Raw genomic sequence first — 57,116 nt, 5'->3', positions numbered from 1 at the left:
GGAGTAGTCGAACTCGATGCCCTGGCCGATGCGGTTCGGGCCGGACCCGAGGATGACCACCTTGCGGCGGTCGCTCGCGACCACCTCGGTCTCGGTGTCGTAGCTCGAGTAGTGGTACGGGGTGAGCGCCGGGAACTCGCCGGCGCACGTGTCGACCGTCTTGTAGACCGGGCGGACACCGAGGATGTGCCGGACCTCGCGCACCTCCTGCTCGCCGAACCCGCGCAGCTGACCGATCTGCGCGTCCGAGAAGCCGTGGTTCTTCGCGGTACGGAGCACCTCGGTGTCGAGGCGTTCCGCCGCGGCGATCCAGTCGGCGACGTCGTTGATCAGGACGATCTGGTCGATGAACCACGGGTCGATCTTGGTGGCTTCGAAGACCTGCTCAGCGGTGGCCCCCTTGCGGAGCGCCTGCTGCACGACGACGATGCGGCCGTCGGTCGGGGTCTTCATGACCTCGAGCAGCTCCTCGACACTGCGGGACTCGTCGCCCCAGTGGAAGCTGGAACCGCGCTTCTCGAGCGACCGCAGCGCCTTCTGCAGGGCGGTGGCGTAGTTGCGTCCGATGGCCATCGCCTCACCCACCGACTTCATGGTGGTCGTGAGCCTCGGGTCGGCGGCGGGGAACTTCTCGAACGCGAAGCGCGGGACCTTCACGACGACGTAGTCGAGCGTGGGCTCGAAGCTCGCGGGCGTGACCTTCGTGATGTCGTTCGGGATCTCGTCGAGGCGGTACCCGATGGCCAGCTTCGCCGCGATCTTCGCGATCGGGAAGCCGGTCGCCTTCGAGGCGAGGGCACTCGAGCGGGAGACGCGCGGGTTCATCTCGATGACGATGATGCGGCCGTCGGCCGGGTCGACCGCGAACTGGATGTTGCAGCCGCCGGTGTCGACGCCGACCGCGCGGATGATGTCGATACCGATGTCGCGGAGCTTCTGGTACTCGCGGTCCGTCAGCGTCAGGGCGGGGGCCACCGTGATCGAGTCCCCGGTGTGCACGCCGACCGGGTCGACGTTCTCGATCGAGCAGACGACGACGGTGTTGTCGGCCGTGTCGCGCATGAGCTCGAGCTCGTACTCCTTCCAGCCGAGGATCGACTCCTCGAGGAGCACCTCGGTGGTCGGGCTCTGGTGGAGGCCGTCGCCGACGATTCGGCGGAGCTCCGTCTCGGTGTATGCGAATCCCGAGCCGAGGCCGCCCATGGTGAACGAGGGGCGCACGACCAGCGGGTAGCCGAGGTCCTCGGCGTAGCCGACGGCCTCCTCGACCGTGTGGGCGATGTACGAACGGGCCACGTCCGCGCCCGCGTCGAGCACGAGCTGCTTGAAGATCTGGCGGTCCTCGCCCTTGTTGATCGCCTCGAAGTTCGCGCCGATGAGCTCGACGTCGTACTTCTCGAGGATGCCATGCTCGTGCAGCTGGATCGCGGCGTTCAACGCCGTCTGGCCGCCGAGGGTCGGCAGGATCGCGTCGGGCTTCTCCTTCGCGATGATCGTCTCGATGACCTGCCAGGTGATCGGCTCGACGTAGGTCGCGTCGGCGAAGTCGGGGTCGGTCATGATGGTCGCCGGGTTCGAGTTGACGAGGATGACGCGGACGCCCTCCTCGCGCAGCACGCGGCATGCCTGGGTGCCCGAGTAGTCGAACTCGGCGGCCTGCCCGATGACGATCGGCCCGGAGCCGATGACGAGGACGCTGTTGATGTCGTCGCGCTTGGGCACTAGTTGTTCTCCTTGGTGCTGGAAGTGGTGGCGTGGCCGGTCACGAGGTCGCGGAACCGGTCGAACAGGTAGACCGCGTCGTGCGGACCCGAGGCGGACTCGGGGTGGTACTGGACGGAGAACGCGGGGATGTCGATGCAGTTGATGCCCTCGACGACCTCGTCGTTCAGGCTGTAGTGGCTGACCTCGGCGAGGCCGAACCCGGCGGGCGTCTCGTGTCTGCCCTCGATCGGGAGGTCGACCGCGAAACCGTGGTTCTGCGAGGTGATCTCCACCCGACCGGTCGCCTTGTCGAGCACCGGCTGATTGATCCCGCGGTGACCGAACGGCAGCTTGTAGGTCTCGAAGCCGAGCGCGCGCCCGAGTAGCTGGTTGCCGAAGCAGATGCCGAAGTACGGCACGCCCGCGCGGAGCACGTCCTGCAGGAGGGCGACGTGCGCGTCGCTCGCAGCCGGGTCACCGGGGCCGTTGGAGAAGAACAGTGCGGACGGTTCGAGCGCGAGGACCTCGGCCGAGGTCACCGACTGCGGCAGCACCACGACGTCGAAGCCGCGAGCGGCGAGGTGGTTGAGCGTCGACGTCTTGACGCCGAGGTCGAGGACCGCGACGGAACCAACGCGCTCGCCCACCGCCGGCACGGTGTACTGCTCGGTCGTGGAGACCTCGCTCGACAGGTTCAGACCGGCCATCTGCGCGCCGGCCCGGACGAGACTGAGCTGCTCGGCGCCGGACAACTCGAAGTCCTCGCCGGAGAACACGCCGCCGCGCATGGAACCGGCGGAACGGATGTGCCGGGTCACCGCGCGGGTGTCGATGCCGCTGATGCCCACGACGCCGTCCTGGACGAGTTCGTCGTCGAGCGAGCGGTCCGCTCGGAAGTTCGAGACGACGCGCGACGCGTCACGCACCACGTATCCGGCGACCCAGACGCGGGCGGACTCCATGTCCTCGCGGTTGACGCCGGTGTTGCCGATGTGCGGCGCGGTCATCAGGACGATCTGTCCGGCGTAGGACGGGTCGGTCAGCGTCTCCTGGTAGCCGGTCATGCCGGTGGCGAAGACGACCTCGCCGAGCGTGCGGCCGGTCGCGCCGTAGGCGTGCCCGACGTAACGGTTGCCGTCCTCGAGGACGAGTACCGCTGGACTGGGTGGGGTGAAGGAGGTCATGGTCAAGCCCTCTCGTGAGGCGGTGGGGTGGAGTCGTCGGCCGAGGTGATGTCGGCGACGGTGTCTGGGGTGCCGGTCGGCCGGAGTCCGGCGTCCGCGGCGGGGATGAGGCTCGTGACGGTGTCGATGATGCGGGCGCGGTCCGCCTGCTCGAGGACGCGGAAGGTGCTGTCCGCGATCACCGTCGGGACGGGGCGCCAGCTCAGGCGGATGAGCCCGCCCGGCTCGACGACCCGGTCGATCGTGAGGTTGGTCTGGTCGACGCCGACGATGCTCGTCGCCGGGATGAACGTCGGCCGCTCCCCCGGGACGTCGACGACGACTCCGGCGGCACCGAGTTCGAGCGTGACCCGGGATCGGTAGCGCAGTCCCTGCAACGCCAGCCGTTCGAGCGGCTGGTCGTGCTTCGACGTCGCGACGTAGAGGACCTCGACCGTCAGTGACGGGACCGGCCGCGGGTCGGGGAGCTCCGCGAGGGGACCGACCTGGGCGTCGCGCGCGACGCGGCGTCGCCAGGCGAAGGCCATGAGGGCGAGGATGCCGAGGAGGACGAGGGCGACGAGGACGGCCGCGAGGATCCGCCCGTCCATCAGTGCTCGACCTCCGCGGATCGCGCGGCACGGCGTGCTGCGGCCGCGACCTGCTCCGTCGGGAGCACGGCGCCGTCCAGGACGGTCGCGTAGCCCCGGTGGAAGGTGGCGACGACGCGGCCGGGCAGCTCCAGGCCGAGGTAGGGCGAGTTCACGCCCTTGCCGGCCAGGTCGGCCGTGCCGAACGGACGGGTGGCGGCGGTGTCGTAGAGCACGACCTCCGCCGGAGCACCGGCCTCGATCGAAGCCCCCTGCCCGGTGATCCGTCCGATCCTCGCCGGCGTCGCCGAGAGCACCCGGGCGACGTCGTTCCAGTCCAGGAGCCCGGTCGCGACCATCGACGCGTGCACGACGGAGAGGGCGGACTCGAGGCCCACCATGCCGTTCGCGGCGGCGTCCCACTCGCAGTCCTTGGCCTCGACCGGGTGCGGTGCGTGGTCCGTCGCGACGATGTCGATCGTGCCGTCCGCGAGGGCCTCGCGCAGCACCTGGACGTCCTCCGCCCGTCGCAGGGGCGGGTTCACCTTGTACCGGGCGTCGTAGCTCGCCACCAGCTCCTCCGTGAGCAGCAGGTGGTGCGGCGTGACCTCGGCCGTGACGGGGATGCCCCGGGCCTTCGCCCAGCGGATGACGTCGACGGAACCGGCCGTCGAGACGTGGCAGATGTGGAGGCGGGAACCCACGTGCTCGGCGAGGAGCACGTCGCGGGCGATGATCGACTCCTCAGCGACAGCCGGCCATCCGGTGAGACCGAGCTCGCCGGAGAGTGCGCCCTCGTTCATTTGCGCACCGACAGTGAGTCGGGGCTCCTGCGCGTGCTGGGCGATCACGCCGTCGAAGGCCTTCACGTACTCCAGCGCGCGACGCATGAGCAGCGGGTCGGACACGCAGAGGCCGTCGTCCGAGAAGACCCGGACCTTGGCGCGTGAGGAGGCCATGGCGCCGAGTTCGGCGAGTCGTTCTCCGGCGAGTCCGACCGTCACGGCACCGATCGGCTGCACCGTGGCGTAGCCGGCGCGCTCACCGAGCGACTGCTCCTGCTCGACGACCCCGGCCGTGTCGGCCACCGGCGAGGTGTTGGCCATCGCGAACACCGCGGTGAAGCCGCCGGCGGCTGCGGCACGCGTGCCGGTGAGCACCGTCTCGCTCTGCTCGAACCCGGGTTCCCGGAGATGCGTGTGGAGGTCGACGAGCCCGGGCAGCGCGAGGAGGCCGTCCGCGTCGACGACGGTCGCGCCGACGGCGCTCAGCCCGGAGCCGCGTTCCGCGATCCGTCCGTCGCGCAGGAGGATGTCGGTGCGTGTCCCGTCGGCGAGCGTCGCTCCGGTGATCAGGGTGACGTCGTGGTTCGAAGTGGGCTCAGACACGGGTGGATTCCTCTCGATCGCCGGACAGCAGCAGGTACAACGCGGCCATCCGGACCGACACCCCGTTGGCGACCTGTTCGAGGACGGTCGACCGGGGTGAGTCGGCTGCCCCGGACGAGATCTCCAGACCGCGGTTCATCGGCCCGGGGTGCATGACAATGCTAGCCGGATCGAGGCGGGCGAGCCGCTCGTCGTCGAGCCCCCAGCGCCTGGAATACTCCCGGCTGTTCGGGAAAAAGGCGGCGTGCATGCGTTCGGACTGGATCCGGAGCATCATCAGCACGTCGGGACGCTGGGCGATCGCGTCGTCCAGGTCGTAGCGGACCGTTGCCGGCCAGGGGCCGAGGTCCACCGGAAGCAGTGTCGGCGGGGCGACGAGGGTGACCTCGGCGCCGAGCGTGTCGAGCAGCCAGACGTTCGATCGGGCGACCCGGGAATGCAGGATGTCGCCGACGATCGTCACCGCCACCCCGTCGAGCGCGCGACCGCGGGAACGCTCGCCGTGGAGGCGCTTGCGCATCGTGAACGCGTCCAGGAGGGCCTGCGTCGGGTGCTCGTGCGTCCCGTCCCCCGCGTTCAGGATGCCGGCGTCGATCCAGCCGCTGTCGGCGAGGGTCTGCGGCGCACCGGAGGCGGAGTGTCGGATCACGACGGCGTCGGCGTGCATCGCGGCGAGGGTCTGTGCGGTGTCCTTCAGGCTCTCGCCCTTCGAGACGCTCGACCCCTTCGCGCTGAAGGTGATGACGTCTGCGGACAGCCGTTTGGCGGCAGCCTCGAACGAGATGCGCGTGCGGGTCGAGTCCTCGAAGAAGAGGTTGACGACCGTCTTCCCACGGAGGGTCGGGAGCTTGCGGACCTCACGGAACTGCGTCTCGGCCATGTCCTCCGCGACGTCGAGGATCTCGATCGCCTCGTCGCGGGTGAGGGTCTTCGTCGACAGCAGGTGCCTCATTCGCCGCTCCCCTCGATCGTCACCGAGTCGTCGCCGTCGAACTCCGTGAGCCGGACGAAGATGCGCTCCGCCTGCGAGGAGGGCAGGTTCTTCCCCACGAAGTCGGGGCGGATCGGGAGCTCGCGGTGGCCGCGGTCGACGAGCGCGGCGAGCCGCACGACGCGCGGGCGGCCCAGGTCGGTCAGTGCGTCGAGGGCGGCGCGGATCGTGCGTCCCGAGTACAGGACGTCGTCGACGAGGACGACCGTGCGCCCGTCGATCCCCTGTGGCGGGAGCGTCGTGGGCTGCGGTGCACGGGTCGGGTGCTTCGCCAGGTCGTCGCGGTACATCGTGACGTCGAGTGCACCCGAGACGATGGTCGCGCCCGAGATCGAGGAGATCGTGGCGGCGATCCGCTTGGCGAGGATGACCCCGCGCGTCGGGATGCCCAGGATCACGAGGTCGTCTGCTCCGCGGTTGGACTCGAGGATCTCGTGGGAGATCCGAGTCAACGCCCGCGCGATGTCAGCTTCGTGCAGCACGGTACGTGCGCTCATCGCCGACTCCCTTCTCCGCCTCTCTGGACGGTCTTAAAGGTTGTCTTGGTCAACACCCGAGCCTAGCAGTCGGATCAGGCCTCGTAGAGCTCCAACGGGAGGCCGTCGGGATCGAAGAAGAACAGCATCTTGCGCGAGGTGTGCGGGTCGATCCGGACGTCTTCGACGCGGACACCCAGCTCCACCAGACGGGCGTGGCCGGCGTCGACGTCGTCGACGGCGAAGGCGAGGTGCCGCAGTCCGAGCGCTTCGGGCCCGGATGCGCGCGCCGGCGGGTCCGGGAAGGAGAACAGCTCGATGAGGTACTCACCGTTCAGGGCGAGGTCGCCCATCCAGGAGTCACGCTCGGCCCGGTACACCTCGGTGAGCAGCTCGCAGCCGAGCACCGAGGTGTAGAAGCGCTTGGAGGCCTCGTAGTCGCTGGCGATGATCGCGATGTGGTGCACGCGCTTCAGCGGCAGGGCCGCGCCGGTCTCGTCGCTCATCGTCACCGCGGGTTGATCTGCGAGATCTTACCGAGCAGGCCGTTGATGAAGCCGGCCGAGTCGTCGGTCGACAGCGTCTTGGCCGCCTCGACCGCTTCGTCGATGGCGACGCCGTGCGGCACCTCGTCGTTGAACAGGATCTCCCAGATCGCGATCCGGAGGATGGCCCGGTCGACCGTGGGCATCCGCGCGAGCGTCCAGCCCTGCGCGTACGTCTCGATCTGTTCGTCGATCTCCTCGGCGTGGTCACCGACACCGTCGACGATCTCTCTCGCGTACAACCAGGAGGCCTGGCGGTCGGGCTCGCTGACGGCGCGAGAGGCTTCCGCGGACAGGACTTCAGCGAGGGTCTGCTGACGGACGTCGGCCTGGTAGAGCAGATCGAGGGCGCGCTTGCGCGCCTTGGTACGAGCGCTCACTCGTTGACGCGACCGAGGTAGTCACCCGTGCGGGTGTCGACCTTGACCTTGGTGCCGGTCTCGAGGAAGAGCGGGACCTGGATCTCGTAGCCGGTCTCGACGGTCGCCGGCTTCGTGCCACCGGTCGAGCGGTCGCCCTGGAGCCCGGGTTCCGTGTAGGTGACCTCGAGGATGACCGACGCGGGGAGCTCGACGTACAGGGGGTTGCCGTTGTTGAGGGCGACCGTGACGTCCTGGTTCTCGAGGAGGAAGTTCTTGGTGTCGCCGACGACGACGGCGGGGATGGTGATCTGGTCGTAGTCGCTCTTGTCCATGAAGACGAAGGAGTCGCCGTCCGCGTACAGGTAGGTGAAGTCGCGGCGGTCGACGTTCTCGACGTCGATCTTCGTGCCGGCGTTGTACGTCTTGTCGACGACCTTGCCGGTCATGATGTTCTTCATCTTGGTGCGGACGAACGCGCCACCCTTGCCCGGCTTGACGTGCTGGAACTCGATCACCGTCCAGAGCTGCCCGTCGATGTTCAGGACGATGCCGTTCTTGATGTCAGCGGTAGAAGCCATGCGCGAGAATGTCCGTTCGTGGAAAGTGTGCGGCCGGATACGACCCAACGAACGAGTGTAACCGCTGCGAGGACCCGTGACCAACGCGCCCGTGGTGGACCAGGGCGCCTCGCACGTCACTCGGTGCTGCGGCGGACCACGAGGTCGAGGGCGAGGCGGTACGAGTCGAAGCCGAAACCGGCGATCACGCCGGTCGCGACACCGGAGATCACGCTCGTGTGACGGAACGCCTCGCGGGCATGCGGATTCGAGAGGTGCACCTCGACGAGCAGGAGGCCCGCCTTCGTGACCATGGCCGCCGCGTCGCGGAGCCCGTAGCTGTAGTGGGTGAACGCCGCGGGGTTCAGGATCACGGACGTCCCGGAGTCGACGGCCTCGTGGAGCCAGCCGATCAGCTCGCCTTCGTCGTCCGTCTGACGCAGGTCGATCCGCGTCCCGTCGCCAGCGTCGGTCTCGAGCACGGTGCGCAGCGCATCGAGGTCGGCCGAGCCGTAGACGTCGGGTTCACGGCTGCCGAGGCGTCCGAGGTTCGGTCCGTTGAGGACGAGCACGGTGGTCATGAGTCGAGGGTATCCGTTCGGGACGAGCGCTCGCGGAGCGCGCCGGCGTCGGTCAGGAGCCGATCTCCTGGTAGGCGGCGAAGAGCAGCGAGGCCTCGGGCCCCTGGAGGACGGTCGGCTTGGCGAGGTCGTCGAGCACGATGAACCGCAACATCGAACCACGCGTCTTCTTGTCGCGCTGCATCGTCGCGAGCAGGGTGTTCCAGCGACCCACCGGATAGGCGATCGGCAGGCTGAGGAGCTCCAGGACGCGACGGTGGCGGTCGACGGCCTCGTCCGACAGTCGGCCGGCGAGGCGGGACAGCTCGGCGACGTACATCATGCCGATCGCCACCGCGGCACCGTGTCGCCACTGGTACCGCTCGGCGTGCTCGATGGCGTGCCCCAGCGTGTGCCCGTAGTTGAGGATCTCGCGGAGGCCCTGCTCGGTGAAGTCCTCGCTGACGACGTCGGCCTTCATCCGGATCGCGAGCTCGATGCAGCGGCGGAAGGCGGGCGTGTCGGGGTCGGTCGCGGCGTCGACGTCGGCCTCGATGAGGTCGAGGATCTCCGGGTAGCGGATGAACCCGGCCTTGGCCACCTCGGCGAACCCGGCGAGGATCTCGTTCTTCGGGAGGGTGTCGAGCGTGTCGAGATCGCAGACGACGGCGGCCGGGGCGTAGAAGGCGCCGACGAGGTTCTTGCCTTCCGCGGTGTTGATGCCCGTCTTACCGCCCACGGCCGCGTCGACCATGCCGAGGACCGTCGTGGGGACCTGCACGAGTCGGACGCCGCGCAGCCAGGTGGCGGCGACGAAGCCCGCGAGGTCGGTGACCGCGCCACCGCCGAAGCCGATGACCGCGTCGGACCGCGTGAAGTCGGCCTGCCCGAGGACTCCCCAGCAGAACGCGGCGACCTCGACCCGTTTCCCGGCCTCGGCGTCCGGCACCTCGGCGAGCAGCACCTGGTACCGGTCGCTCAGGGTCTCGCGCAGCTTGGCCGCCTTCTCGCCCAGCGTCGCCGGGTGGACGATGAGGACCCGCTGCACGCCGGTCCCGAGGGCGTCGACGAGCACGTCCTCCAGCCCTCTCCCGATCGTGATGGGGTACGGGGAGGATCCCGTCACCTCGATGACGGTCCGCTCGGTCGGGGTGGTCGGTTCGGTGCTCATGCAGGCTCCTTCACCCAGGCGACGAGCTCGTCGACGATGCCTGAGATGGGTCGGTGCGAGGTGTCGAAGGTGACATCCGCGAGTCGTTCGTACACGGGACGCCGGGCGGTGGCGATGCGCGACCACGCGCCGGGGTCGTCGCGGAGCAGTGGACGCTTGTCGAGGTTGGCCCGTGCCAGCACGGCCTCCTCGGTGACCGTCAGCAGCACGACGCGTGCGTCGGCGAGATCACGCTGCGTGTCCTCGTCGAGGACCGCTCCCCCGCCGAGCGACACGATCGCCGGCTGCTCGAGCGCGGCGGCGACCGCCGCCCGCTCCAGGGCGCGGAAGTGCGCCTCGCCGTGTTGCTCGAAGATGCGCGCGATCGCGCCGTGCTCGCCGGACACGACGCTGTCGGTGTCGACGAACGGCAGGCCCAGCCGCTTCGCCAACTGCTTGCCGACCCGGCTCTTCCCCGACCCCATCGGTCCGATGAGGACGACGGGGAGTCGGAGATCGGCGGCCTGCTCAGGCATCGGCGCTGGAGGCGTGGTCGCCTCGCGTGCGCAGGTTGGACGGGATCGCTGCCAGGTACCCGTCGAGGTTGCGCTTCGTCTCGGGGACGGAGTCGCCACCGAACTTCTCGAGGACCGCTTCGGCGAGGACCAGGGCCACCATCGCCTCGGCCACGACACCGGAGGCCGGGACCGCGCAGACGTCCGAGCGCTGGTGGTGTGCGGTGGCGGCCTCGCTCGTCGCGACGTCGACGGTGCGGAGCGAGTGCGGGACGGTCGCGATCGGCTTCATGCCGGCGCGGACACGGAGGACGGTGCCGGTGGTCATGCCGCCCTCGGTGCCGCCGGCGCGGTCGCTCTGTCGTGCGATGCCGTCGCTCTCCTGGACGAGCTCGTCGTGGGCCGCGGAACCGCGACGCGTCGTCGTGAGGAAGCCGTCGCCGACCTCCACACCCTTGATGGCCTGGATGCCCATGAGCGCTGCTGCGAGCCGTGCGTCGAGTCGGCGGTCCCAGTGGACGTAGGAGCCGAGTCCCGGTGGGAGTCCGTAGGCCAGGACCTCGACGATGCCGCCGAGGGTGTCGCCGTCCTTCTTGGCCGCATCGACCTCGGCGACCATGCGCTCCGAGGTCCCCTTGTCGAAGCAGCGCAGCGGATCGGCGTCGAGCGCGTCGACGTCGGCCGGGACCGGCAGCGGGCTGTCTTCGGGAACGCGCACGGGCCCGATCGACAGCGTGTGGCTGACCAGGGTGATGCCCAGCTCGCCGAGGAAGGAGCGCGCGACGGCACCCAGGGCCACTCGCGCAGCGGTCTCGCGTGCGCTGGCGCGTTCGAGCACGGGACGCGCCTCGTCGAAACCGTACTTCTGCATGCCCGTCAGGTCGGCGTGCCCGGGACGCGGGCGGGTGAGCGCGGCGCTGCGGCCACGCGACTTGTCGGAGATCTCGGTCGGCTCGGGGCTCATGACCTCGGCCCACTTCGGCCATTCGGTGTTGCCGATGCGGATCGCGATCGGGCTGCCCATGGAGAAGCCGTGGCGGACGCCGCCGGACAGGTTGAGCTCGTCCTCCTCGAACTTCATGCGGGATCCTCGGCCGTAGCCGAGCTTCCGTCGGGCGAGGTCGGCGCGGACGCCGTCCATGGAGATGGGGACGCCGGACGGGAGTCCCTCGAGGACGGCGATGAGTTCCGGGCCGTGAGACTCTCCGGCAGTGAGCCAACGAAGCATGGTCCTATCCTTCCATAGAGCCGGGACGCGACCGTGCGCCTTCGGTCGACGGCCCGGCGGGTGTGCAAGTGGGCGACGGATGCGTCCGGCGCGGTCAGTGCGAGGCGACCGGCGCCCCGGTGTGATCGAGGTGGACCGTGTCGAGCATCGCCCGGAGCACCGTCGTCTCGTCCTCGAGCGGCAGGAGCGGATCGCCGAGGACGAAGATCCGGACCTGGAGCAACGCCTGGTGCACGAGCATGGACAGTCCGCTGAGGACCGACCCGCCGGCCTGCGACCACGCCTCCGCGAGCACACTCGGCCACGGGTCGTACGCGACGTCGAGGAGGAGCGCGCCTGGAGCATGGGACAGGACCGGACCCGGTTCGGTGAGGGCGCCGCCGGGAAGGGTGCTGATCACGAGTGGTGCGTCAGGCGTCTCACCGTCGAGCGGCCCTGAGGCGAACCGCAGCCCCAGCCGGCCGGCGAGGTCCTCGAGTGGTCGCGCCTGGGCCGGTCGTCGGAGCGCCACGTGGACGTGCTCGGCACCGAGGTCCGCCGCGGCCATGATCGCCGAGGACGCCGTCGCTCCCCCGCCCAGGACGACAGCGGAGGCGATCGCGTCGACGCCGGCCGCCCCGATCGCGCGGACGATGCCGCCGACGTCGGTGTTGAACCCCTCGATCCGACGGGATCCATCCTCGGCTCGGCGGAGACGCAGCGTGTTGACCGCCCCGGTCTCGGTTGCAGCGCGGTCGGCCACGTCGGCCAGCTCGAGCGCGCGATGCTTCAGGGGCATGGTCAGTGAGAGCCCCCGCCAGTCCGAGCCGAGGTCGTCGAGGAAGGCCGAGAGGTCGGCCGCCTCGAGTTCGTGGCGACCGTAGTCCCAGTCGAGCCCGAGCACCCGGTAGGCGGCCTCGTGCAGTGCCGGGGACTTGGAGTGGGTGATGGGCGCGCCGAGCACGGCGAGCCGCGGCTGTCCGTCCTCGCCGTGACCCGCCCCTGTTCCACTCATGTGCGCCACGCTCCCGCTACTGGTACTCGGGGTGCTCGTCCATCCAGGACAGCCACTTGTCGACCGCGGCCTCGTGCTCCTCCTGGGTGGTGGAGAAGATCGTCTCGCCGGAGTCGAGGTTCCAGGTGACGAAGTAGAGCCATGGTCCGTCGGCCGGGTGCAGCGCGGCGTCGATCGCGAGGTCGCCCGGGTTCGAGATCGGTCGCACGACCATGCCCGGGTGGACGTAGGTGTTGTACGGGTTCGAGGCGTCGGCGCGCTCGGCGTCCGTGGTCGACACCCGGTGGGTGTTGCCCGTCCCGTACGCGACCGTGGCGTCGGACTGCAGCAGACCGCTCTCCCACTGGGCCGGGTCCAGCCGGTTGAGGAAGACCCGCGACACCTTGTAGTAGTCGTCGCGGAGGCCGGCCTCCTTCTGGATGAGCGAGGCCAGGACGATGGTCTTCCAACGGTCCTCGGGCTTCACCCCGGCGTCGTCGAGCGCCTGGAACGACCGGTTCACGAGGGTCTGGAGGACCGCGTGCGCATCGCCGCCGTCGGGGAGGCTGTAGGTCGCCGGGAAGAGGAACCCCTCGAGCGAGGTCGCCTCGGCGGGGAGGCCGAAGGACGCGACGTCGGCGGCCGCCGCCTGGAGTTCCTCCAGCGGGATGCCGGTGCCTTCCGCGATCGACGGCAGGGCGTCCTGCTCAGCGGTGCCCTCGGGGATGACGAAGGTGTCCTCCATGCGGTTCGCCTCATCGGTCAGGGCGGCAAGGGCGGATTCGGCGCTCATCTTGAGCTTCAGCTTGTAGGCGCCCGGGAAGAACTCCGGCTGGGTGGGCTGTGCGAGGAGGAGGTCGTAGAAGGCGTCGAACGACTTCGTGACCCCCGCGTCGTGCAGGCTCGTCGCGATGTCCTCGCCGATGTCGCCCTCGTTGACCATGACGACGGCCTCGCCGCTGCCGGCACCCTCGTAGTCGTTCGGTTCCTCCCAGCCGAGGACCTTGCGGATCTGCGGCTCGTAACTCGTCCACACGACCGCGGCGCACGCGACGAGACCCCCGACGACGACGATCGACACGATGAGTGCGATGAGTCCGCGTCGACCACGTCGGCGCTTCGGCGGTTCCCCGCCGGCCAGCGCACGACGGCGCCCCCGATGGATCGGCTGCGGCCCACTGTCGTTCGCCGTGTCGTCCTCGGCGAGCAGGTCCTCGAACGCGGGGATGGTCGTGGTCCTGGCCCGGGACGCTGAGGAATCGGTGTCGTCCGACTCGGGCGCACGTGAGGTCGGCCCGCTCAGGGGTGTGTCGCTCGCGGCAGGCTCGCTGACACTGGAGTCACCCGACGACGCCGTCGTGGGGTCGGCCGACGACGCAGCGGTCGGGGCCGGTTCGGCCGGGTCGCTCGCGGCGTCTTCCGCGACGGGCTCGGACGGCGTCGAGGCCGCTTCCGCGGCCTCACGCTGCTGACGTGCCTCGCGTCGGGACAGTGGCACCGGCTGCTCCCCCGCGGCGTTCCGTTCGGACGTGAAGAGGTCGGCGAGCGGATCGTCTGCTGGGTTGTTCTGAGGTGTCAGATTCGACACAGGCACGTCCTGTTCACGGGTCGACGGGGCTTCCGGGGGGTCGCCCCGAACCGCGTTCGGCGTCGAGGGCGTACTGCAAGAGTATGACGGCCGCCACCTGATCGACAATCGAGCGGGTCTGCTTCTGTCGTTTCCCAGCGGAGCGCAAGGCGCTGTGGGCGGTCACCGTCGTCAGGCGCTCGTCGACGAGACGGGCCGGGACACCGGTGATCGATCTGAGCCGGGCCGCGAACTCCCGGGCGTCCTGCGTGGACGCCGTGTCCTTCCCCGACAGGGCGATCGGGAGACCGACGACGAGCTCCACCGCGCCGAGTTCTTCGGCGATGACCGCGATCGCCCGGATGTCGGCATCGCCCCCGAGGTCCCTTGGGACCGTCTCCACCGGCGTGGCCAACAGGCCGTCGGGATCGCTTCTCGCGACCCCGACCCTGGCCTTCCCGACATCGATCCCGAGTCGGACTCCGCGGCGGAACTCGTCCGTCACGTCAGGCGATCTCGCGTGCGATCGCCGAGAGGGCGTCGCCGAGCGCGGTGGCGTCGACGCCGCCACCCTGTGCGAGATCGTCCTTCCCGCCACCGTTGCCGCCGAGGACACCGGCAGCGACCCGGACGAGGACGCCTGCCTTGAGTCCGGCGTCGCGGGCACCCTGGTTCGTCGCGACGACGATCGCGGGCTTCCCGCCGACGACCGCGCCCAGGGCGACGACCGCCGGGCTCGCGCCGAGCTGCTCGCGGAGCTGCGTGACGAGCGTCCTGACGTCGTTCGGTGACCCGAGCTCGCCCAGGTGCTCGGCGACGAGCGACACCGGGCCGACGCGGTGAGCGGTCTGCGCCAGTGCCGGGAGGCGTTCGCTCAGCCCACGGGCTTCGAACGCGGCGATCTTCTTCTCAGCGGCCTTGAGGTTCGCGACGAGTTCGGCGATGCGGTCGGGCAGCTGCTCCTTCGGCGTCTTGAGGCTGCCGGAGAGCTGTGACACGAGCGCCCGCTCGGCGGCGAGGTCGCGGAAGGCCTCGAGTCCGACGAGCGACTCCACCCGACGGTTCGTCGAGCCGACTGACGACTCGCTGACGAGGTTGATCAACCCGATCTCGGCGCTGGAGCTGACGTGGGTGCCCGCACACAGCTCACGCGACCACGGTCCGCCGATGTCGACGACGCGGACGGTCTCGCCGTACTTCTCGCCGAACAGTGCCATGGCGCCGAGCGCCTTCGCGTCGTCGAGCGCCATCTCGCGGGTGCTCACCTGCAGGTTGTCGCGGATGGCGTTGTTGGAGATCTCTTCGATCTCCGACTTCGTCGCCGGCGACAGCGGCTGGTTCCAAGTGAAGTCGAGCCGCAGATACCCGGCCTTGTTCGACGAACCGGACTGGTGGGCGCTGTCGCCCAACACCTGTCGCAGGGCGGCGTGGATGATGTGCGTGCCGGAGTGCGCCTGCTGCGCGCCGCGGCGGTAGCTCGCGTCGACGATGGTCGTCGCTGGTGCGTCCACGCCGACCTCGCCCTGGCTCACCTGCACCTTGTGGGCGATGAGACCCTTGACCGGCTTCTGCACGTCGAGCACCTCGAGCTCGTATCCGGGACCGACGATGACGCCCTGGTCTGCCTCCTGCCCGCCGGACTCGGCGTACAGCGAGGTCTCCGCCAGGATCACCTCGGCGATGTCACCGGCGACCGCGCGCTGCACCGGGTGTCCGCCCACGATGATGCCGAGGATGCGGCTCTCGGTCTCGAGCTCGGTGTAGCCGGTGAACACGGTCTCGCCCTTGGCGCGGATGTCGCTGTAGACCGAGAGGTCGGCGAGGACGCTCTTCTTCGCCTTCGCGTCGGCCTTCGCCCGCTGGCGCTGCGCGGTCATGAGCGAATCGAACGCGTCGCGGTCGACGGAGAGGCCGGCTTCCTCCGCGATCTCGAGGGTCAGGTCGATCGGGAACCCGTAGGTGTCGTGCAGGAGGAACGCGGAGTCGCCGGCGAGGGCCGTCCGGCCCGTGCCCTTCGTTTGCTCGAGCGCGAGGTCGAGGATGGTCGTCCCGCTGGCCAATGTCCGGAGGAAGGTCTCCTCCTCGGCGTAGGCGCTCTGCGAGATCCTGCCGAAGTCGGTCTCGACCTCGGGGTAGGCGGCCTTCATGGCGTCGCGCGACGCGGAGAACAGCTCGGGGAACGTCGCGGTGTCGACACCGAGGAGGCGCATCGCACGGACGGTGCGTCGCATGAGGCGGCGGAGGATGTACCCGCGTCCCTCGTTCGACGGGGTGATGCCGTCGCTCATGAGCATGAGCGAGGAACGCACGTGGTCGGCGATGACGCGCATCCGCACGTCGTCGTCGTGGTCGGCACCGTAGCGACGGCCGCTCAACTCGGCGGCGCGATCGAGGACCGGGCGCACCTGGTCGATCTCGTACATGTTCTCGACGCCCTGCTTGAGGAACGCGACCCGCTCGAGCCCCATGCCGGTGTCGATGTTCTTCTTCGGGAGTTCGCCGACGATGTCGAAGTCGACCTTGCCGCGGACGTTCTCGATCAGGTACTGCATGAAGACGAGGTTCCAGATCTCGACGTACCGGTCGTCGTCGGTCGCCGGGCCGCCGTCGGCTCCGTACGCGGGACCGCGGTCGAAGAAGATCTCCGAGCACGGGCCGGCCGGGCCGGGCTGACCCGTCGACCAGTAGTTCGTGTCCTTGTCGAGCCGCTGGATGCGGTGCTCGGGGAGCCCAGCGACGCGCTTCCAGAGGTCGATCGCCTCGTCGTCGTCCTTGTACACGGTGACCCAGAGGTCCTTCTCGTCGAAGGCGAGGCCGCCGCTCGACTCACTGCCGGTCAGGAGCTCCCACGCGTAGGTGATCGCCCCCTCCTTGAAGTAGTCGCCGAAGGAGAAGTTGCCGTTCATCTGGAAGAAGGTGCCGTGCCGGGGCGTCTTGCCCACCTCTTCGATGTCGTTGGTGCGGATGCACTTCTGGACGCTCGTGGCGCGGTCGAACGGCGCGGGGACGACGCCCGTGAGGTACGGCACGAACGGCACCATGCCGGCGACCGTGAAGAGGAGCGAGGGGTCGTCGCTGACGAGGGAGGCGGAGGGGACGACGGTGTGCCCCCGATCGCCGAAGAAGGTGAGCCAGCGGGAGCGGATGTCAGCGGTGTCCATGGTGTCCGTACGTCAGGGGTGTGCGTGTCGATGTTCGTGCGCTGCGGCGATGCCCGTCCGGGCGTGCCGCTACGGCTTGGTGAGGTCTTCTGCGGCGTCCTCGACGCGCGCGACGACGGTCTCCGCCGTGTCGCGCAGCTGCGCCTCGCGCTCCTTGTAGGCGTCGCCGACGGTGTCGGTGAACTCCCTGACGCGTGAGTCCAGCTCGGAGAAGAACCGCTTGCCGGACTGTGTCTTGTTGATCTCGTGGGCGACGACGAAGCCGGCGCCGATGCCGACGATCAGCCAGAACACGTTCTTCATGGGGAACTCCTCATCTGCGGTGCGACCACCCGGGCGTCGCCGGGCGTACCAAGCATCCATCGTAGTCGAGCGCGGTGGACCGATGGCGTCCTGCAACGATGAAGAGGCACCGGCCGGAGCCGATGCCTCTTCGTGTGGTGCCCTGAGCCGGGCCGCAGTCCTAGCGGGCTGCGTAGTACTCGACGACGAGCTGCACTTCACAGGTCACGGGGACCTCGGCGCGCTTCGGACGACGCTCGAGACGTGCCTGGAGCTTGTCGAGCTCGACCGAGAGGTACGCGGGCACCTTCGGCAGGACGTCGACGTGACCGCCGGCAGCGGCGACCTGGAAGGGCTCGGTGCCCTCGGAGCGCGGCTTGACGTGGATGAGCTGACCCGGCTTCACGCGGAAGGACGGGCGGTCGACGAGCTGGCCGTCGACCATGATGTGGCGGTGCACGACCATCTGGCGAGCCTGAGCCGTGGTGCGGGCGAAGCCGGCACGGAGGACGAGCGCGTCGAGACGGGTCTCGAGGATCTCGACGAGGTTCTCACCCGTCAGGCCCTGGGTGCGACGTGCCTCCTGGAAGGCGATCTTGAGCTGAGCCTCGCGGATGCCGTACTGGGCGCGCAGACGCTGCTTCTCGCGCAGACGGACGGCGTAGTCGCTGTCGGCCTTGCGCTTGGTGCGGCCGTGCTCACCGGGAGCGTAGGGACGCTTCTCGAGGTACTTGGCGGCCTTCGGGGTGAGGGCGATGCCGAGTGCCCGCGAGAGGCGGGTCTTGCTGCGGGTACGTGACTTGGTAGACACGGTTTCCTTTCGATGAAGTCTCAAACGATGAATGACCGGCGCGAAGACGCGTCGGTGATCCGGAATCACACCGGACAAAGTCAGAGGGGTCCGCCGGGGCTGTTCGGCTACAGAACACGCCCGTCGAACACGGTGATCGAGCAGCCGCGCAGTCACACCGGTTCTAGGCGGATCAATACTAGCACGACGTGCCCCGGTCGCCGGGCCGCCGCGACCCGAGGATCACTCGCCCCGGACGATCTTCCGGAGTTTGTCCAACCGCGCCGAGATGTCGCGTTCGTGGCCGTGGTCGGTGGGCTGGTAGTACCGGACGTCGCGGAGCTCGTCGGGCAGGTACTGCTGGGCGACGACACCGATCGGGTGGTCGTGCGGGTAGCGGTAGCCCTTGCCGTGTCCGAGACGCTTGGCGCCCGCGTAGTGGGCGTCGCGCATCGGCTTCGGCACGCGTCCGAAGGCTCCGGCCCTGACGTCGGCGATGGCCTGGTCGATGGCGACGTAGGCCGCGTTCGACTTGGCGGCCGTGGCCAGGTACACCACGGCCTCGGCCAGCGGGATGCGACCCTCGGGCATGCCGATGAACTGGACGGCGTCGGCGGCCGCCACGGCGATGGGCAGCGCCTGCGGGTCGGCGATGCCGATGTCCTCGGCCGCGGAGATGATGATGCGGCGGGCGATGAAGCGCGGGTCCTCCCCCGCCTCGATCATCCGAGCGAGGTAGTGCAGCGCGGCGTCGACGTCGGATCCGCGGATGCTCTTGATGAACGCGCTGATGACGTCGTAGTGCTCGTCGCCGTTGCGGTCGTATCGGAGCAGGGCGCGGTCGACCGCCTGCGAGACGAGCTCATCGGTGATCACGGGACCGCGGGGCGCCCGCGTCGCGGTGTCGGAGTCCACCCCGCCTTCGTCGTCTTCATCATCCTCATCGCCGACGTCAAGGAGGCCCGCGTCGTCGAGATCGAGCTCGTCGGGGTCGACCGGAGCGCCGAGATCGGAGTCGGCGGCGATCGCGGCCGCCTCCAGTGCAGTCAGGGCTCGTCGGGCATCGCCGGATGACAACTGGATGATCGCGGCGCGGGCCTCCGGCGTCACGGTGAAGCGACCGGCCAGGCCTCGCGGGTCGGTCACGGCGCGGTCGATGAGGATGCCGAGGTCGTCGTCGCTCAGCTGTTCGAGCGTGAGGAGCAGCGAACGCGACAGCAGCGGGGAGATGACCGAGAACGACGGGTTCTCGGTCGTCGCGGCGACCAGGATGACCCAGCCGTTCTCCACGCCGGGGAGCAGGGCGTCCTGCTGGGCCTTCGTGAACCGGTGGATCTCGTCGAGGAAGAGGACGGTCGAGCTGCCGTAGAGGTCGCGGCTCGACATCGCCTCCTCCATGACCTGCCGGACGTCCTTGACGCCCGCCGTCACGGCCGAGAGCTCCACGAACCGGCGGCCGGAGCTGTGCGCGATGGCCTGCGCCAGGGTCGTCTTCCCGGTGCCCGGTGGGCCCCAGAGGATGACGGACACGGCCGCCTGCGTCCCCTCGTTGTCGCTCGCCAGGCGGACGAGCGGCGAGCCGGGACGGAGCAGGTGCTTCTGGCCGGCGACCTCCTCGAGGCTGCGGGGCCGCATGCGCACGGCGAGCGGAACCGGTGCGCCGGCGATGCCGGGTCCTCGACTGAACATTCCACCAGGCTAGCCGCAGCCTGCGACACGCGGACCCGCTGCAGAACGGGGTCGCCGCCGTCGTGCGTCGTTTGGTCCGCGCGGAGCGCTCCCCGTAAGGTTCTCCTGGGCAGTCCGCCGCGGGCGTGGTGCCAGATGACAGCGCGATGCCGCCGCTCGGCCGACGGCACCTGGAGGGAACGACGTGGCAACGAGCAAGGGTCCGGACAAAGAGGCACGCGCAGCACGCGCACGACTGCGCGCCTACAACGCCCGGCGCACCGTGCACGAGCACCGCTCGAAGCGCCGCGTCCGCGACAACGTGATCGCCGCGGCGGCGCTCGTCGTCATCCTGGCCGGTGCCACGGCTGCGCAGGTGTTCTTCTTCGCCGGCGGTCCGGGCACCCCGGTCGCGACGCCCACGGCTTCCGCCGAGGCAGGGGCCTGCGGTGTCACCGGGGCCACGGACGGCGCGAACACCGGCGAGGTCCCCGCGAGCACCATCGCCGAGGACCGCGATTGGAGTGGTGAGATGACGATCAACGACGTCGTCATGAACCTCACCCTCGACGGCGCCTGCGCGCCGCAGGGCGTCTCCTCCTTCATCTCCCTCGCCCAATCCGGCTTCTACGACGGCGTCACCTGCCACCGTCTCACGACGAGCGGCATCTACGTCCTGCAGTGCGGCGACCCCGACGGCACCGGCACCGGTGGCCCCGGCTACAGCTACGGCCCGGTCGAGAACGCACCGACCGACGACGTCTACCCGGCCGGCACCATCGCCATGGCACGCCAGGGAGGGAACGGCTACAGCAACGGTTCGCAGTTCTTCCTCGTGTACCAGGACTCGACCATCCCGTCCGACGCCGCCGGCGGCTACACCGTGCTCGGTCAGATCACGAGCGGTCTCGACCAGCTCGTCTCGGGTGTCGTGTCCGGCGGTGTCGCAGACGGCAGCGGTGACGGTGCTCCAGCGGTCCCCGCCACCATCACCTCGGTGACGGTCCAGTAGCGCGTGCAGTAACCTGCACCAGACGGAACCGACCGGCGCAAGCGGTCGCCCCGAGCAGGACTCGGGGTAATAGGCTTGTGGATCGATCACGATCGCCACGAACGGCGGTCAACACACAGCAAGGGTGATGCGCGTGACCAGTCCAGAGATCGAACCGTGGGGTCGTGTCGACGACGACGGCACCGTCTACGTCCGTGAGGCCGACGGTGAACGAGCGGTCGGACAGTACCCCGACGGTTCCAAGGAGGAGGCGCTCGCGTACTTCGAGCGCAAGTTCACGGACCTCGCCGGACAGGTGACGCTCCTCGAGCAGCGCGCGAAGCGTGGTGCACCGGCGACGGACGTCGCGAAGGCCGTGAAGTCGATCACCAAGCAGGTCGAGTCCGCCAACGCGGTCGGCAACCTCCAGGCGCTCCTGACCCGCCTCGCGGCGCTCGACGGCACCGTGAGCGAGCTGACCGAGGCGCAGAGCCAGGAGACCAAGGCAGCCCTCGAGGAGGCGGCACGTGCGCGTCTCGCGATCGTCGAGGAAGCCGAGCAGCTCGCGCAGCAGGATCCGGCACGGGTGCAGTGGAAGCAGACCTCGGCGCGACTCGACGAACTCTTCGCCGAGTGGCAGCGTCAGCAGCACGACGGTCCGCGTCTCGCGAAGAACGACGCCAACGACCTCTGGAAGCGGTTCCGGACGGCGCGCGCGACGATCGAGCAGCACCGTCGTGCGTTCTACACGGAGCTGGACTCGGTCCACAAGGAAGCACGCGCGATCAAGCAGAAGCTCGTCGAGCGCGCCGAGGCCCTCATCGCCAAGGGCGCCGAGGGCATCCCCGCCTACCGCAGCCTGCTCGACGAGTGGAAGGCCTCCCCGCGTGCCGGGAAGCGCCAGGATGACGCGCTCTGGGCGAAGTTCAAGGCCGCGGGCGACGCGATCTACGGCGCGAAGGCCGAGATCGACGCGCGCGACAACGAGGAGTTCCAGGGCAACCTGGATTTGAAGCTCGCGGTGTTGGCGGATGCCGAGCCGATCCTCGCCGACACGAACCGGGACTCGGCGCGCAAGGCGCTCACCGACATCCAGCGTCGGTGGGACGAGATCGGCAAGGTCCCGCGCGAGCAGGTCCGCGTCGTCGAAGACCGTCTCCGCAAGATCGAGACCCACGTCAAGCAGCTCGAGGACGAGCACTGGAAGCGCAACAACCCCGAGACGAAGGCGCGTACCGAGGGGCTCGCGAGCCAGCTCGCCGACGCCATCGCCAAGCTCGAGGACGAGGTCGAGGCTGCACGAGCCTCGGGTGACGCCGACCGGCTCACCGCGGCCATCGAGGCGCTGGATGCACGCAAGGCGTGGCTCGGGGCGATCCGCTAGGCGGATCCGCTCCACCAACCGCGTGACGGTCGCGGTTCTCCACAGATCCGTCGACGATCCTCCTGCTGCCGGACGGCTACAGGAGGATCGTCGTATGTCCACGGCACTCCAGACGTCCTCCCCCATCGAGCCAGACTGCGCGACGGATCCCTCGGCCTCCACGAGCCGCCTCCCCGCCTACCTCCAGCCACCTGAGCTCTCCGTCGCCGAGCTCGCCGCCGCGCGGCTCGACGGCGAGCTCTTCGCCTTCGAAGACGGCTACTGCAGTGTCGACGAACCCGACACCGTCAGGCTGCGCGCGGCGGTCCTCGAACAGCTGCCCGGGCTGGCCGGCGCGGTCATCGCTGAGACGAGTGCCGCCTGGCTGCACGGCGCGGCGCTCATCGCACCGAGGGTCCACACGGGCTTCGTGTCGATGGAACGGCGAAGCGCGCGTTCGCCCCGGTTGCGTCTGCGTCAGGTGTCACTCCGCCCCGACGACAGCGAGCGGTGCGGCGCACTGCGGGTCACGACCCCCACGCGCACGGTCGCGGATCTGGCACGGCGCACCGGGGCCGAAGCTGAGGAGGCCATGACGACGATCCGCAACTACTTCCTGCTCGGGCTCACCAGCCCTGAGGAGGTCGTCGCCTGGGTCCGCTCCGTCCCGCGGGTCCTCGGCGGCACACGGATCGTCCGTGTCGTGTCGAGTGCCACCGAGGTGATGCTCCCCGGCCTCGAGCCGACTCGGAGCGAACTGGCGTCCTGGTCGCTCCCGCTCAGCCGCCGTTGACCCGGTAGACGTCGTACACGGTGTCGATCCGCCGGACCGCGTTCAGCACCCGGTCGAGGTGGGTGGTGTCGCCCATCTCGAACACGAAGCGGCTGATGGCCAGGCGGTCGCTCGAGGTGTTCACCGTCGCCGACAGGATGTTGACGTGGTACTCGGACAGCACCCGCGTCACATCCGACAACAGTCCAGCTCGATCGAGTGCCTCGACCTGGATCTGGACGAGGAACACGCTCTTCGACGACGGCGCCCACTCCACATCGATCATGCGCTCGGGTTCCTGCAGGAGTCCCTGGACGTTGTGGCAGTCCGAACGGTGGACGGAGACGCCGGAGCCCCGCGTGACGAACCCGACGATCTCATCACCCGGCACCGGGGTGCAGCACTTCGCGAGCTTGACCAGGATGTCGGGAGCACCGAGCACGAGGACCCCGGAGTCGCTGTTCTGCAGCCGCTCACGGCGGCTCCCGCGCACCGGGACGGTGTACTCGGCGTGCTCGCTGTCGGCGTCCTTCTGCAGGAGCGCGACCACCTTCTCGAGCACGGACTGCGTCGAGACGTGGCCCTCGCCGACGGCCGCGTAGAGCGCCGTGACGTCCTCGTAGCGCAGCTGCGCCGCGACCTCGGCGAACGAGTCCTGGTTCATGAGCTTCTGGAGCGGCAGGTTCTGCTTGCGCATCGCCCGCGCGATCGCGTCACGGCCCTGCTCGATGGCCTCGTCGCGTCGCTCCTTCGTGAACCACTGGCGGATCTTGTTCCGCGCCCGAGGGCTCTTGACGAAGTTCAACCAGTCCTGGCTCGGACCGGAATCGGGGTTCTTGGAGGTGAAGACCTCCACCACGTCGCCGGTGTTGAGCGAGCTCTCCAGCGGCACGAGCCGCCCGTTGACCCGGGCGCCCATCGTCCGGTGGCCGACCTCCGTGTGGACGGCGTAGGCGAAGTCCACCGGCGTCGCGCCGGCGGGCAGGCCGACGACACGCCCCTTCGGGGTGAAGACGTAGACCTCCTTCGCACCGATCTCGAACCGCAACGAGTCGAGGAACTCCCCCGGGTCCGCCGTCTCCGCCTGCCAGTCGGAGATGTGGGCGAGCCAGGCCATCGAGCTGTCGGGCTCGGCGGAGGACGCGGTCTTCCCGCTGTTCATCCGCTCCTTGTACTTCCAGTGCGCGGCGACACCGAACTCGGCCCGCTGGTGCATCTCGTTCGTACGGATCTGGATCTCGACGGGCTTCCCGCCCGGTCCGACGACGGTGGTGTGCAGCGACTGGTACAGGTTGAACTTCGGCGTGGCGATGTAGTCCTTGAAACGCCCCGGGACGGGGGTCCACCGCGCGTGGATCGACCCGAGGACCGCGTAGCAGTCGCGGAGCGAGTTGACGAGGACACGGATGCCGACAAGGTCGTAGATGTCGTCGAACTCGCGGCCGCGGACGACCATCTTCTGGTAGATCGAGTAATACTGCTTCGGACGACCGGCGACCTTGCCACGGATCTTCTGCGCCTTGAGATCCTCGTTCACCGCGTCGATGACGTGCTGCACGTACTCCTCGCGCTGCGGCGTCCGCTGCTTGACGAGCGATTCGATCTCGGCGTAGAGCTTCGGGTACAACACGGCGAAGGACAGATCTTCGAGCTCCCACTTGATCGCCTGGATCCCGAGGCGGTGCGCGAGCGGTGCGTAGATCTCGAGGGTCTCCGTGGCCTTCTTCGCCGCCTTCTCGGCCGGGACGAATCCCCAGGTCCGGGCGTTGTGCAGCCGGTCGGCGAGTTTGATGATGAGGACGCGGATGTCCTTCGACATCGCGACGATCATCTTCCGGACCGTCTCGGCCTGTGCGCTGTCGCCGTACTTGACCTTGTCGAGCTTCGTGACGCCGTCGACGAGCATGGCGACCTCGTCGCCGAAGTCCGCGTGGAGTTGGTCGAGCGAGTAGTCGGTGTCCTCGACGGTGTCGTGGAGGAGGGCGGCGACGATCGTCTTCGGTCCGATGCCGAGGTCGGCCAGGATCTGGGAGACGGCGACCGGGTGCGTGATGTACGGCTCGCCGCTCTGGCGCTTCTGCCCGGAGTGGGCCCGCTCGGCGACCGTGTACGCACGTTCGATGAGCGCCAGGTCGGCCTTGGGATGGTGCTGCCGCACCGTCCGCATCAGGGTGTCGACGGCGCCGGCCGGCTGTGCCTTCGAGAAGATCCGTGGGACGAGACGGCGCAGGGAGGCCGTCGAGGATGTCGTGGTGTCCGCCATCTCAGGCCTCCCTGCGCTCGTGCACGCGGTTGTCGGTCGCTGTCAGGGTCAACGCGCCAGCGGCGCGTCTGCTTCCGTGCGTTCGCCCTCGGCGTCATCCGAGGTCTGAGCGCGCTCGCGCGCCTGCAGCACGCGCTTGTCGTGCTTGGCGATGCGGGGCTCGTTGTGCCGGAAGTTCGCGTAGAGCGGTGCGGCGACGAAGATCGTCGAGTACGTGCCGACGAGGATACCGACGAGCAGAGCGAGCGAGATGTCGCGCAGCGTGTCGGCACCGAGGACGAAGGCACCGAAGAACAGGATCGCCGCGACCGGGAGCGCCGCCACCACGCCGGTGTTGATCGAGCGCACCAGGGTCTGGTTGACCGCGAGGTTGACCGACTCCCCGAACGTCCGGGCCGCGCCGTCGGCGTCGAGCGTCGTGTTCTCACGGATCTTGTCGAACACCACGACGGTGTCGTACAGCGAGAACCCGAGGATGGTGAGGAAACCGATCATGGCGGCCGGCGTGATCTCCCAGCCCGTCGCGGCGTAGACACCGGCCGTGATGATGAGGTCGTGCATGAGGGAGAGCAGCGCGGCCGCGGACATCTTCCAGGTGCGGAAGTACAGGGCCATGAGGATCGCCGCGAGCACGAGGAACACGATGAGGCCGACGATCGCCTGCTTGGAGACGTCCTGACCCCATGACGGGCCGATGAACGAACTCGTGATGTCGGACTGTTCGACGCCGTAGGCCTCGGCCAAGGCTGCCGACACCTGCTGGGTGACCTTGTCGTTCTTCAGCTGGTCGGTCTGCACGCGGACCGAGTTGCCGCCCACGACGGTCACGTGGGTGGTCGCGCCGCTGACGACGGACGCGACCGCGTCTTCGGCCAGCGTCTGATCGGTGCTCTTGACGTCGGCGATCTGGAACTGCGAACCACCGCGGAACTCGATGCCGAAGTTGAATCCGCCCTTGACGACCGGGATCAACACCGAGAGGACGACCGCGACGATGGCGATCGTGTACCAGATCTTGCGCTTGCCGACGAAGTCGTAGGAGCGCTTCCCGGTGTAGAGCTCGTTTCCGAACCGTGCGAACGCACCCATCAGGAGTCCTTCCCATCGGTCGGCAGATCGTCTGCTCTGGTGTCGGAGCCGCCTCCGACGAGGGCGGCCTGCTTGCGCTCGGCGATCGTCTGGCGCTTGGCCGCCTCACGGCTGCTGGACGCGGCCTTGGCGCCGGGCACCGAGACGGGCTTCCGGAACTCTGCACGACCGCGGTAGATGGCGCCGAGCGCCGACGGGTCGAGACCGGTGAACGGCTTGCCGCTGTTGAAGAGCTTCGTCTGGCCGAGGAGCTGCATCATCGGGTGGGTGAACAGCAGGACGACGATGACGTCGATGATCGTGGTCACGCCGAGGGTGAGGGCGAAGCCGCGGACGTTGCCGATCGCGAGGACGTACAGCACAACGGCGGACAGGAGGTTGACACCCTTCGCCGCGTAGATGGTGCGCTTCGCGCGCTTCCAGCCGGCTTCGACGGCGGACTCCAGACCGCGGCCGTCGCGGAGTTCGTCCTTGATGCGTTCGAAGTACACGATGAACGAGTCCGCGGTGAAACCGATCGCGACGATGAGACCTGCTATCCCGGCGAGGGAGAGCCGGAAGCCCTGACGCCAGGACATCAGCAGGATCACCACATACGTGAGCACCGCTGCCGCGACGAGCGAGGCGATGGTCACGGTGCCGAGGAGCCGGTACTGGAACAGCGTGTAGATGACGACCAGGATGAGCCCGATCAGACCGGCGATGAGGCCGCTCTCCAGCTGCGTCGAACCGAGGGTCGCCGAGATGGTGTCCTGGCTCTGCACGACGAAGCTGATCGGCAGGGCGCCGAACTTGAGCTGGTCGGCGAGGGTCTTGGCGGATTCCTCCGTGAAGGAGCCGCTGATCTCGGGCTTGCCGTCCGAGATGACGGCGAGCGACTGCGGAGCGGAGATGACGTTGCCGTCGAGCACGATCGCGAACTGGTTCTGCGGGCTCTGCAGCGAGGTCAGGCGGCCGGTGACGTCGGCGAAGAGCGCGGTGCCCTTCTCGTTGAAGACCGGGTACACCGCCCACTCGCCCGTGCTGGCACCCGACGACGTCGTCTTGATGCCGGCGCTCGCGTCGGACAGGTCTTCTCCGGACACCTCGACCGGGCCGAGGACGTACTTGAAGGTGCCGTCGACGTCGCACGTGATGAGCGGCTCGGCAGCGGGCGCCGCGGTGGCGTCGAGCGAGTCCGCGTTCGCGGCGCAGTCGTAGGCCTGGAAGGCGGCGTACAGCGCGGGCGTCACCTGCGACAGGTCGCTCGCGTTCGTCGGCGACGCGGTCGGCGTGCTCTCGAGGCCCGGATCCGGCGTCGGATACGGGGTCGAGGCGCCGTCCTCACCGATGAAGGTGTTGGACGGCTGGCCGGGAGTCAGCTGCTGCGAGGTGAGGACCGGTCGGAACTCGAGCTTCGCGGAGCTCTCAATGCGGTTCAGCGTCGCTTCGTCGGGGGTTCCCGGGATCGAGACGACGACGTTCTGACCCTGCGTCGTGATCTCCGCCTCCGACACACCGGACGCGTCGACGCGCTGGCGGATGATCGCCACAGCCTGGTTCAGCTGCTCGTTGGAGACCGTCTGGCCGGACTCCAGCTTCGGCGCGAGGATGATCTGGGTGCCGCCCTCGAGGTCGAGGGCCAGCTTGGGCGCCCATGAGCTGTTCCCCCAGAGGACCCCGGCCGCGTTGATCGCGAACAAACCGATGAGGATTACGCCAAGCCAGGTGAGCGAACGCCACGCTTTCTTGACCGGAGTCGACTTTGCCAAACTCGGAACTCAGCTTTCTCTGCCGGCGGTGGCACGAAGGCCACCACCCGGGAAGGGGTTGGGACTAGTCGTCGCTCTTCTGCGGCTTCGAGGTGTCCTCGACGCGCTGGCCGAATTCGGGCTTGGAGAGGTCGAGTGAGGAGGCGTCGTCGGGGATCGACTCGACGACGGGGGCCTCCTCGGCGGTCTCGGCGACCATCGGTGCGACGACCGCACCCGCGTAGCGGGGGTCGATGGTGACGATGACGCCGGGGGCGATCTCGACATCGGCCTTGCGGGAGTCGCGGTCCATCGAGATGAGGGTGCCGTAGACACCGAAGCCGGTGAGTACCTCGGCGCCGGGGACGAGCTTCTGCTCGGTCTCCGCGGCTTGCTTCTTCCGCTTGTTGTTGCTCACCATCATGAACACGATCATGACGCCGGCGAGGCCGAACAGGACGAGGGTCATTGCATCCACGATGGGAACCTTCCAGAGGAGATTGAGGGCGGGAGACGTTGGGAACGCACCGCCAAAGGGAAATTATAGGCCATCGAGGGTCGAGCCATGCTGAGAAGGTGTTCTGCCGAAGTGCCGCCAGGCGGCCGGGGTCGCCACGCGGCCCCGTGGCGTGCGCGTGATGAGGCCGATCCGGACGAGGAACGGCTCGACGACGGACTCGATCGTCTCCGCTTCCTCGCCGACCGAGACCGCGAGCGTGCTGAGCCCGACCGGGCCTCCGGCGAAGCGGTCGAGCATGCCCTCCATGACCGACCGGTCGAGTCGGTCGAGACCGAGGGCGTCGACGTCGTAGAGCTCAAGCGCGGCCTGGACGGTCTCGAGGTCCGCGCGGCCACCGTGCACGAGTGCATAGTCCCTGACCCGGCGGAGGAGTCGGTTGGCGATGCGCGGCGTACCCCGACAGCGTCCGGCGATCTCGGCGACGGCCCGACCGTCGATGTCGAGCCCGAGCATGTCGGCGGTGCGGTGCAGCACCTGCTGCAGTTCCGGCTCGTCGTAGAACTCGAGGTGGGCGGTGAACCCGAAGCGGTCGCGGAGCGGGTTCGGCAGCAGACCGGACCGGGTGGTCGCCCCGACCAGGGTGAACGGCGCCAGCTCGAGGGGGATGCTCGTCGCGCCGGCACCCTTGCCCACCATGATGTCGATGCGGAAGTCCTCCATGGCGAGGTACAACATCTCCTCCGCAGGGCGGGCCATGCGGTGGATCTCGTCGATGAAGAGGACCTCGCCCGGGGTCAGCGACGACAGGACGGCGGCGAGGTCGCCGGCGTGCTGGATGGCCGGACCGCTCGTGAGCCGGAGCGGTTTCCCCGTCTCGTGCGCGACGATCATCGCGAGGGTCGTCTTGCCGAGCCCAGGTGGGCCGGCCAGCAGGATGTGGTCGGGGGTGCGGTTCTGCATCCCGGCGGCCGTGATCAGGAGTTGCAACTGACCGCGCGCCTTTGACTGTCCGACGAACTCGGAGAGCGACCGCGGACGGAGCGCCCCTTCGAACGCCAGTTCCGCATCGGACTCGGCGGCTGGATTGGTGAGGTCTTCTGGAGCGTCCGTCACGAGGTACGGCCTCCGGCGTGCGCCGGGCCGAGTCTGCCGAGGGCCAGGCGGATGAGCGACGGCACGGTCGAGAGGTCGTCCGCACTCGCGGAGGCGGAGGCCTCGACGACCGCCTGCGTCGCCGTCTTCTCCGGCCAACCGAGCCCGATGAGCGCCGTCACGACCTGATCGGCGATCGCTGCCGCGTTCACGGTGGTCGCCGGAGCTTCAGGCGTCGTCCTGGTGACGCGGAGCTTTCCGGCGAGCGAAACGGTGATGAGCTTCGCCGTCTTCGGCCCGATCCCGGAGACCTTCCGGAACGGGGCGTCGTCGTCCGCGGAGATGGCGGCGGCGATCTGCTCCGGCGTCAGCGCCTCCAGGACGCCGAGTGCCGACTTCGGGCCGACCCCGGTGACGCTCACCAGGAGCTCGAACACGGACAGCTCCTCGGCGGATCGGAACCCGAACAGGGAGAGCGAGTCCTCCCGCACGATCAGTGTCGTCGAGAGGAGTGCTTCGGTGCCGACCCGGAGTGAGAGGGCATGGGCCGGCGTGACCTGGACGGCGAATCCGACGCCGCCCACCTCGATCACGACGAGGTTGCCGACCGCGCTCAGGACGGTGCCGCGGAGGGAGGAGATCATGCTTCCAGCCTAGGGCTCCGCGCTGCCCGGGCCCGGACGGCCGCCTCGCGCGGAGCGCCGCCGCGTTCCGCCGCCGCCCACGCACGCTGGGCCGGGGTGAGTGCTCCACTCCCCTGCGGAGGTGCGCCGACGGGTATCGCCGCAGTCGACACGACTGGTCGCCAGGCGTGGCAGATCGCGAGCGCGAGCGCATCTGCGGCGTCAGCGGGCTTCGGGAGTTCGTCGAGACCGAGGATCCGCGCGACCATGGTCTGCACCTGGAGCTTGTCTGCTCGTCCGTAGCCGGTCACCGCGGCCTTGACCTCGCTCGGGGTGTGCAGGCCGACGGGGATCCCGTTCGCGGCCGCAGCGTGCAGGGCGAGCCCACTCGCCTGAGCGGTGCCCATGACCGTCCGGACGTTGTGTTGCGCGAACACCCGCTCGACGGCCATCGCGGTCGGCGAGGTGCGCTCGATCGCCTCGGCGATGCCCTGCGCGATCATGAGGAGTCGCTGCTCGAGTGGGACGTGCGCATCCGTCCGGATGACGCCGTACTCGACCATCGTGGCCTGCCGACCCGGCAGGACGTCGACGACCCCCACCCCGCATCGGGTCAGGCCGGGATCGATGCCGAGGACGCGCAGAGTCATGCTCCGACCCTAAGCGCGGGCGATGCGCCCAGCACTCCGCGAGGACGGAGTGTCGTACATCCGTTCGAACGAGCTCCGCTCGGCACGGACGCCGGACTACTCGTCGTCGGCCTCCAACTCGGCCTGCACCTCGGGGGTGAGGTCGAAGTTGCTGTAGATGTTCTGGACGTCGTCGTTGTCCTCGAGGGCGTCGATGAGCTTGAAGACCTTGCGCGCCGTGTCGGCGTCGATCTCGACCTTGAGGTTCGGGACGAAGGCGACGTCGGCGGAGTCGTAGTCGATACCGGCCTCTTGCAGGGCGGTCCGGGTCGCGACCATGTCGCTCGGCTCGGTGACGACCTCGAAGGTCTCACCCTCGGTGTTCACCTCTTCTGCGCCGGCGTCGAGGACGGCGCCGAGGACGTCGTCCTCGGTGGTGCCCTCGGCCTGGACGACGATGAGGCCCTTGCGCTGGAAGTTGTAAGCGACGGAGCCAGGGTCGGCCATGGTGCCGCCGTTGCGGGACATCAGCGTCCGGACATCGGCTGCTGCACGGTTCTTGTTGTCGGTGAGGCACTCGACGAGCAGGGCGACGCCGTTCGGCCCGTAGCCCTCGTACATGATCGTGGTGTAGTCGACGACCTCACCGGTGAGGCCGGCACCGCGCTTGACGGCGCGGTCGATGTTGTCGTTCGGGACCGAGGTCTTCTTCGCCTTCTGGATGGCGTCCTGCAGCGTCGGGTTGCCCGCGAGGTCTGCGCCGCCCATCTTGGCCGCGACCTCGATGTTCTTGATGAGCTTGGCGAACGACTTCGCGCGACGGCCGTCGATGACCGCCTTCTTGTGCTTGGTCGTCGCCCACTTGGAGTGTCCGGACATGTGCTCCCTAACTGCGTGAAAAGAACCTGACCAGTCTAGGCCAGCGGCCCGGAACTCGCGATCACGCCGGGACGGGCCGCGGGATCGGGCGCCAGCGCTTCAGCGGGATCGCTCGACCTTGTCGAGGAAGTAGGCGTGGAAACGGGTGTCGCCGGTGACCTCGGGGTGGAAGGACGTGCCGAGCAGGTTCCCCTGCTCGACGGCGACCATCCGACCGTCGGGCAGCGAGGCGAGGGGTGTCACCGCCGGACCGGCGGCTTCGACCACCGGTGCGCGGATGAACACGGCGTGCACGGGCGGGTCGCCGAGGACGGGGATCGACAGGTCCGTCTCGAAGGAGTCGAGCTGCGACCCGAAGGCGTTGCGCCGGACCGAGACGTCGAGTCCGCCGAGACCCTGCTGGCCGGCGATCCCGTCGAGGATCCGGTCCGCCAGGAGGATGAGCCCGGCGCAGGTGCCGTACACGGGCAACCCGGCGGTGATCGCTTCGCGCAACGGTCCGGCGAGGTCGAAGGAGCGAGCGAGCTTGTCCATCACGCTCGACTCCCCGCCGGGCAGGACGAGTCCGTCGATGCCGGTCAGTTCCGAGGGGCGCCTGATGAGACTGACGTCCGCCCCGAGGCCGGTGAGGACGGCCGCGTGCTCTCGGAAGTCCCCTTGCAGGGCGAGGACGCCGACGCGTGCCGCCCCGGTCACGACGTCACCTGGTTCAGGCCGGACGCGGGGCTACCAGCCACGCTCGGCGAGGCGGTGCGGTGCCGCGAGGTCGGCGACGTTGATGCCGACCATCGCCTCACCGAGACCGCGGGAGACCTCGGCGATGACCTGAGGGTCGTCGAAGAAGGTCGTCGCCTTGACGACGGCCGCCGCCCGCTGAGCCGGGTTGCCGGACTTGAAGATGCCGGATCCGACGAACACACCGTCGGCACCCAGCTGCATCATCATCGCGGCGTCCGCCGGCGTCGCCACACCCCCGGCGGTGAACAACACGACCGGGAGCTTGCCGGTCTCGGCGATCTCCACGACGAGGTCGTACGGGGCCTGGAGCTCCTTCGCCGCGACGTACAACTCGTCCTTCGACATCGACGACAGGTGCGCGATCTCGGAGCGGATCTTGCGGATGTGCTTCGTCGCCTCGGACACGTCGCCGGTGCCGGCCTCACCCTTCGAGCGGATCATCGCGGCACCCTCGTTGATACGCCGCAGCGCCTCTCCCAGGTTGGTGGCGCCGCACACGAACGGCACGTCGAAGCCCCACTTGTCGATGTGGTTCACGTAGTCGGCCGGGCTCAGGACCTCGGACTCGTCGATGTAGTCGACGTCGAGTGCCTGGAGGACCTGGGCTTCGACGAAGTGTCCGATGCGAGCCTTCGCCATGACGGGGATGGACACCTCGGCGATGATCGATTCGATGAGGTCCGGATCGCTCATGCGAGCCACGCCGCCCTGGGACCGGATGTCCGCCGGGACGCGCTCGAGGGCCATCACGGCGACGGCCCCGGCGTCCTCCGCGATACGGGCCTGCTCGGCGGTGACGACGTCCATGATGACGCCGCCCTTGAGCATCTCCGCGAGTCCGCGCTTCACGCGGTTCGAGCCGTGCTGTCCAGTGGTCGTGCTGCTCTCGGTCATGATGGCGAGCGTACCGCCGGGTGGCCTGACGGTGCTCCGTCCACAGGCCGGAAATTGGACTTGGGTGGACCGGTCCAGATGGACCGGCCGACGACGGATCAGGCCGAGGTCGGCCAGGCGTCCGCGATCGCCTGTCGGACATCGCCGAGCAGCTGCGGGAGCGCCTTGGTCTGGGCGATGATCGGGAAGAAGTTGGCGTCCGTCGCCCAGCGCGGCACGATGTGCTGGTGCAGGTGCGCCGCGATCCCGGCGCCGGCCACGGCACCCTGGTTCATGCCGAGGTTGAAGCCGTCGTTCCTCGAGACGGACCGGACGACCCGCATCGCCGTCTGCGTCAGGGCACCGATCTCGGCGACCTCCTCCGTCGTCGCGTCGTCGTACATCGCGACGTGGCGGTACGGGCAGACGAGCAGATGCCCGGAGTTGTACGGGAAGAGGTTCAGCAGCACGAAGGCGTGCTCGCCCCGATGCACGATGAGCGCTGACTCGTCGTCGAGCGTCGGCGCGATACAGAACGGACAACCGTCGTCGGACGGCTGGCCCTGCTTGATGTAGACCATCCGGTGGGGCGTCCAGAGACGCTGGAACGCGTCCGGGACGCCCACCAGGTGGGAGGTGTCGATCGACTCGAACGACTCCGGTTCGGTGCCCGGGGTCATGCCGGCAGATCCGCTGCGGTGTTCACCTGCAGTTTCGCGGCGATGGCGGCGCGGATTCGGCGCACAGCGTCGGCGACGGGGACACCGTTCTCCTGAGAGCCGTCGCGGAATCGGAAGCTCACCGCGCCGTTGGCCTGGTCCTCCTCGCCGACGATCAGCTGCAGCGGCGTCTTCGCCTTGGTGTGGTTGCGGATCTTCTTCTGCATCCGATCGTCGGAGGCGTCGAGTTCTGCACGGACCCCGGACGAGCGCAGCTCAGCGACGACTCCGCCGAGGAACTCCTCGTACTGCTCGGAGACGGGGATGCCGACGACCTGCACAGGGGCGAGCCACACCGGGAAGGCACCCGCGTAGTGCTCGAGCAGGATCGCGAAGAAGCGCTCGATCGAGCCGAGGAGTGCGCGGTGGATCATCGCCGGACGCTTGCGCGTGCCGTCCGCGGCCGTGTACTCCAGCTCGAACAACTCGGGCAGGTTGAAGTCGAGCTGCACGGTGGACAGCTGCCACGTCCGACCGATCGCGTCGCGCGCCTGCACCGAGATCTTCGGACCGTAGAAGGCTGCGCCAGCGGGGTCGAGGACGAGCTCGAGACCGGACTCGACCGCCACCTGCCGGAGGGTCTCGGTCGCTTCGTCCCAGACCTCGTCGGTGCCGACGTACTTGTCGGGGTCCTTCGTCGAGAGCTCCAGGTAGAAGTCGTCGAGACCGTAGCCGCGGAGGGTCTCCAGGACGAACTGCAGTTGGCGGCCGACCTCGTCCTTGACCTGGTCGTCGGTCACGTAGATGTGGGCGTCGTCCTGCGTGAGGCCACGGACGCGCGTGAGCCCGGAGAGGGTGCCGCTCTTCTCATACCGGTAGACCGTGCCGAACTCGGCGAGTCGCAGCGGCAGTTCGCGGTAGCTGCGCCCTCGAGCCCGGTAGATCAGGTTGTGCATCGGGCAGTTCATGGGCTTCAGGTAGTAGTCCTGCCCCTGGCGGGTGACGTGACCGTCGGCGTCGACCTCCTGATCGAGGTGCATCGCCGGGAACATTCCGTCCTTGTACCAGGCCAGGTGCTGGCTGACCTCGAACAGGTGCCCCTTCGTGATGTGCGGGGTGTTCACCAGCTCGTAGCCGGAAGCGAGCAGGCGCTCGCGCATGTAGTTCTCGATCTCGTTGCGGATGATGCCGCCCTTGGGGTGGAACACCGCGAGACCCGAGCCGATCTCCTCGGGGAAACTGAAGAGGTCGAGCTCGGCACCGAGCTTGCGGTGGTCGCGCTTGGCCGCCTCCTCGATCCGCGTCTGGTAGGCGCGCAGCTCATCCTTGGTCGCCCAAGCGGTGCCGTAGATCCGCTGCAGCTGCGGGTTCTTCTCGCTCCCCCGCCAGTACGCCGCGGCGAGACGCGTCAGGGCCCAGCCGTTGCCGATCATGCGCGTGTTCGGCAGGTGTGGACCGCGGCAGAGGTCCTTCCAGACCGTCTCCCCCGTCTTCGGGTCGACGTTGTCGTAGATGGTCAGCTCCGCGCCGCCCACCTCGACGTTCTCGTCGTCGGCTGCCGATCCGCCCTTGAGGCCGATCAGCTCGAGCTTGTAGGGCTCCCCCGCGAGCTCCTCGCGAGCCTCGTCTTCGGTGACGACGCGTCGCACGAAGCGCTGGCCCTGGCGGATGATGCGGTCCATCGTCTTCTGCAGCACCTTGAGCGCCTCAGGCGTGAACGGTGCGGCGACGTCGAAGTCGTAGTAGAAGCCGTCGGTGACCGGCGGGCCGATGCCGAGGGTCGCGTGCGGGTCGACCTGCTGCACGGCCTGCGCGAGCACGTGGGCTGCGGAGTGGCGGAGGATGTTGAGACCGTCGGGCGAGTCGAGGTGCACCGGCTCGACGGTGTCCGTCTCCGTCACCGTGGCGGCGAGGTCCTTCAGTTCGCCGTTGACGCGCATGGCGACCACGGATCGGTCGGTGAACAGTGCGAACCCGTCACTCACGGATGATCTCTCTTTCTCAGGTGAAACCTTGGCCGTGCAAGCCTATCGTCGTCCACGACGAGGAGACGCTGCCGTCGGTCGGCGGCCGTGGTTCGTGCTCGGCCGCATCGCTAGAGTGAAGGCCTACGACGTGACGGGGGTGGCGCTGATGACGGCTGTGCAGAGGAGCGGGGCTGCGACGGCGCTGTTCGCCGCGCTGCCCGTGGTCGCGCTCGTGCACATCATCGCCCTCGCCTCCGGTCAGGAGTGGCTGTCGCTCCTCACCAAGCCGTTCATCATGCTGGTCCTCGCGCTGGCGCTCGTGTGGTCGGTTCGACGACTGTCGGCCGCTGCGGTCACGGCGCTCGTCGCGATCCTCTGCAGCTGGCTGGGCGACGTCGCCCTCATGGTTCCGGGTGAACTCGCGTTCGGCGTGGGGATCCTGTTCTTCATGCTCGCTCAGGCCGGCTATGTCGTGCTCTTCGTGCGGCATCTGCGCATCAGGAACCGTCCGCCGGTCTGGGCGCTCGTGTACCTGGTGTGGCTCGTCGCCGGCATCGCGCTCCTCAGTCAGCAGGACATGGGGGCGCTGTATCCGGCGGTCGTCGTCTATGCCGTCGTGATCGGGGCCATGGCGGCGTCTTCCACGATGACGACGCCGACGATCGCCGTGGGCGGTGCGCTGTTCCTCGTCTCCGACTCATTGATCGGGCTCGACCGCTTCGTGCCTGCAGTGACGATCTGGGCGGCAGACGAGATCATCATGGCGACGTACGCCGCGGGCCAAGGCCTCATCGTGTGGGGCGTCGCGGAGGTCCTGCGTCGCCGGGAGCGGGCGGTCCTCGCCGTTTGAACGGACGTCCGGGCGTGCGACGGGTGGTCTGCGCAAGAGGTGGTCTGTGCAACGACGAAGGGCCCGAGCTGTTCGCTCGGGCCCTTCGTGTTCCTGTGGGCGATACTGGGATCGAACCAGTGACCTCTTCCGTGTCAGGGAAGCGCGCTACCGCTGCGCCAATCGCCCAGGTGAGTGGTGTTGCCAGCGAGGTGGCGACGGGATTCGAACCCGTGTGGACGGCTTTGCAGGCCGCTGCCTAGCCTCTCGGCCACGCCACCACGTGTGATGAAACACACTGTCGAGCGGAACGCTTGCACGTTCTCACTGACACTCGAGCGGATGACGAGATTCGAACTCGCGACCCTCACCTTGGCAAGGTGATGCGCTACCACTGCGCCACATCCGCATTGCATCCCGTTTCCGGGTGCTTGGAAACTCTAGCCGATGTTGAGGGCGCTCGTTGACACCTCGGCGCGGGCGAGTCGGCCCAACCCTTGATGTTCCGCGGAAAATCGGGCCGAAATTCCGTCTTCCTCGGCGCGTCGGCCAGGCGGGGGACGGTACGTGGCTGGGCAGTGGGTGGAGCCACTCACCGGCGCGCCTGCTGGCTCCAGTCGTCGTTCGCATCGGCGAGGTGCGGGTAGATCTGGAGCATCCGAATCGGCTCCACCTCCCAGACATCGTCGTCCCAGGTGCGCCGGCCGTCGCCGTCAGGGTGGTACTCCGGGTGATCGCGGAGCCGTTCCTCGGCGTTCGATGCCGCGATGGCCCGCCGCGTGTGTTCCGAGAGTGGGAGGATCGCCCCGGCGTCCGCGAGCCACTGGACAACGGAGTCCATCACCGCCGGCATCGCCCCCATGCCCCTCGAGTCGTCCATCAGGGAGGAGTGCGTCCGACCGGGCATGATGAGCCAACCGTTGGTGTCGGGCGTGTCACCGCGGCTGGCGACCTGTCGTCCCCACGCTCTGGCCTCGACGATCTCACGGAGGAGGTACTGCTCGCACTGGGCGAACGCCACCCGGCCCGACCGGCTGAGCGCCGGGTACGGGACGGCGGCGTGGCCCGGGTCCGTGGGATGCCGTCGCGGTTTCGCGTTGCTTGACCGCCACCAATCGCCGATGCGGCTCATGCCACACGTCCGTCGCGCCATGGCGACGAGCGCCGCTGCGGCCCGGTGGTCTCCGCCATGACTCGCTGAAGCATGGTCCCCTTGCGTTGCCTGCACGTGCTCGAACGACGAAAGCCCCCGGGGGTCCGGGGGCTTTCTGTGGTGGGCGATACTGGGATCGAACCAGTGACCTCTTCCGTGTCAGGGAAGCGCGCTACCGCTGCGCCAATCGCCCGGGTGGCGTGTGTGAACACGACGCCGGGATGTTGCTGGTGGAACTGTGTTGCTGAGGTGAGGTGGCGACGGGATTCGAACCCGTGTGGACGGCTTTGCAGGCCGCTGCCTAGCCTCTCGGCCACGCCACCATGTGTGACCGAACACACTGCCGAGTAGGATTCCTGCCGGAACAACACCACTGACACTCGAGCGGATGACGAGATTCGAACTCGCGACCCTCACCTTGGCAAGGTGATGCGCTACCACTGCGCCACATCCGCATTGCCCGCATCGCTGCGTGCTCGAACGACTCTAGCCGAAACCGGGACCGATGTTCAAACCGGCGCGCATACTGGGTCGACAGCGGTGCGGATGTGCGTTCGTCCCCCGGCATCGGCTAGTATCGTGACTCGCGGCTGTTCTGCACCTCTCCGGTGCGGACGACCTGCGGGCGATTGGCGCAGTTGGTAGCGCGCTTCCTTCACACGGAAGAGGTCATCGGTTCGAGTCCGGTATCGCCCACATCATTCACCATCGCCCGGGTTGTTCCACCTCCACGGCTGCGACTCACTCCGCGAGATCAGGACGTTCCGCCCTGGCAGAACCGGTCCGGCGGGCATCACTCGGGAAGAAGTGTCGTTCGACGGGTGCACCGTCGGCGTGGGCCAGCGCTGCAGCGCGGATGTCGCGGTCGCGGCCGGTCAGACGCTGCGTCTCCTGTCGTCGGAACTCGCCCCACGACGGCACCATGAAGGTCTCCAACTGCACGTCGGACTCCTCGCCGCTCCGGTACAGGGCCCATCTCGAGGCACCGGTCCGGCGACGAGAGGACTCGACATGGCCCATGGCCTTCTGGAACGCCGCGAGCGAGTCGGGATGGACCGCGTAGGAGATCTGCACGAGGACCGGCCCGTCGGTCGGCTGTGGCTCGAACACGAGCGTGGGTGTGGGCCAGGACATCGAGATGTTGCGGTCGACGGTCCCTGTTCCGGGGAGCAGGGGCAGCACCCGCACACTGGCCGCCACCAGCAGGAGCAGGACGGCCGAAGCGCTGTAGGCGAGCGACGTCCCGAGCCACTGCGCCACGATGCCCCAGCCGGTCGAGCCGATGGCCATCGCCCCCATGAAGACGAGGATGTAGATCGACGCGCCACGCGATCGCACCCACTGCGGCAGGGTGAGCTGCAGGGCGGCGTTCAGCACGGTCAGCGTGCCGATCCAGGCCAGCCCCGCGAGGACCAGGAGCACCAGCGTCGGGACGACGGGCAGGACAGCCGCTGCGAGCGACCCCGTCGCGAAGAGGACCGCGCTCACCGCGATGACGAGGTTGTCTGAGAACCGACGGCGAGCGAGCGGCAGGGCGAAGATGCCCAGCACCGCGCCGACGCCGAGCGCGCCGAGCAGGACGCCGTAGCCGCTCGAGTCGAGTTGGAGTCGCTTCGCGGTGAGGGGCAGCAGCGCCCAGAGCGCGCTGGCCGGCAGGGCGAAGAGCGCGGAACGCAGCAGGATCCGGCGGACGAGGTGCGCGGACACGACGTACCGGACCCCCGCTCGCAACGCCGCCCCGAACGGCTCGCGGTCGTCGAGACCGGTCTGCGCCGGCCGCTTCCACCAGATGAGGGCGATCACGGCCCCGACGAAGCTCAGCGCGTTGACACCGAACACGACGGGGGCTCCGAAGGTCGACAGGACGACGCCGGCCAGGGCGGGACCGACCGCGCGGGCTCCGTTCACGGTGACACCACCGAGCGCCGACGAAGCCGCGATCAGGTTGCGCGGCACGAGCTCCGGCTGGATCGCCTGCCATGCGGGTGAGGTCAGGGTGGAGGTGATGCCGAGCAGGAAGGTGAAGGCCAGGATCGTCCACGGCGACAGCGCGCCGATCCACGCCACGACGGTGAGTCCGGCCGCGAGGACCGCACTCGCCGCCGATCCCCAGATGAGCAGCCGTCGCCGGTCGAGCGAGTCGGCGAGGACACCTGCCGGGAGGGCGACCAGGATGGCGGGCGCGAGGCTCGCGGTCTGCACGAGCGCGATGACCGCTGCGCCGGCTGCGGCCTCGACCAGGACCCACTGGGCCCCCACGGTCTGCATCCAGGTGCCGATGTTGCTCCCGAGCTGGGCGAACCACAGCACCCTGAAGGCGGTGATCGCCATGGGAGCCCATGCTGACGGTTGCGACGATGGAACTGCGGAGGGTGACGACATGGTCGAACGATAGGACGCCGTCGCGACCGGGGCATCGTCGGTTTGTCGCAATCATCGAACTGTGCATCACCGTCGCGTGGACGGCCGCCGGCGTCGCTCCATGGAGGATCATCGTCGAATCGTCAAGGTCTGCGGCCGCCGAATCGTGCTGGCTACCGTGGATCCATGGCCATCACGGAACTGATCCTCGTCCGCCACGGTGAGAGCGCCGGGAACGTCGCCGCACTCGAAGCCGATCGCTCGGAATCCCACCGCATCGCCGTTCCGAGCCGTGACGCCGACGTCCCGCTCTCAGCACTCGGGCTCGAGCAGGCGGCTGCGGTGGGGAGACGTCTCGCGGCCCTCACACCCGCCGACCGGCCGGACATCGTGTTCAGTTCGCCCTATCGGCGAGCGCACGAGACGGCCGTGGTCGCCCTTCGGGCCGCAGCGCTCGACGCCGATGAGCTTCGTCCTGTCGTCGACGAGCGGCTGCGTGATCGCGAACTCGGTATCCTCGACACCTTCACCTCGATCGGCGTCGACGCCGAGTTCCCGGAAGAGGCCGCTCGACGACGGTTCCTCGGCAAGTTCTACTATCGACCGCCAGGAGGTGAGGCCTGGACGGACGTGGCCCTCCGCCTCCGCTCGTTCATCGGCGACCTGGACCGGCACACCGACCGCACGCGGGCCCTGGTGGTCTGTCACGACGCCGTCATCTCGCTCTTCCGCTACATCTGCGAGGGGTGGGACGAGCGTCGCGTCCTGGAGGAGGCCGCTCTCCGTCCGACGCCGAACGCGTCCTTCACCCACCTCGTCCACGACGGACGGGCGTGGAAGGCGCGGGCGGCGAATGCGACTGCGCACCTGCAGCAGGCGCAGGTTCCGGTCACCGAGCACTCGGGGGCGAACGATGTCCGAAGCTGACCCCACCACGCTCACGCCCGAGGTCCTCGCCGACTGGCCACTCCCCGATCCCGGATCGTCGAAGGACGATCGTGGGTCGGTGCTCGTCGTCGGCGGCGCGCGGATGACGCCCGGGGCGGTCGCCTTGGCGGGCCTCGCCGTTCTCAGGGTCGGCGCGGGTCGGATCACGCTCGCGGTCGGTGCGTCGGCAGCGTCCCCACTCGCGATCGCCTTCCCGGAGGCAGGCGTGATCGGGTTGGCGGAGACCAGCGGCGGAGCCGTCCGGGGTGACGGGGCCGGCCCCCTCGAGGACGTCCTGGACGTCGACTGTCTGCTGCTCGGTCCTGGCCTCGACGACGCGGACGAAGCCGTGGCACTCCTCGACGGTGTGCGCCCGCTCTTTGGCGCCGACACCGTGGTGGTCCTCGACGCCTTCGCGCTCGGTGCCCTGTCACACGCTCCCGACTTCTCGAAGGGGCTGGAGGGCCGCCTTGTATTCACTCCGAACGTGGCCGAGGCCGCGATCCTCCTCGACGTGGACGAGGCCGACCCGGACACGGCGGCGCTCGAGCTGGCGCGACGGTTCGGAGCCGTCGTCACCTGTCAGGGCAGGGTCTCCGACGGTGAGCGGGACTTCATCGCGCCCGGCGGGAGTCCGGCCCTCGGGACGGCGGGGAGCGGTGACGTCCTGGCCGGTGCGATCGCCGGGCTCGCGGCACGCGGACTCTCCGCGCTCGCGGCGAGCTGCTGGGGTACCGTGCTGCACGCCGCCTCCGGCGATCGGCTCGCCGACCGGATCGGCCCCCTCGGAGCCCTCGCCCGCGAGTTCGCGGACGAGTTCCCGACGCTCCTCCGAGAGCTCGGGCGACCCGTCACGGGGCGGTCCTAACCGACAGCGGGCCAGCGCCAGCCGGTGATCTCGGGTGCGTCCTCGCCGAACTCCCTGGTGTGCGCTCGGGCTCGGACCCGGGCGTCCTGCATCTCCTGACGGAGACCCGCGAACCGCTCGCCGAGCCCCGGCGTCCGGTCGATCGCGTCGCACACGAGCGAGAACCGGTCGATCTCGTTGAGCATCACCATGTCGAACGGTGTCGTGGTGGTCCCGTTCTCGAGGTACCCGCGGACGTGCAGCTGATCGTGCCCGTGGCGCTTGTACGTCAGCCGATGGATGAGCCACGGGTACCCGTGGTAGGCGAAGACGACTGGACGGTCCGTCGTGAACACGCTGTCGTACTCGGCGTCGGAGAGGCCGTGCGGATGCTGATCCTCGCTCATGAGTCGCATGAGGTCGACCACGTTCACGACCCGGACGGACAGCTCCGGGATACGTTCGCGCAGGATACTCACGGCGGCCAGCGTCTCGAGCGTGGGGACATCCCCGGCACAGGCCATGACGAGGTCCGGGCGCTCCCCCGCACGCTCTGAACCGGCGAAGGGCAGGATGCCGAGCCCGCGGGCGCAGTGCGCGCGAGCGTCGTCGATGCCGAGCCACACGGGTTCCTGGTCCTTGCCCGCGACGATGACGTTGATCTCGTCCGTGCTCTGCAAACAGTGCTCCGAGACGGCCAGGAGGGTGTTCGCATCGAACGGCAGATACACCCGGATGACATCGGGCTTCTTGTTGACGACGTGGTCGATGAACCCGGGGTCCTGGTGGCTGAAGCCGTTGTGGTCCTGACGCCAGACGTGGCTCGTGAGGAGGTAGTTGAGGCTCGCCACCGGGCGCCGCCACGGCAACTCACGTGAACCGTTCAGCCACTTCGCGTGCTGGTTGAACATGGAGTCGACGATGTGGATGAAGGCCTCGTAGCAGGTGAACAGGCCGTGCCGACCGGTGAGCAGGTAGCCCTCCAACCAGCCCTGGCACTGGTGCTCGCTGAGCATCTCCATGACCCTGCCGGCGCGGGCGAGATGCTCGTCGCCCGGGACGGTCTCGGCGTTCCACTGCCGTTCGGTCACTTCGAAGACCGCCTGGAGTCGGTTACTGGCGAGTTCGTCGGGAGCGAAGATCCGGAAGGTGGTCGGGTTACGCCGGATCACCTCCATGAGCCACGACCCCAGGACACCCGTCGCCCCGGCGTCGCGACCACCCGGGGCGTCCACCACGACGGCGGCGTCGTCGATCGCGGGGAGGTCGAGTTCCGTGCGCAGCAGACCTCCGTTGGCGTGCGGTGTCGCGCTCATCCGGGCCTCCCCGAGCGGAGCGAGTTCCCGCACGAGCGGAACCACCGCACCATGTTCGTCGAAGAGCTCCTCAGGCCGGTAGCTCCGCATCCAGGACTCCAGGATCCGCGTGTGCTCCTCGGTGTCCCGAGCGTCGGCGAGCGGGACCTGATGCGCGTGGAACGTCCCCTCGACCCGGACGCCGTCGATCACCTCCGGGCAGGTCCAGCCCTTCGGTGTGCGCAGCACGATCATGGGCCACACCGGCCGTCCGGTGTCTCCGGCGGCGGCCCGGGACTTGATGGCCGCGATGCGGTCGAGCACGACGTCGAGGACCTCGGCGAACCTGCGGTGGACCTCCATCGGATCCTCGCCGTCGAACCCGCCCTCGACGAAGAACGGTTCGTGTCCGTATCCGCGCAGGAGACTCTCGAGTTCGGAGCGTGGGATGCGCGCCAGGACCGTCGGGTTCGCGATCTTGTAGCCGTTCAGGTGCAGGATGGGCAGGACGACGCCATCCTGGACCGGGTCGATGAACTTGTTGGAGTGCCAGCTGGTCGCGAGCGGTCCGGTCTCCGCTTCACCGTCGCCGACGACCGCCGCGACGAGGAGATCTGGGTTGTCGAAGGCCGCGCCGTACGCGTGGCTCAGGACGTACCCCAGTTCGCCACCCTCATGGATGCTGCCGGGTGTCTCGGGCGCCGCATGACTCGGTACCCCGCCGGGGAAGCTGAACTGACGGAAGAACCGGGTCAACCCGGCCTCGGTCTCGGCGACGTCCGGGTAGATCTCGCTGTAGGTGCCGTCCAGGTAGGCGCTCGCCAGGATCGCCGGCCCGCCGTGCCCGGGCCCGGCGATGAACATCGCCGACTGGTGGCGCTCCGCGATCACGCGGTTGAGATGCGCGTACGTCAGATTCAATCCCGGAGCGGTCCCCCAGTGGCCGAGGAGCCGGCGCTTCACATGAACGGCTTCGAGCGGGCGGCGGAGGAGCGGGTTGTCGAGCAGGTAGATCTGCCCGACGGACAGGTAGTTCGCGGCGCGCCACCAGGCGTCGACCTGTTCGATGCTCCGCTCGGACACCGGCTCGCTCGTGCCGCGAGACCGCCAGCTGTCCGTCGTCGACCCGTCCCGTGCGTTGTGCGTCATCGTTCCACGATCCCAGGTCGAGCGACCGGAGGCCAGGGTGGTGCGTCGCTCCTGCGAGCGTGCTAAAGGGTCGGCGGGCGGTGCCGACCGGTACCGGCCGTCGCGCCCCACCAGTCGAGGTACGCGCCCGCGGTGTCCGGCAGCGCCGGGCGGAGGCTACGACCGGCGGGCAGGCGCGTCCGGGAGGGATCCAGCCAGGCCGCGGCCAACTCGGCGTGAAGCGTCGACGGGTCGTAGCGGACCATCGTCTCCGGGCGCAGTTGGTCCATCTCCGCTGCATAGCGCGAGTCGACGACGAGCGGTCGGCGGCCTGCCTCGACCCAGTCGAGCATCGAGCGTGACGCGGAGACATGGCCGTGCGCGGCCAGGGGGATGCCGGGGCGCGAGATCTGCGCGGTGAACGCCGCATCGTCGAGATATCCGGTCACCTCGAACCAGACTTCGGCGGCGCGTGCTTCCGCCTCGAGGTCGAGCACGTCGTCCTCGTGCCCGGCCGAGGGGGCGCCGATGGCACGGACGACGACGTCGGCGACCTGGTGACCGGTGGCACGGAGCACCTCCGCCGCACGCGAAGCCGCCTGGATCGCCGACGAATGCCCCTTGCCCGGGTAGATGAACCCGGCGATGAGGACGGTGAGTGGGCGCGGTCCCGGCAGCGATGCATCGTCGGCCGAGACCGCCGCCGTACCGATCCGGGAGCCGAGCGGGATGGCGTGCGGAACGGTCGCGGCACTGACACCGAGGAACTCTTCAGCCAGCGCCTGTTCGTGCCGGCTGTTGACGGCTGTCGCATGGGCGGCGGCGATGAACCGGGCGTACGCGGCGATGCGGCGGTCCAGCATCCTGCCGTCGGAGGTCTGCGGGACGTCGTGGAGGGTGACCGTCAACTCGGTGGCGTCCGCGAGACGCTCGACGGCGTCCGCCGCCTCTTCGGGTGCCCGGCCGAAGAGACGGTCGGTGACGTGGACGTGGGCACGGTCCACGCCGTCGAGCAGAAGCACGGCGTCGGCCGGGGTCGAAGCGTACATCCGTTCCGCGCGAGGGTCTGCGTGGACGACAGCGTCGGCGACGTCGATCGCGTACTGGACGACTCCGTGGTGCTGTGGGCCGACCATGAGGAGACGGGGTGGGGCTGCGATCACCTGCGTCATCGTGGTGCAGTGGGGGGCCCGCGTCAAGGGTCGCGGGCACTCTCGTCATCGGACCTATGTTCGGAGGACGGCGCCCGTATCGTGCCGACCCGTCCGCGCGTCTCGCGCCCGCATCCGTACAGGGGATCCCGCCATGCAGTCGACCGTGATGTCGCACGCCACCGATCGAGCTGCCGACCCGGCATCTCGTCCGATCCGCGTCGTCTCGATCCCGGCCGCGCACCCCTACGTCGGCCGCATCACCGCCTCGCCCGACATCGACGTGCTGAGCGATCCACCGGTCGACGGAGCGCCATCGGGCGTCTGGTGGCCGCCCGCCGCCCTCGATCCGGGCTGGATCCACGACCACGCCGTCGATGCCGACGTGCTGCACGTCCACTTCGGGACGGAGTCGTTCCCACCCGGACACGTGACCGCGTGCATCGAGGCAGCGCACCAGGTCGGCTGGTCGGTCGTGTACACGGTGCACGATCTTGAACACCCGCAGCTCGACAACCAGGCCGCTTATGACCGGCAGCTCGACGAGCTCGTCCGTGGAGCAGACGCCCTGATCACCCTGACCCCTGGCGCCGCCGCCGGCATCCGGGAACGTTGGGGCCGCGACGCCGTCGTCATCCCGCACCCGTCGCTCCTGTCGGATGACGTCACGGTTCCGCTCGTATCGCCGTCGGCGGAGACGCGGGTCGGCGTCCACCTGAAGGACCTGCGCCCCAATGTCGACGCGGTCGGTGCCGTCACCACCCTCATCGACGCGGTCGAACGCCTCCGCCGCCGTGGAGCGGACGTCGTCGCAGAGGTCCGGATGCACCATGCGGTCCGCGATCCGGAGGCACGCGAGGCCGTCCGACGGCTTGTCAGCAGCTCGGAAGCCGCGCTGCTCATCGAGCACGAGCGTCTCGACGACCTCGGACTCGCCATCGCACTCAGCCGCCTGGACGTCTGTCTCCTCCCCTACCGGCACGGCACGCACTCGGGTTGGCTCGAACTCTGCTGGGATCTCGGCGTGTCCGTCGCCGTCCCGTCCGGAGTCGGGGCGTACCTCGATCAGCATCCCGACGACACCGTCTCCGCTTACGACCTCGGGGACGGAGCATCACTCGAGCATCTCATCGGCGCGCTGCTCGATGCGGACGGCACGACCCGTGCCGGCTCCTCCGACCGGATCGCGGCCGTCGCCGCGCGCCGCTCCCGGCGCGACGTCGACGACGCCGTCAGCGCAGCAGCACACGCCGAGCTGTACCGCCGCGTCGTCGCCGAGCGCGCCTCGTGACGGCCGGTCCACGACTGCGCGTCGTCGTCATCGCCCCGCTGCGCTTCCCCATCCGTCGCCCGCACGCCGGCGGGCTCGAATCCGCCGTGTGGTCGGAGGTCAACGCACTGCGCGCACGAGGTCACGAGGTGACGTTCATCGGCGTCCGGGGGTCTGACTTCGTCGAGCGCGGCAGCGTCTTCGAACTGCCGGAGTTGCGGTGGCCGCGCTGGTCCTCCCCCGACGACGAGCGGTATCCCCCCGGTCACCTGACCCGATCCGTCCCGGCATTGCGCCGCGCGCTCGAGGCGATCGCCGCTCGGCCAGGGCGGTACGACGTCGTGTCCAACCACTGCCTGGACGCGCTCCCGGTGGAACTGGCACCTGAGCTGGGCGTCCCCATGATCACCACCCTGCACACGCCGGTCGACGAGGCCGTCGCCGCTGCCGCGAACCGGGCCGGTTCCGACGGCAGCCGGTTCCTGGCGGTGAGCGAGTTCACGAAGCGCACCTGGGCGACGGCCGGTGTCGAGTCCGAGGTGCTCCTGAACGGCATCGATCCGGATGCCTGGCGGGCAGGCCGAGGCGGTGACGACCTCGTGTGGTTCGGACGGGTCGTCGCGGAGAAGGCTCCGCACCTCGCGGTCGACGTCGCCCGTCGACTGGGGCGACGGCTCGTCATCGCCGGTCGCGTGGGCGATCCGGTGTACGCCGAGCGCGTGCTGTCGCCGCTGCTGGGACGTGACGTCCGACATGTCGGGCCGCTCGACCCGACGCGACTCGCCACGCTCGTGGGGCGGAGCGCGGCAGCGGTCTCGACGCCGGCATGGGCCGAGCCGTTCGGTCTCGTCGCACCGGAGGCGCTGATGACCGGGACCCCGGTGGTCAGCTTCGCCGTCGGCGGCGTGCCCGAGATCGCCCAGGCGAGCGTCGGTATGCAGGTCGTCGCACCAGGAGACCTGGCGGCCATGGCGGACCGAGTGGACGGGTTGATCCGGCAGTCGGAGCTCGACCGGGGGTTCCGCGCCTCGATCCGGGCATCCGCCCTCGCGCGGTTCTCGCTCGACGCCAGGGTGGGCCGGCTCGAGGAGCACTTCGCCGCGCTCCTCGGCGACTCGCCCGTGCTCGGTTCCGGTCGCGTCGACGAGTTCAGCTCGTGAGGCCCCGCATCGGTTGGTACGTGCATCACCACGGACGGGGGCACGTGACGCGTCTGCTCGCCGTCGCACCCCACCTCGACGCCGACATCGTCTGCTTCAGCTCGTTCCCGGCGCCGATGGGACTCCCCTCGAACTGTTCCTGGGTGGTGCTCGACCGGGATGACGACGTGCCGGAAGGTGCGTCTCCCCCGGACGACTGCGATCCGACCGCGGAGGGGCTGCTGCACTGGGCGCCGCTCGGTCACGCCGGTCACCGTGCTCGTCTTGCGACCATCGCCGCCGCCCTCGCGCAGCAGCAGATGGACGCGATGGTGGTGGACGTCTCCGTCGAGGTGGTGCTCCTCGCACGCCTGCTCGGCGTCCCCACCGTCGTCATGGCACAGCCGGGCCACCGCGACGACGAACCGCACGCGCTCGCCTTCCGCGCGGCGTCGACGATCATCGCCCCATGGCCTCACGGTGTGCTGCAGCTGGAGCACCTCCATCCCGTACGGGACAAGGTGGTGTACACCGGCGGTATCAGTCGCTTCGAGGGTCGCGAGCGGACTGCCGTCGAAGCCGGGCGCAGCGGGGTGCTCCTCCTCGCCGGGGCCGGCGGCTCCTCGGTGTCGCAGGAAGCCGTGGAGGAGGCCGCCCACGCCAGCGGTCGCGACTGGACCTCGCTCGGCGCCGGTGCCGGGTCCGTCTGGACCGACGACCCGTGGGACGCGCTCTGCCGGGCGGAGGTGGTGGTGTCATGGGCCGGTCAGAACGCGATCGCCGATCTCGCTGCGGCTGGCGTCACGGCGGTCGTGGTCCCGCAGGAACGCCCCTTCGACGAGCAGGTGTCCACCGCACGTGCACTCGAGGCGAACGAGCTGGCGGTCGTGCGGTCGTCCTGGCCAGACGCCACAGACTGGAAGGGCATCCTCGACCGGGCCTCGGAGCTCCGGCCCGACTGGTCTCGTTGGCAGGTTGCGGGTGCCGCCCGACGAGCAGCGGAGGCTATCGAAGCGGTCGCGGCCGGCGATCCTGCAGGGGGTGGGCGATGAGGACGTCTGTCGTGACCCTGTGCTCTCGCCCCCGACTCGGACACCTCGAACGGCAGCTCGAGGCCGTCGGGGCGTCCATACCGACCTCGGGCGACGCGGTGGAGCGACTCGTCGTGTGGATCGGCGACGACGCACCCCCGACCCTCGACGCGGAGCTGACGGTCCACCTTCCACCGGGGTCCGACGGACTCCGTCTCGCGGCAGGCCGGAACGCCGGTGCAGCGCTCGCCATCGACCGTGGTGCAGACCTCATCGTGTTCCTCGACGCGGACTGCGTCCCCGGGCCGGCCCTGCTCGACCGATACCGTGAGGCGTCCGATCGCCACCCGGGCGCCGTCCTCTGCGGCCCGGTGACCTACCTGCAGCCAGGCGTGGACGTCACCGACCGCCGCGCATTGGCGGCGGCGACGGCACCGCATGCGGCGAGACCGAACCCGGACGACGGCGCGGAGCGCGTCGCCTCCGAGGACGAGTACCCGCTGTTCTGGTCGTTGTCCTTCGCGACGAGTGCGTCGACCTGGTCCCGGAGCGGAGGCTTCGACGAGGGGTACGAAGGGTACGGCGGAGAGGACACCGACTTCGCGTTCACCCTGAGCGCGTCGCGGACACCCCTCGTGTGGGTCGGAGGCGCGCACGCCTACCACCAGCACCACGAGACGCAGCGCCCGCCCTGGCAGCACTTCGACGACATCCTCCGGAACGGCGCGCGGTTCGCCGACCGGTGGGGAACCTGGCCGATGACCGGTTGGCTGGAGGCGTTCGCTCAGGCTGGTGCAGTCCGACGGATCGGCGACGACTGGGTCCGGGTTCAGCCGACCGGCCCGAGCAGTCCGTCGACTGCGGCCACCAGCGCCGCGGCGACAGGCTCCGGCGCGTAACGATCGACGGACGCACGTGCGGTCGCGGCCCGCGTCAGGGCGTCCGACGGGGCGTCCAGCACCTCTCGTAGTGCTCCCGTGAGGGCTCCGTGGTCTCCCGGCGGCACCATGAGACAGTCGACGCCGTCCGTGCAGAAGTCGTCGTACCCGCTCTCGGTGGTGACGACCAGCGGGGTCCCGATCGTCTTCACCTCGAGCGCGACGTTGCCGAACCCCTCCCAGCGCGAGGGGCACATGACCACCGTCGCAGCTCCGACGGCCCGATAGAGCTCCGCTCCCGCCACATGCCCGAGCCACACGACCCGGTCCCGTACCGACTCGGGCAGGATGGACAGCAGCGCCGTCAGGTCCGGTTCGAACCGCCGGTCACCGCTGGAACCGGCGAGGACGAGTCGGGCATCGGGCTTCTGCCGGACGAGCAACGCGAAGGCCTGAAACGCCTCCACGACACCCTTCCGCCGCTCGAGCCGGCCGAGGAAGAGCACGACCGGTTCCGCCCCGGTCGGCCACTGAGCCGGCAGCCCGGCGGTCGACGCGGCAACGCGGACGGCGTCGACGTCGATGCAGTTGCGCACGACGGCGGCCGGCGGCAGGGCGCCGAGCAGGTCCTTCGTGCGCGCGAGCATCGCGGTCGAGATCGCGACGAGCGCAGCAGACCGTCGGATCTGTCGGGTCTCGAGCGCGTCCTGGACGATCACCGCGATGCGCCCTGCGACCGGCAGGTCACTGAGGCGGAGTCCCGAGACGAGGTTGGAGAGACGAATGCTCGTGGCGAGGTTCGTCACGAGGGGCGTCGAACGCGGCAGCGCCGATCCGAGGGCGCTCCACTCGGGCAGGAAGATCCGATCGTACGAACCGCGTCGGAACACCCGGCGGACGGTTCGGGCGCCGAGGAGCATCCTGAGGACGCGTGGTGATCGACTGCCGTGCCGTACGGCGTCGATGAGACGGACGCCGTCGATGTCCGCGCCGACGGGCAGCTCGTCGTCCGAGCACACGACGAGGTCGATCTCGACTCCCGAGCGGACGAGGGCGGGAAGGAGCGCGGCGTAGTGCCGTCCGATCCCGCCCGTGTAGCTCGTGAGCCCCGCATACTCGGTCGCGGCCACGAGCCAGCGCTGCCGTCGTGGACCACGCGGGACGTCACTCACCGGTATCGCCTCGGCACCGTCCACCAGGAACCGAACTCCGCGTTGTACCGCTCCGGGTCGAACGGACTCTCGCCACCGGCGGGGTAGCTCGTCAGCTCGCCGAACACGATGCGGTCGCCGAGGTCGTACAGGTCCACGCGGACGAAGTCGGTGCCAGCGGCCAGGCGCTCGGCCAGGTCGATCATCTCGTCGAGCCGTTCGGGCGCCGACGGTTCCGGGTCGGCCCACGCGGGCCCACCGCTGAGTGGCAGGTGCCGCCAATCCGGGAGGAAGAAGTCCTGGGTCCGGCGTCCGAACCTGCCGGCGTCGAGCTGGATGTACCGGCAGCGCCCGTGGAAGACGAAGAACTTGAGGTCGTCGGGGATCCCGCCGTCCGGTCCCTCCAGCAGTTCCTCGACGATGATCCTGCGCGGCACCCGTCCGTACACCCACTCGCGGTTCGGTCCCTGACCGTACAACTGAGACACCCAGCCGCTCGCGAGTTCGACGAGTCGATCGCGATCAACCGTCTCCGGTCGGACATGCCGGTACTCCCAGCTCCCCGCGTCGGTCGGCAGACGGGCGTCGGGGCGGGCGGACGACGAGACGACGATCGCCGCCCCGCTGCCGTGAGTCGGCTTGACGACGTAGGACCCCGGGAGCTCCAGGTCCCGCAACTCACGCGGATCGTCGAGGATCCCGTACACGCGCGGGAGGACGTGCTGGCCGATGCGCGAAGCGACGAGATTTCGTACGGCGGCCTTGTCCGCAAAGGTGACGATCAGCGGACGACGGTCGCGGAGCATCTTGTACCGGACCTTCTCCCGGAACGTCGCCGGTCGGCGCGTCCGCCAGAGCCGGACGGCGCGTACCAGCCGGCTCCGCTCTCGCCAGGGCACTGTCCGCGGCGCGCTCGTCGCATCGGGGAGGACGGCGCGCAGGCGGCGGCTGCGATGGAACCATCGGACGGCGGGCAGCTCCTCGGGCCAGTGCACACGCAAGGTGGTCCAGCCCCGACGCATCCGGAGGGCGAGCGAACCGGCATCGGTGAACGGGCGCATCGAGATCCCCATCCCGAGCGACCGGTCGTAGCGCACGCGTCGGTGGAGACCCAGGTGTGTCGACACGTCCAGATCGTCGTGCAGCTCCGCATCCTCGCGGTGCACCGTCTCGGCGATCTGGTCCCACGTCGCGCGCCGGATCGCACAGTTGGACCCGAAGATCGGGACCTGGGCGAGGGCGGCTCCGACGAAGAGCCGGTACGCCCCGAGGTAGAGGCCGGCGAGCGGTGCACGGAGCAGGCGCGGACCGTCGATGAAGACGGCGGGCCCGGTGAGTGCCGCAAGCTCCGGATCGGTCGCGAACGCCTCGGTGATCCTGGTCACCCAGTCCGGTGGCGGCACGCAGTCCGCGTCGAGTCTCGCCACGACCGTCGCGGTCGCGTGGTCGAAGCCGGCTGCGTTCGCCGCGGGGATGCCGGGCATCGGCTCATCGATGAGGACCGCGTCGTACCGCTCCGCGATGGCCTCGACCTCGGCGCGATCGCGGCTGCCGTTGTCGACGACGATGATCGATGCGGGTCCGGTGTGCTGCGCGCGCAGTGAGCGCAGACAGCGGCGCAGGAGCGCGGCGTCGTCCTTCACCGGAACGACCACGTCCACGGTCACGAGCGGGTAGGCCGCGGTCTCGAGCGTCTCGACCGTCATGCGTCTCGCCCATCCGCCAGCAGCTGTGCCTCAGCGAACACCCGCGGGTGGGCGAGGATCCGGAAGTGTCCGCCGGTGTCGAGTTCCACGTTCTTGGCGCCGTCGAGTCGACTGCCGCCCGGGATGTGCGGATCGAAGCGCCCGTAGACCGAGACGATCCGCGGATTGACGGTCGCCTCTCGGGAGAGCGCGAGGATCGTCGGGTCGTCGGGGGTGAAGATGCGCAGGCTCGGGAGGAGCATGAGCCTCGCGTACCGCGATCCGGCGAACGGCGCCGCGACGGCGAGCATCCCGGCGATCCGGGCTCCACCGCCGCCGAGCGACATGACGTACTTGCCGACGAGCCCGCCCTTGCTGTGCGCGAGGAGGACGACGTCGCCGAGCCCGTTCGCCTCGAGGTAGTCGGCGACGAGTCGTGCCGCCACCGGGACAGAGCGGTCGTTGCGTCCGAGCGGGTCGATCACGTGTACCGGGTGTCCGTCGTCGTGGAGTCGGCGGATGAGCGGCTCGAGGAACCGCCAGGTCTCGTAGACGCCCGGAAGGACGACGATCGGTGACCGGTCGCCGGACAGGAAGTCGTGCGGGTCGGTGCGGCTGACGAAGGCCCGGACCTGCCAGACGAGTGCGTAGGTGTAGTCGCGCGCCCACCACCCGAGGGTCCGCAGCGTCGAACGGATCACCGACGATCCCCGTTCGCGCGGCTCAACCGTCTCCTCGCAGGACCTCGGGGCATCGCTCTGTTCCCATGTCCTCACCGTAACCGGACCACCCGGCCAGCCCCTGGACCTTGACAGCGGCCGGACCGGGCCCGGGCGGATCGGGACCGTCGATGCCCGGCGTGGCTCACCACGGGTGCGGTGCGCTGATAATCTGGCAGCTGCGGTGGCCTCGGGGTGTTCGTGTGCCCGGACGATCGAGGAGTGCAGTGGGAGAGATCGACGGAGAGTTCGGCCGCGTCCGGGACGCGCTGGAGCGTCCTGCGATCCGGCTCCTGAGCCGGCCGACGGCACCCGCTGTCGTGGCGATCTTCCGCACCACGTTCGGCCGCGACGTCCAGTTCGTCGCAGCGGACCGCTTCCATCTGCAGGTCGAGGAGTACCTCGGCGAACTCGTGGCTCGCGGTGCGCGGATCCCGGCGGGCGGCGACGAACGCGGTGGCGGACGGACCCTTTGCCGGGAGTGGGTGCACGACCAGTGGCTCGTCCGGACGAGCACCGACGACGGCGAGGAGCAGTACTCGCTCACCTCGCACGCGCTCGAAGCGGTCTCGCTCGTCGACGGCCTCGCACACGACCGCGCCCTCATCAGTGAGTCGCGCCTGACCATGATCCTCGACTCCGTGCGCCGATGGGCGCTGCAGGCCGACCCGGACCGTGACGAGCATCTGCGTCGCATCGACGCGCAGCTCGCCGAGCTCCAGGCGGAACGCGAACGGGTGGCGGCCGGCGGCACCGTCGTCGCGGCGAGCGACGACCGGATGCAGGACGGCTACGCCAACATCGCCGACCTCATCCGCCAGCTCCCGAGCGACTTCCGCCGGGTCGAGGAGTCGGTCATCGCGATGCACCGGCGGATCGTCGAGGACTTCCGGAACGACACCCGTCCGATCGGCGAGATCCTCGACGACTACCTCCGGCGCACCGACGAGCTGATGACGGCGACGGCCGAGGGTCGGGCCTTCGAGGGCGCTTTCGAGCTCCTCCGCAACGACGATCTGCTCCAGGACCTCAAGCGCGACCTCTCCACGATCCTCGACCACCCCTTCTCCGCCAGGCTCGGGCCCGCGGAGCTCCGTGGCTTCCGGGGTGCCGTCGGGATCATCCGACAGGGGATCGACGACGTCCTCGCGCAGCGTCGGCGGCTCACCGCGACGCTCCGCGACCACATCGTGCATCACGACGTCGTGCAGGACCGCGAACTCGACACGACCCTGCGAGCACTGAACCAGCGCCTCGGCATCTGGATGCGGACCGCGGGACCACGCGCCACCGTCGACCTGCCGCTCCTCCCGGAGACCATCGACATCGAGCACCTGCGCGAGCGGTTCTACGATCCGGACGTCGAGGTCGCTCCGCCGCCGATCGCGACGGCCGTCGAACGGACCGACGGCGCGGTGATGTCGCTCGACACCCTCCGATCGCAGGGCGGCCCGCTCCTCGACGAGCTCCGGGCCGGACTCCTCGATGCGGTGACCTCCGGTGCCGAGGACGCCCATGTGGCGTTCTCCGGGCTCGATCCGGAACTCCGACGACCGGTGGAGCTGTTCGGCCTCGTCCACCTCATGACCCAGCTGGGCACGTATGACGAGCAGGCACCGCGCCGTCGCTACGAGACGGTCCGTCCGGATGGGACGACCACCGCGTTCGAACTCCCGGCCTTCCCGCTCGGTGAGGCCGGTGTCGCAGCGCTGACGCGGGCCACGACGACCACGACCACTGCTCCGGCCGACCAGGCCGGGCGCGGAACGGAATGACATGACCTCCGAGACGGATCCCACCGCGACGGCGACGACCGACCCGACGTCGGACGACCTGACGACGGACGGACTCGACGCCTTCGCACCCGCCGAGGCGCCGGTCGCCGGCCCGGACGACGACTCGTTCGCCCTCTTCGAAGGGGACGAGGGACGCCTCGACGCCGCTCAACGTCGTGCGCTGGTCGCTCTGCTGAAGCACCGCTACGTCAGCCCCGCGCTCCAGCCGGCCGAGTGGCGGACGGTCCTCGAGTCCGAGTCGCTGCTCCGGTCCCGCCTCAACGAGCTGTTCCTGGAGCTCGAGGTGGACCGCTCGGCCGAGGTCGCCTTCAAGCGTCAGGCGGGCTCGGAGAGCGGGCGGCGTCCCTTCCCGACCCTGCTGCACGACACCAGCTACAGCCGCGAGGAGACGATCCTGCTCGTCTACCTGCGGACGCGTCTCCGGACCGAACTGGCCAACGGCGCACGAGCCGCGATCGTCGAACACGACGAGCTGCTCGGCTTCGTCGCGAGCTTCCGCCCCGAGCACGCCACCGACCGCGCCCGTGATGACGGACGCGTCGAACGCGCGATCGACAAGCTGCTGACCGCGCGGGTCCTGCTGCGGACCAGGGACGCCCGCCGCCACCGGATCGCGTCGGTCGTGGAGACGCTCCTCCCCCTCGAGCGCCTCCAGGAGCTCCTGGAGTGGCTCGAAACGCAGACTGCAGCGGTCGATCCGGCCTCGGAGCAGCCGCGACCCGATGCCCACGCGGACTCGGACTCGGACGACGAGCCCGACGGCACCGCAGCCGAGTCGCAGGACTCCGCCGACGACCAGATCCAGCCACAAGCAGCAGAGGACGACCGATGAGCCGCTCCACGGACACCGACACCCTGCTGGACCTCGTCGAGCAGTGGCGTATCGAACGGATGCAGGTCATCAACTGGGGTGGGTTCGACGGGTACCGATCGGTCGACTTCGCCTCCCGCGCGACGCTCATCTCCGGCGCCTCCGGAACCGGGAAGAGCTCGCTCATGGACGCGTACCTCGCGGTCATGATGCCGTCGGACGTGCCGTTCAACGGAGCCTCCAACGACGCGGCGGTCGGACGGGCGCGGAATCCAGACCAGCGCAACCTGCTCACGTATCTCCGCGGCAAGGTCGACTCGGCACGGGACCCGCAGACCGGGGCGATGCGCGACATCAACCTGCGCGGCACGGATCAGCTCACCTGGGGTGCCGTGGCGGTGACGTTCCTCAACGACGACGACCGTCGCTTCACCGTCGTGCGCGCCTACCTCGTCCCCCGACGTGCGCTGCGCACCGGTGACCTGTCGATGACGATGGCGACCGTCGATGGGCCGTTCGAGCTCACGGACCTCGAGGCGTTCGTGCCGAAGCGGTTCGACGCCGGTGAGCTCCAGGGTCGCATCCCCGGATTCGTCGTCCGTGACACCTACGCGGAGCTGTCCTACACCCTGCACACCCGTCTCGGCATCGGTGCCGGAGGCGACGGTGGTCGGGCGATGCGTCTGCTGGCCCGGATCCAGGCAGGACAGCACCTGCCGACGGTCGACGGCCTGTACAAGTCGATGGTGCTGGAGCGTCCGAGCACGTACGACGCGGCCGACCGGGCGCTGTCGCACTTCGAGGCGCTCGACGAGGCGTACCTCGCGATGGAGACCGAGAGCCGTAAGGCTCGGGTGCTCGAGCGGCTCGGTGAGCTGCGTCGCGAATACGAGGACGGGCACCGGGCGGCGGCCGACCTCGAGCGCCTCGGCTTCACCGAGGACGGCACGACACCGTTCACCGTCTGGCGCAGTCGCGCGCACGAGGCACTGCTCGATGAAGCGGTCTCCAGGAACCGGCGGGAGAAGCTCGAGGCCGGGGCCACGCTGGAGGCGGCGCGGGCACGAGCCGCTGCGGCGGGTGTCCGTGTCCGTGAACTCGAGCGTCAGGTGTCGGAGCAGGGCGGGAGCGCGCTGCGGCGTGCCGA

General features: G+C 69.3%; 51 protein-coding genes, 7 tRNA genes and 1 pseudogene (2 of these 59 cut by a window edge). 14 read left to right on the top strand and 45 right to left on the bottom strand.

Features of this window, described 5'->3' with window-relative positions; translation table 11 throughout:
- From carB to EAO79_RS13805, 20 genes and pseudogenes are all read right to left on the bottom strand, one after another.
- Positions 1-1,722, bottom strand: partial view of a carbamoyl-phosphate synthase large subunit gene (gene carB, locus EAO79_RS13900; RefSeq protein ID WP_124769344.1) — the 5' portion only. The gene continues 1,569 nt to the left of window position 1, outside the view; only the first 1,722 of its 3,291 coding nucleotides appear in the window; its start codon is at positions 1,720-1,722; the stop codon falls past the left edge of the window.
- Entirely contained in the window at positions 1,722-2,888 is a 1,167-nt protein-coding gene (gene carA, locus EAO79_RS13895) for a glutamine-hydrolyzing carbamoyl-phosphate synthase small subunit (RefSeq protein WP_079705931.1), read from the bottom strand. Before carA ends, carB begins: the two co-directional genes overlap by 1 nt.
- A 2-nt stretch (positions 2,889-2,890) precedes the next feature.
- Positions 2,891-3,478, bottom strand: coding sequence for a hypothetical protein (locus EAO79_RS13890; protein ID WP_124769343.1), 588 nt, complete (start codon positions 3,476-3,478; stop codon positions 2,891-2,893).
- The gene (locus tag EAO79_RS13885; RefSeq protein WP_206428239.1) at positions 3,478-4,845 is read right to left on the bottom strand and encodes a dihydroorotase; all 1,368 of its coding nucleotides are present in this window, start codon (positions 4,843-4,845) and stop codon (positions 3,478-3,480) included. The genes EAO79_RS13890 and EAO79_RS13885 overlap by 1 nt, the downstream gene beginning before the upstream one ends.
- The gene (locus EAO79_RS13880; RefSeq protein ID WP_071260160.1) at positions 4,838-5,797 is read right to left on the bottom strand and encodes an aspartate carbamoyltransferase catalytic subunit; all 960 of its coding nucleotides are present in this window, start codon (positions 5,795-5,797) and stop codon (positions 4,838-4,840) included. Before EAO79_RS13880 ends, EAO79_RS13885 begins: the two co-directional genes overlap by 8 nt.
- Positions 5,794-6,339 (bottom strand): annotated as a pseudogene (gene pyrR, locus EAO79_RS13875) (bifunctional pyr operon transcriptional regulator/uracil phosphoribosyltransferase PyrR); the annotation flags it as partial. The pseudogene pyrR and the gene EAO79_RS13880, both read right to left, overlap by 4 nt.
- Before the next feature lie 68 nt (positions 6,340-6,407).
- Entirely contained in the window at positions 6,408-6,818 is a 411-nt protein-coding gene (locus EAO79_RS13870; RefSeq protein WP_086473292.1) for a VOC family protein, read from the bottom strand.
- A 2-nt stretch (positions 6,819-6,820) separates the two neighbouring features.
- Entirely contained in the window at positions 6,821-7,237 is a 417-nt protein-coding gene (gene nusB, locus EAO79_RS13865; RefSeq protein WP_064293834.1) for a transcription antitermination factor NusB, read from the bottom strand.
- Entirely contained in the window at positions 7,234-7,797 is a 564-nt protein-coding gene (gene efp, locus EAO79_RS13860) for an elongation factor P (RefSeq protein WP_056005785.1), read from the bottom strand. Before efp ends, nusB begins: the two co-directional genes overlap by 4 nt.
- Before the next feature lie 116 nt (positions 7,798-7,913).
- Positions 7,914-8,357 (bottom strand): type II 3-dehydroquinate dehydratase, encoded by a 444-nt coding sequence (locus EAO79_RS13855; protein ID WP_124769342.1) that lies wholly within the window; start codon positions 8,355-8,357, stop codon positions 7,914-7,916.
- A 52-nt stretch (positions 8,358-8,409) separates the two neighbouring features.
- Positions 8,410-9,507: a 3-dehydroquinate synthase gene (aroB, locus tag EAO79_RS13850; RefSeq protein WP_124769341.1), complete on the bottom strand. Its 1,098-nt coding sequence runs from the start codon at positions 9,505-9,507 to the stop codon at positions 8,410-8,412.
- Entirely contained in the window at positions 9,504-10,022 is a 519-nt protein-coding gene (locus EAO79_RS13845; RefSeq protein ID WP_124769340.1) for a shikimate kinase, read from the bottom strand. The genes aroB and EAO79_RS13845 overlap by 4 nt, the downstream gene beginning before the upstream one ends.
- Positions 10,015-11,229 (bottom strand): chorismate synthase, encoded by a 1,215-nt coding sequence (gene aroC / locus EAO79_RS13840; protein WP_124769339.1) that lies wholly within the window; start codon positions 11,227-11,229, stop codon positions 10,015-10,017. The genes EAO79_RS13845 and aroC overlap by 8 nt, the downstream gene beginning before the upstream one ends.
- Positions 11,230-11,323: 94 nt before the next feature.
- The gene (locus EAO79_RS13835) at positions 11,324-12,223 is read right to left on the bottom strand and encodes a shikimate dehydrogenase (RefSeq protein ID WP_124769338.1); all 900 of its coding nucleotides are present in this window, start codon (positions 12,221-12,223) and stop codon (positions 11,324-11,326) included.
- Positions 12,224-12,239: 16 nt separating this feature from the next.
- On the bottom strand, positions 12,240-13,790 hold the full coding sequence (gene mltG, locus EAO79_RS13830; protein WP_241160889.1) for an endolytic transglycosylase MltG: 1,551 nt from the start codon (positions 13,788-13,790) through the stop codon (positions 12,240-12,242).
- Between the two features lie 13 nt (positions 13,791-13,803).
- Positions 13,804-14,274, bottom strand: coding sequence for a Holliday junction resolvase RuvX (ruvX, locus tag EAO79_RS13825; protein WP_079705923.1), 471 nt, complete (start codon positions 14,272-14,274; stop codon positions 13,804-13,806).
- 1 nt (position 14,275) lies between these two features.
- Positions 14,276-16,930, bottom strand: coding sequence for an alanine--tRNA ligase (alaS, locus tag EAO79_RS13820; protein WP_124769337.1), 2,655 nt, complete (start codon positions 16,928-16,930; stop codon positions 14,276-14,278).
- 69 nt (positions 16,931-16,999) lie between these two features.
- Positions 17,000-17,233, bottom strand: a complete 234-nt coding sequence (locus EAO79_RS13815; RefSeq protein WP_064293826.1) for a hypothetical protein — start codon at positions 17,231-17,233, stop codon at positions 17,000-17,002.
- 160 nt (positions 17,234-17,393) lie between these two features.
- Positions 17,394-18,023, bottom strand: a complete 630-nt coding sequence (gene rpsD, locus EAO79_RS13810) for a 30S ribosomal protein S4 (RefSeq protein ID WP_064293825.1) — start codon at positions 18,021-18,023, stop codon at positions 17,394-17,396.
- A gap of 222 nt (positions 18,024-18,245) precedes the next feature.
- Positions 18,246-19,691, bottom strand: coding sequence for a replication-associated recombination protein A (locus tag EAO79_RS13805; RefSeq protein ID WP_124769336.1), 1,446 nt, complete (start codon positions 19,689-19,691; stop codon positions 18,246-18,248).
- Positions 19,692-19,875: 184 nt separating this feature from the next.
- On the opposite strand from EAO79_RS13805, the gene EAO79_RS13800 reads away from it, so the two are divergent.
- The 3 genes from EAO79_RS13800 (at position 19,876) to EAO79_RS13790 (ending at position 22,817) form a co-directional block, all read left to right on the top strand.
- Positions 19,876-20,682 carry a peptidylprolyl isomerase gene (locus EAO79_RS13800; protein ID WP_079705920.1) on the top strand — a complete coding sequence of 269 codons (807 nt, stop codon included), beginning with the start codon at positions 19,876-19,878 and terminating at the stop codon, positions 20,680-20,682.
- A gap of 133 nt (positions 20,683-20,815) precedes the next feature.
- On the top strand, positions 20,816-22,045 hold the full coding sequence (locus tag EAO79_RS13795; protein ID WP_369808437.1) for a DUF349 domain-containing protein: 1,230 nt from the start codon (positions 20,816-20,818) through the stop codon (positions 22,043-22,045).
- Positions 22,046-22,139: 94 nt separating this feature from the next.
- Entirely contained in the window at positions 22,140-22,817 is a 678-nt protein-coding gene (locus tag EAO79_RS13790) for a hypothetical protein (protein ID WP_124769335.1), read from the top strand.
- Here EAO79_RS13790 and EAO79_RS13785 read toward each other — a convergent pair.
- The 12 genes from EAO79_RS13785 to thrS form a co-directional block, all read right to left on the bottom strand.
- Entirely contained in the window at positions 22,804-25,059 is a 2,256-nt protein-coding gene (locus tag EAO79_RS13785) for a bifunctional (p)ppGpp synthetase/guanosine-3',5'-bis(diphosphate) 3'-pyrophosphohydrolase (protein ID WP_079705918.1), read from the bottom strand. The genes EAO79_RS13790 and EAO79_RS13785 overlap by 14 nt on opposite strands.
- Positions 25,060-25,107: 48 nt before the next feature.
- Positions 25,108-26,148, bottom strand: coding sequence for a protein translocase subunit SecF (gene secF, locus EAO79_RS13780; protein ID WP_079705917.1), 1,041 nt, complete (start codon positions 26,146-26,148; stop codon positions 25,108-25,110).
- The gene (secD, locus tag EAO79_RS13775; protein WP_071260131.1) at positions 26,148-27,899 is read right to left on the bottom strand and encodes a protein translocase subunit SecD; all 1,752 of its coding nucleotides are present in this window, start codon (positions 27,897-27,899) and stop codon (positions 26,148-26,150) included. The genes secF and secD overlap by 1 nt, the downstream gene beginning before the upstream one ends.
- A 64-nt stretch (positions 27,900-27,963) precedes the next feature.
- On the bottom strand, positions 27,964-28,347 hold the full coding sequence (gene yajC / locus EAO79_RS13770) for a preprotein translocase subunit YajC (RefSeq protein ID WP_124769334.1): 384 nt from the start codon (positions 28,345-28,347) through the stop codon (positions 27,964-27,966).
- A gap of 72 nt (positions 28,348-28,419) precedes the next feature.
- Positions 28,420-29,451, bottom strand: a complete 1,032-nt coding sequence (ruvB, locus tag EAO79_RS13765) for a Holliday junction branch migration DNA helicase RuvB (RefSeq protein ID WP_079705916.1) — start codon at positions 29,449-29,451, stop codon at positions 28,420-28,422.
- The gene (ruvA, locus tag EAO79_RS13760) at positions 29,448-30,074 is read right to left on the bottom strand and encodes a Holliday junction branch migration protein RuvA (protein WP_064293816.1); all 627 of its coding nucleotides are present in this window, start codon (positions 30,072-30,074) and stop codon (positions 29,448-29,450) included. Before ruvA ends, ruvB begins: the two co-directional genes overlap by 4 nt.
- Complete coding sequence (gene ruvC, locus EAO79_RS13755) at positions 30,071-30,703, bottom strand: crossover junction endodeoxyribonuclease RuvC (protein ID WP_124769333.1); 633 nt, start codon at positions 30,701-30,703, stop codon at positions 30,071-30,073. Before ruvC ends, ruvA begins: the two co-directional genes overlap by 4 nt.
- 96 nt (positions 30,704-30,799) lie before the next feature.
- Positions 30,800-31,561 (bottom strand): YebC/PmpR family DNA-binding transcriptional regulator, encoded by a 762-nt coding sequence (locus tag EAO79_RS13750; RefSeq protein ID WP_079705914.1) that lies wholly within the window; start codon positions 31,559-31,561, stop codon positions 30,800-30,802.
- A 99-nt stretch (positions 31,562-31,660) separates the two neighbouring features.
- Complete coding sequence (gene pdxT, locus EAO79_RS13745) at positions 31,661-32,257, bottom strand: pyridoxal 5'-phosphate synthase glutaminase subunit PdxT (protein ID WP_124769332.1); 597 nt, start codon at positions 32,255-32,257, stop codon at positions 31,661-31,663.
- Between the two features lie 30 nt (positions 32,258-32,287).
- Positions 32,288-33,193: a pyridoxal 5'-phosphate synthase lyase subunit PdxS gene (gene pdxS / locus EAO79_RS13740; RefSeq protein WP_079705912.1), complete on the bottom strand. Its 906-nt coding sequence runs from the start codon at positions 33,191-33,193 to the stop codon at positions 32,288-32,290.
- 98 nt (positions 33,194-33,291) lie between these two features.
- A complete protein-coding gene (locus tag EAO79_RS13735; RefSeq protein ID WP_079705911.1) occupies positions 33,292-33,852 on the bottom strand; it encodes an HIT domain-containing protein in 561 nt (186 codons plus the stop codon).
- On the bottom strand, positions 33,849-35,771 hold the full coding sequence (gene thrS / locus EAO79_RS13730; protein ID WP_241161053.1) for a threonine--tRNA ligase: 1,923 nt from the start codon (positions 35,769-35,771) through the stop codon (positions 33,849-33,851). Before thrS ends, EAO79_RS13735 begins: the two co-directional genes overlap by 4 nt.
- A 193-nt stretch (positions 35,772-35,964) precedes the next feature.
- On the opposite strand from thrS, the gene EAO79_RS13725 reads away from it, so the two are divergent.
- Positions 35,965-36,648, top strand: a complete 684-nt coding sequence (locus EAO79_RS13725) for a lysoplasmalogenase (RefSeq protein ID WP_161578516.1) — start codon at positions 35,965-35,967, stop codon at positions 36,646-36,648.
- A gap of 96 nt (positions 36,649-36,744) precedes the next feature.
- On the opposite strand, the gene EAO79_RS13720 is transcribed toward EAO79_RS13725, so the two are convergent.
- From EAO79_RS13720 to EAO79_RS13690, 7 genes are all read right to left on the bottom strand, one after another.
- Positions 36,745-36,816, bottom strand: a tRNA-Val gene (locus EAO79_RS13720).
- 21 nt (positions 36,817-36,837) lie between these two features.
- A tRNA-Cys gene (locus tag EAO79_RS13715) sits at positions 36,838-36,908 on the bottom strand.
- Positions 36,909-36,964: 56 nt separating this feature from the next.
- Positions 36,965-37,036 (bottom strand) — tRNA-Gly (locus tag EAO79_RS13710).
- A 183-nt stretch (positions 37,037-37,219) separates the two neighbouring features.
- Positions 37,220-37,759, bottom strand: coding sequence for a hypothetical protein (locus EAO79_RS13705; protein ID WP_124769329.1), 540 nt, complete (start codon positions 37,757-37,759; stop codon positions 37,220-37,222).
- A gap of 139 nt (positions 37,760-37,898) precedes the next feature.
- Positions 37,899-37,973: transfer RNA gene (locus tag EAO79_RS13700), tRNA-Val, on the bottom strand.
- 59 nt (positions 37,974-38,032) lie between these two features.
- A tRNA-Cys gene (locus EAO79_RS13695) sits at positions 38,033-38,103 on the bottom strand.
- Between the two features lie 60 nt (positions 38,104-38,163).
- Positions 38,164-38,235: transfer RNA gene (locus tag EAO79_RS13690), tRNA-Gly, on the bottom strand.
- A 168-nt stretch (positions 38,236-38,403) separates the two neighbouring features.
- Here EAO79_RS13690 and EAO79_RS13685 point away from each other — a divergent pair.
- Positions 38,404-38,476: transfer RNA gene (locus tag EAO79_RS13685), tRNA-Val, on the top strand.
- A 45-nt stretch (positions 38,477-38,521) separates the two neighbouring features.
- Here EAO79_RS13685 and EAO79_RS13680 read toward each other — a convergent pair.
- Complete coding sequence (locus EAO79_RS13680) at positions 38,522-40,162, bottom strand: MFS transporter (RefSeq protein WP_124769328.1); 1,641 nt, start codon at positions 40,160-40,162, stop codon at positions 38,522-38,524.
- A gap of 165 nt (positions 40,163-40,327) precedes the next feature.
- On the opposite strand from EAO79_RS13680, the gene EAO79_RS13675 reads away from it, so the two are divergent.
- On the top strand, positions 40,328-41,068 hold the full coding sequence (locus EAO79_RS13675; protein ID WP_124769327.1) for a histidine phosphatase family protein: 741 nt from the start codon (positions 40,328-40,330) through the stop codon (positions 41,066-41,068).
- A complete protein-coding gene (locus tag EAO79_RS13670) occupies positions 41,055-41,936 on the top strand; it encodes an ADP/ATP-dependent (S)-NAD(P)H-hydrate dehydratase (RefSeq protein WP_124769326.1) in 882 nt (293 codons plus the stop codon). The genes EAO79_RS13675 and EAO79_RS13670 overlap by 14 nt, the downstream gene beginning before the upstream one ends.
- On the opposite strand, the gene EAO79_RS13665 is transcribed toward EAO79_RS13670, so the two are convergent.
- Both EAO79_RS13665 and EAO79_RS13660 read right to left on the bottom strand, forming a co-directional pair.
- Entirely contained in the window at positions 41,933-44,359 is a 2,427-nt protein-coding gene (locus EAO79_RS13665; RefSeq protein WP_124769325.1) for a phosphoketolase, read from the bottom strand. The two genes, EAO79_RS13670 and EAO79_RS13665, sit on opposite strands and share 4 nt — an antisense overlap.
- A 62-nt stretch (positions 44,360-44,421) precedes the next feature.
- Positions 44,422-45,501: a hypothetical protein gene (locus EAO79_RS13660; protein ID WP_124769324.1), complete on the bottom strand. Its 1,080-nt coding sequence runs from the start codon at positions 45,499-45,501 to the stop codon at positions 44,422-44,424.
- Positions 45,502-45,643: 142 nt separating this feature from the next.
- Here EAO79_RS13660 and EAO79_RS13655 point away from each other — a divergent pair, with 142 nt between their 5' ends.
- From EAO79_RS13655 to EAO79_RS13640, 4 genes are read left to right on the top strand one after another with little or no spacing between them, the layout of a single operon-like run.
- Positions 45,644-46,780, top strand: a complete 1,137-nt coding sequence (locus EAO79_RS13655) for a glycosyltransferase (protein ID WP_124769323.1) — start codon at positions 45,644-45,646, stop codon at positions 46,778-46,780.
- Positions 46,777-47,919 (top strand): glycosyltransferase, encoded by a 1,143-nt coding sequence (locus tag EAO79_RS13650; protein ID WP_124769322.1) that lies wholly within the window; start codon positions 46,777-46,779, stop codon positions 47,917-47,919. Before EAO79_RS13655 ends, EAO79_RS13650 begins: the two co-directional genes overlap by 4 nt.
- 44 nt (positions 47,920-47,963) lie before the next feature.
- Positions 47,964-48,950 (top strand): glycosyltransferase, encoded by a 987-nt coding sequence (locus EAO79_RS13645; RefSeq protein WP_241160887.1) that lies wholly within the window; start codon positions 47,964-47,966, stop codon positions 48,948-48,950.
- The gene (locus tag EAO79_RS13640; RefSeq protein WP_206428238.1) at positions 48,947-49,828 is read left to right on the top strand and encodes a glycosyltransferase family 2 protein; all 882 of its coding nucleotides are present in this window, start codon (positions 48,947-48,949) and stop codon (positions 49,826-49,828) included. Before EAO79_RS13645 ends, EAO79_RS13640 begins: the two co-directional genes overlap by 4 nt.
- On the opposite strand, the gene EAO79_RS13635 is transcribed toward EAO79_RS13640, so the two are convergent.
- From EAO79_RS13635 to EAO79_RS13625, 3 genes are read right to left on the bottom strand one after another with little or no spacing between them, the layout of a single operon-like run.
- The gene (locus tag EAO79_RS13635) at positions 49,759-50,979 is read right to left on the bottom strand and encodes a glycosyltransferase family 4 protein (RefSeq protein ID WP_164486947.1); all 1,221 of its coding nucleotides are present in this window, start codon (positions 50,977-50,979) and stop codon (positions 49,759-49,761) included. The two genes, EAO79_RS13640 and EAO79_RS13635, sit on opposite strands and share 70 nt — an antisense overlap.
- On the bottom strand, positions 50,976-52,664 hold the full coding sequence (locus EAO79_RS19415) for an ATP-grasp fold amidoligase family protein (protein WP_241160886.1): 1,689 nt from the start codon (positions 52,662-52,664) through the stop codon (positions 50,976-50,978). Before EAO79_RS19415 ends, EAO79_RS13635 begins: the two co-directional genes overlap by 4 nt.
- A complete protein-coding gene (locus tag EAO79_RS13625; RefSeq protein WP_079706308.1) occupies positions 52,661-53,341 on the bottom strand; it encodes a triacylglycerol lipase in 681 nt (226 codons plus the stop codon). Before EAO79_RS13625 ends, EAO79_RS19415 begins: the two co-directional genes overlap by 4 nt.
- A gap of 248 nt (positions 53,342-53,589) precedes the next feature.
- On the opposite strand from EAO79_RS13625, the gene EAO79_RS13620 reads away from it, so the two are divergent.
- The 3 genes in view from EAO79_RS13620 to EAO79_RS13610 are tightly spaced (at most 1 nt apart) and all read left to right on the top strand, a layout consistent with a single transcriptional unit that may run on beyond the window.
- Entirely contained in the window at positions 53,590-55,137 is a 1,548-nt protein-coding gene (locus tag EAO79_RS13620; RefSeq protein ID WP_164486946.1) for a DUF3375 domain-containing protein, read from the top strand.
- A gap of 1 nt (position 55,138) precedes the next feature.
- On the top strand, positions 55,139-55,990 hold the full coding sequence (locus EAO79_RS13615) for a DUF4194 domain-containing protein (protein ID WP_124769318.1): 852 nt from the start codon (positions 55,139-55,141) through the stop codon (positions 55,988-55,990).
- Positions 55,987-57,116, top strand: the 5' end (the start) of a protein-coding gene (locus EAO79_RS13610) for an ATP-binding protein (RefSeq protein ID WP_124769317.1). The gene runs 2,251 nt beyond the window's last position; the window shows 1,130 of its 3,381 coding nt (coding positions 1-1,130); its start codon is at positions 55,987-55,989; the stop codon falls past the right edge of the window. Before EAO79_RS13615 ends, EAO79_RS13610 begins: the two co-directional genes overlap by 4 nt.

Origin of the sequence: Plantibacter sp. PA-3-X8 (assembly GCF_003856975.1) — a bacterium.
GTDB lineage: Bacteria > Actinomycetota > Actinomycetes > Actinomycetales > Microbacteriaceae > Plantibacter > Plantibacter auratus.
The sequence above is the reverse complement of the archived record's forward strand: the minus strand, read 5'-3'. Positions and strand labels throughout refer to the sequence as shown.

Bases quoted from the DNA above. Each gene is read 5' to 3' on its own strand.
- aroB (WP_124769341.1), bottom strand. From the start codon at position 9,507: ATGAGCACCGAACCGACCACCCCGACCGAGCGGACCGTCATCGAGGTG.
- EAO79_RS13815 (WP_064293826.1), bottom strand. From the start codon at position 17,233: ATGAAGAACGTGTTCTGGCTGATCGTCGGCATCGGCGCCGGCTTCGTC.
- ruvA (WP_064293816.1), bottom strand. From the start codon at position 30,074: ATGATCTCCTCCCTCCGCGGCACCGTCCTGAGCGCGGTCGGCAACCTC.
- secF (WP_079705917.1), bottom strand. From the start codon at position 26,148: ATGGGTGCGTTCGCACGGTTCGGAAACGAGCTCTACACCGGGAAGCGC.
- EAO79_RS13855 (WP_124769342.1), bottom strand. From the start codon at position 8,357: ATGACCACCGTGCTCGTCCTCAACGGACCGAACCTCGGACGCCTCGGC.
- EAO79_RS13890 (WP_124769343.1), bottom strand. From the start codon at position 3,478: ATGGACGGGCGGATCCTCGCGGCCGTCCTCGTCGCCCTCGTCCTCCTC.
- EAO79_RS13835 (WP_124769338.1), bottom strand. From the start codon at position 12,223: ATGAGTGGAACAGGGGCGGGTCACGGCGAGGACGGACAGCCGCGGCTC.
- efp (WP_056005785.1), bottom strand. From the start codon at position 7,797: ATGGCTTCTACCGCTGACATCAAGAACGGCATCGTCCTGAACATCGAC.
- EAO79_RS13735 (WP_079705911.1), bottom strand. From the start codon at position 33,852: ATGACCCCGGGCACCGAACCGGAGTCGTTCGAGTCGATCGACACCTCC.
- EAO79_RS13665 (WP_124769325.1), bottom strand. From the start codon at position 44,359: ATGACGCACAACGCACGGGACGGGTCGACGACGGACAGCTGGCGGTCT.
- EAO79_RS13615 (WP_124769318.1), top strand. From the start codon at position 55,139: ATGACCTCCGAGACGGATCCCACCGCGACGGCGACGACCGACCCGACG.
- EAO79_RS13790 (WP_124769335.1), top strand. From the start codon at position 22,140: ATGTCCACGGCACTCCAGACGTCCTCCCCCATCGAGCCAGACTGCGCG.
- EAO79_RS19415 (WP_241160886.1), bottom strand. From the start codon at position 52,664: ATGACGGTCGAGACGCTCGAGACCGCGGCCTACCCGCTCGTGACCGTG.
- EAO79_RS13675 (WP_124769327.1), top strand. From the start codon at position 40,328: ATGGCCATCACGGAACTGATCCTCGTCCGCCACGGTGAGAGCGCCGGG.
- EAO79_RS13640 (WP_206428238.1), top strand. From the start codon at position 48,947: ATGAGGACGTCTGTCGTGACCCTGTGCTCTCGCCCCCGACTCGGACAC.
- EAO79_RS13705 (WP_124769329.1), bottom strand. From the start codon at position 37,759: ATGAGCCGCATCGGCGATTGGTGGCGGTCAAGCAACGCGAAACCGCGA.
- alaS (WP_124769337.1), bottom strand. From the start codon at position 16,930: ATGGACACCGCTGACATCCGCTCCCGCTGGCTCACCTTCTTCGGCGAT.
- EAO79_RS13725 (WP_161578516.1), top strand. From the start codon at position 35,965: ATGACGGCTGTGCAGAGGAGCGGGGCTGCGACGGCGCTGTTCGCCGCG.
- pdxS (WP_079705912.1), bottom strand. From the start codon at position 33,193: ATGACCGAGAGCAGCACGACCACTGGACAGCACGGCTCGAACCGCGTG.
- EAO79_RS13680 (WP_124769328.1), bottom strand. From the start codon at position 40,162: ATGTCGTCACCCTCCGCAGTTCCATCGTCGCAACCGTCAGCATGGGCT.
- EAO79_RS13655 (WP_124769323.1), top strand. From the start codon at position 45,644: ATGCAGTCGACCGTGATGTCGCACGCCACCGATCGAGCTGCCGACCCG.
- EAO79_RS13845 (WP_124769340.1), bottom strand. From the start codon at position 10,022: ATGCCTGAGCAGGCCGCCGATCTCCGACTCCCCGTCGTCCTCATCGGA.
- EAO79_RS13805 (WP_124769336.1), bottom strand. From the start codon at position 19,691: ATGTTCAGTCGAGGACCCGGCATCGCCGGCGCACCGGTTCCGCTCGCC.
- EAO79_RS13750 (WP_079705914.1), bottom strand. From the start codon at position 31,561: ATGTCCGGACACTCCAAGTGGGCGACGACCAAGCACAAGAAGGCGGTC.
- yajC (WP_124769334.1), bottom strand. From the start codon at position 28,347: ATGACCCTCGTCCTGTTCGGCCTCGCCGGCGTCATGATCGTGTTCATG.
- thrS (WP_241161053.1), bottom strand. From the start codon at position 35,771: ATGCGCGTCAACGGCGAACTGAAGGACCTCGCCGCCACGGTGACGGAG.
- EAO79_RS13880 (WP_071260160.1), bottom strand. From the start codon at position 5,797: ATGAGGCACCTGCTGTCGACGAAGACCCTCACCCGCGACGAGGCGATC.
- EAO79_RS13870 (WP_086473292.1), bottom strand. From the start codon at position 6,818: ATGAGCGACGAGACCGGCGCGGCCCTGCCGCTGAAGCGCGTGCACCAC.
- EAO79_RS13785 (WP_079705918.1), bottom strand. From the start codon at position 25,059: ATGGCGGACACCACGACATCCTCGACGGCCTCCCTGCGCCGTCTCGTC.
- aroC (WP_124769339.1), bottom strand. From the start codon at position 11,229: ATGCTTCGTTGGCTCACTGCCGGAGAGTCTCACGGCCCGGAACTCATC.
- carA (WP_079705931.1), bottom strand. From the start codon at position 2,888: ATGACCTCCTTCACCCCACCCAGTCCAGCGGTACTCGTCCTCGAGGAC.
- ruvC (WP_124769333.1), bottom strand. From the start codon at position 30,703: ATGACTCTGCGCGTCCTCGGCATCGATCCCGGCCTGACCCGATGCGGG.
- EAO79_RS13670 (WP_124769326.1), top strand. From the start codon at position 41,055: ATGTCCGAAGCTGACCCCACCACGCTCACGCCCGAGGTCCTCGCCGAC.